We start from the raw sequence: 55,232 nt of genomic DNA, 5'->3' as shown, positions 1-55,232 counted from the left end.
GGCCGGTGCGCTCGTGACGCTCCGTACTCGATTCTAAGCGCGCACACGCTGGGATTGTTCCCGGATAACGGCACGCGCGAGCGCGCGCGAGGCTGTGAGCACTGTCCGGTTGCGATCGGATCACTTATCCACATGGGTCCTTGGGCGAAACAGCGGCGACACATTAGGGTCGTAGCGTCGTCATCACGGCCGATGCGACCCGAGCTTCGGTGTCCGCGTGGTGTGCCGACTGGGAGGTTCTGTGGGTCCTACGACTGCGACCACGATCAACAGCCGCCGCTGGATCGTCGTGATCTTCGGACTGCTCTTGGCTGCGGGGATGGTGTTCCTGTCCGCACCCACCGGTGCGCGCGCGGATGCCCCCGACACCCCCGGTGGTGACCAGGAGCAGACCGACTTCTACTTCGGCGGCGTCATCAAGTACGACGATCAGCCCGTCGAGGGCGTGACGATGTCGATCGAGGGCAACGGCTTCGAGGCAGAGACCGTGACGGACGCCGAGGGCAAGTGGCGCCTGTACGTACCCGAGAAGGACGATTACGTGCTGACCGTCGACGAGGACACGCTGCCCGACGGCGTGATCGTCGACCCGTCGCAGCTGCCCGAGGGCATCCAGCCCAAGCAGGGGACGACCGCCTCGTTCGACGTGACGTTCGGCCTTACCGGCTCGAAGATCGTCAACCTGTTCCTCGGTGAGGGCGAGCGCGTCACGACGTCGTTCTGGGACCAGCTCGTCGAGCGGCTCATGAACGGCATCAACTTCGGCCTGCTGCTGGCGCTCGCGGCCGTCGGCGTCTCGCTCATCTTCGGCACGACAGGCCTCAGCAACTTCGCCCACGGCGAGATGCTGACGTACGGCGCCGTCATGGCGCTCGTCTTCGGCGTGTGGCTGAACATCCCGATGTACATCACGATCCCGATCGTCATCGTGCTCGGAGCCGCCCTCGGCTGGGTGCTCGATGCCGGGCTCTGGCGACCTCTGCGGCGAAGAGGGCTCGGCCTCGTGCAGCTCATGATCGTGAGCATCGGCCTCTCGCTCGCCGGTCGCTACGTCTTCCAGTACTTCATCGGCGGCGGCACCTACCAGCTGCCCGGAGCCGGCGCCCCGCAGGACATCCACATCGGCCCGGTCTCGCTGTCGTGGATCGACGTCGCGTCGATGGCGATCAGCGTCGTGCTCCTCATCGCCGTCGCCTACTGGCTGCTGCGCACCCGCATCGGCAAGGCGACGCGCGCCATCAGCGACAATCCGGGCCTCGCCGCCGCATCCGGCATCAACGTCGACCGGGTGATCCGCATCGTGTGGATCCTCGCGACGGCTCTCGCCGCGATCGCCGGCGTGCTGTGGGCGTACTTCCGCCCCGGCGTGAAGTGGGACATGGGCGTGCAGGTGCTGCTGCTCATCTTCGCCGCCGTGACCCTCGGCGGACTCGGCACGGCCTTCGGCGCCCTCATCGGCGCGCTCATCGTCGGCATCCTCGTCGAGGTCTCGACGCTGTGGATTCCGCCGGACATGAAGTACGTGGGCGCGCTGGCCGTGCTAATCATCATCCTGCTGGTGAGACCCCAGGGCATCTTGGGCCGGAAAGAGAGGCTCGGTTAGTCATGGACTGGGGACAGATCTTCAACAACACGGCCTACTGGGTCTTCAGCCCGGAGACCATCGCGTACGCCCTCGCGGCGACCGGCCTCGCCGTGCAGTTCGGTTTCGGCGGCCTGCTGAACTTCGGTATGGCGGGATTCATGGCGCTCGGCGCCTACGGATATGCCATCTCGATCCTGAGCTTCGGCTGGCCCTGGTGGGTCGGCATCCTCGTCGGCTGTGCCGCAGCCGTGGTCTTCGCGCTCATCCTCGGTATCCCGACACTGCGACTGCGCGCCGACTACCTCGCCATCGTGACGATCGCCGCCGCCGAGATCGTGCGCCTGCTGCTCACGACCCAGCTGTTCGACGAGTGGACGAACTCCGCCGACGGACTCGGCGGCTACCATGCCGGGTTCCGCGGGGCGAATCCGTTCCCGAAGACCGGCGCCGACGGCGAGCCCATCGTCTACGGCTTCGGGCCGTGGCAGTGGACCGCCGACCAGCTCTGGGTGCGCGTCTTCGGCATCATCCTGCTGGCGATCGCGGTGTACCTGGTGTGGGCGATCATGCGCAGCCCCTGGGGCCGTGTGCTCAAGGGAATCCGCGAAGACGAGGACGCCGTCCGATCGCTCGGCAAGAACGTCTTCTCGTACAAGATGCAGGCGCTCATGATCGGTGGTGTCTTCGGCGCCCTCGGCGGCGTGGTGTTCGCACTCCCGTCGGCCGTGATCCCGGCGACCTACACGACGAGCCTCACGTTCTTCATCTGGACGATCCTGCTGCTCGGCGGCGCGGCCACCGTGTTCGGCCCGGTCGTCGGCTCGGTGATCTTCTGGGTCATCATGGGCTTCCTCGACAACGTGCTGCCGCTGCTCGCCCAGTCCGACATCCTCCCGATCACGAGCCAGCAGGCCGCCACGCTCCGATTCATCCTCGTCGGCGTTGCGCTCATGCTGATCGTCATCTTCCGCCCGCAGGGCATCTTCGGAAACAAGAGGGAGCTGACCTTTGTCAAGTAACCCGCCCAGCAACCCGCCCGCCGACGAGCCCGTCGTCCCCGCGGAGGGTGCCGCCGCGCCGGCGGCGCCGACCACGGGCGCGGTCACCACCGCGACCGGCAGCATCCGTCGTCCGAAGACCACCGGTCTCGCCAAGGGCGAGGCCGCACCCGGCGTCGCGAAGAACGACCCGATCCTCGTGATCGACGGCGTCACCCGCCGCTTCGGTGGTCTCACCGCCGTCGACGTCGAGCACCTCGAGATCCCGCGGAACGCGATCACGGCGCTCATCGGCCCCAACGGCGCCGGCAAGACGACACTCTTCAACCTGCTGTGCGGCTTCGACAAGCCCAACTCGGGGTCGTGGAGCTTCGACGGCCAGAACCTGTCGGGCATCCCGTCGTTCAAGGTCGCGCGCATGGGCCAGGTGCGCACGTTCCAGCTCACCAAGGCGCTGTCGCTGCTCACGGTGCTCGAGAACATGAAGCTCGGCGCCACCCGCCAGAAGGGCGAGAGCCTCTGGGCGAGCATCATCCCGGCGATCTGGCGCAAACAGGACAACGACATCGAGGACAAGGCGGTGGACCTGCTCCGGCGCTTCAAGCTCGACGCGAAGTCCGACGACTACGCCGCCTCGCTCTCGGGCGGACAGCGCAAGCTCCTCGAGATGGCGCGCGCCCTGATGAGCGACCCGACGCTCGTGATGCTCGACGAGCCCATGGCCGGCGTCAACCCGGCGCTGACGGAGTCGCTGCTCGACCACATCCTCGATCTCAAGGACCTCGGCATGACGGTGCTCTTCGTCGAGCACGACATGCACATGGTGCGGCACATCGCCGACTGGGTCGTCGTCATGGCCGAAGGCAAGGTCGTGGCCGAAGGCCCGCCCGAGACCGTCATGCAGGACCCAGCGGTGGTCGACGCGTATCTCGGCAGCCACCAGGACGTCGACCTCGGCGTCGTGACCGGCCGCGTGGCCGGCGAACTCGACGCGTCGGCGGAAGAGCTGCTCGAGGAGATCAAGGAGGCCGAGGAGGCCTCGATCGCCGAGGCCGAGGAGGAGAACAAGTGACCGACCCTTCGACAAGCGCAGGCCCCGGCGCGACAGCCGTCAAGAGCGACCGCATCGTCGTCGAGGTCAAGGACCTCACTGCGGGGTACCTCCCGGGCATCAACATCATCAACGGCGCCAACCTCGTCGCCCGCAAGGGCGAGCTGATCGGCATCATCGGCCCGAACGGCGCCGGCAAGTCGACGCTCCTGAAGTCGATCTTCGGCATGGTCAAGGTGCGCGGCGGCGAGATCACGGTCGACGGCGCGAGCGTCGTCGGGCTCAAGTCCGACAAGCTCGTGCAGCGCGGCGTCGGCTTCGTGCCGCAGACGAACAACGTCTTCCCGTCGCTCACCATCGAGGAGAACCTGCAGATGGGGCTGTACCAGCGCCCCAAGGTCTACGCCGAGCGCCTCGACTTCGTGACCGGCATCTTCGCCGAGCTGGGCAAGCGGCTCAAGCAGCGCGCCGGATCCCTCTCGGGCGGCGAGCGCCAGATGGTGGCGATGTCGCGCGCGCTCATGATGAACCCTTCCGTGCTGCTCCTCGACGAGCCGTCGGCGGGCCTGTCGCCGGTCCGCCAGGACGACGCCTTCATCCGCGTCTCCGACATCAACAAGGCCGGCGTGACGACGATCATGGTCGAGCAGAACGCCCGCCGCTGCCTGCAGATCTGCGACCGCGGCTACGTCCTCGACCAGGGCCGCGACGCCTACGAGGGCACCGGCCGCGAACTGCTCAGCGATCCCAAGGTCATCGGGCTCTACCTCGGCAGCCTCGGCGCCGACGGGTCCTGACGCCCGCACGCATATAAGAAGGAGGGGACCGGATGCTGCGGCATCCGGTCCCCTCCTTCTTATCTGTATGTGCCACCGGGGGCGGCGGGACGGCTCGGACCGCCGCAGGGAACGCGACAGGGCCCCGGATCGCTCCGGGGCCCTGCGCTGCGTCAGCCTGGCTTACAGGTCGATGCGGGTGGTGAGGTTGTCGGCACCGTACTGGAAGACACCGATGGTGGCCTCGGTCGGGTCGCCGTGCTCGTCGAACGTGATCGGGCCGGAGTAGCCGTCGTAGTCGGCCGTGCCGCCCCCGAGGATGATGTCGGCGCAGTCGGCGAACGACGTGCACTTCTCGCCGTCACCCGTACCGCCCGAGACCTCCTGCAGCTTCGCGGCGATGTCGGCCGGGTCGCTGGAGTTGGCGGCGAGCGAGGCGAGCGCGATCAGCACGACCGCGTCGTACGACTCGTTGCCGTACGAGAAGTCGGTCAGCTCGCTGTTGCCGTCGGCGACCCACCAGTCGTTCAGGCGGCCCTGGAATTCGGCGTCGGGCGCGGGACCCGCGGGGGTCGTGCCCTTCGCGCCTTCCATGCTCACGCCGGCAGGCCACTTCGGGTCGGAGCCGAAGTTCTTCAGGTTGCCGTCCACGAGGTAGAGGTCTTCGGCGGGGTAGCCGGCGGCGATGAGCGCCGGGCCGACCGTGAAGATCTCGTCGAACGTGATGAGCACGATGGCGTCCGGGTTCGAGGCGAGGATCGCGGAGATCTGCGCGTCGAAGTTGGTGTCACCGGTGTTGTACGACTGCTCGGCGACGATCTCGCCGCCCGAGCCGGTGAACACCTCCTGGAAGACCTCGTTCAGACCGGTGCCGTAGGCGTCGTTCTGGTACAGGACCGCGACGTTCTCGTGGCCGTCCTCGGCGACGACGTTGCCGAGCACCTCGCCCTGGAGCGTGTCGGCCGGAGCCGTGCGCCAGTAGAGGTTGTTGTCGTCCCAGTTGGTGAAGTCCAGCGACGTGTTGGCCGGCGAGAAGGTGATGATGCCCGCCGCGACCGCGTCGTCGAGGAAGAGCTTCGTCACACCCGACGACGCGGCACCGATGGCTGCCGTCACCTTCTCGGAGATGAGCTTCTGGATGGTGGTGGCGTAGGCCTTGTTGTCGGTGTCGCCCGAGTCGCCCCAGACGATGTCGCCGATGGTGATGCCCTTCGCAGCCTCGTTGATGTCGGCGGCCGCGAGTCCGACGCCGGCCTCCTCGGGCGGGCCGAGGTATGCCAGGCTGCCCGTCTGCGGCAGGATCGTGCCGATCTTGAGGGTGAGGTCGCGCTCCTCGGTGGGCGGCGTGGTCTCGTCGCCGCCACCGGTGCCCCCGCCGGCGCAGCCGGCGAGAACGAGGGCGCTGGCGCCAACGAGCGCGATGCCACCGAGGATGGTGGTCTTGCGCGAGCGGGTGAAGACGCTCATGTTGCTCCTTGCTGTGCGATTACAACGGGAACGGCTCGGGCGCCGACCCAGTGCACTAAACCTAATCGTCGGCAGGCTTCCGCAATGTTGCCTTTCGTTAACGATCTGTAACAGCTTGAAATCCGTGGTCGGAGGGCATTTTCGGGCCCTCTCGGGGACAGCGCGCTGTGGATAACTCGTCGAATCACTGTCCCGGAGGGCGGGACAGTGCGACGGATCCCTCCCCCGCGCCCCATACCCCTTGCGGGTATAGACTGGAGCGATCCGGTACCCCTCAGGGGTATCGCCGATCGACAGAGGAGATGTCATGGCCGAGGCCCAGTACACGGTGACGGGAATGAGCTGCGGGCACTGCGAGGCGTCCGTGCGCGGCGAGGTGTCCAAGCTCGACGGCGTGCAGGACGTCCAGGTGAGCGCCGCCGCCGGCACGCTCACCATCGTCTCCGCCGCCGAGCTCGCCGACGACGCCGTCATCGCCGCCGTCGACGAGGCCGGCTACACCGCGGTCCGCGCATGACGGGCGCCTCGGCCCCCGCCGCCCGGTTCGAACTCGAGATCGGCGGGATGACGTGCGCGTCGTGCGCCGCGCGGATCGAGAAGCGGCTGAACCGGATGGACGGGGTCGAGGCATCCGTCAACTACGCCACCGAGAAGGCGTTCGTCACCGCTCCCGCCGGGCTCGACCCGCTGACGCTCATCGAGGAGGTCGAGAAGACCGGCTACACGGCCGCCCTCCCCGCGCCGCCAGCGACCGAGCCCACTGCTGACCGGCCCGCCGCCGACCCGGAGCTCACGAGCCTCCGGCAGCGGCTCATCGGGTCGATCGTGCTGTCGGCGCCGGTGATCCTCCTGGCGATGATCCCGGCGCTGCAGTTCACGTACTGGCAGTGGGCGTCGCTGGCGCTCGCAGCGCCGGTCGTGGTGTGGGGCGCGTGGCCGTTCCACCGCGCCGCGTGGATCAACCTGCGCCACGGCGCCGCCACGATGGACACGCTCATCTCGCTCGGCGTCTCGGCGGCCTTCCTGTGGTCGCTGTACGCGCTGTTCTTCGGCCACGCGGGCATGCCGGGCATGACGCACACGTTCGAGTGGTCGGTGACGCCCGGCGACGGCGCCGGCGACATCTACCTCGAGGTCGCCGCCGGCGTCACGACGTTCGTGCTCGCAGGCCGGTACTTCGAGCAGCGGTCGAAGCGTCGTGCTGGCGCGGCGCTGCGCGCCCTGCTCGAGATCGGCGCGAAGGACGTCGCGGTGCTGCGCGCTTCGGGCGACGTGGGTGGCGGCCCGGGTGCCGGTGCTGCGGGCGTCGCGGGCCACATCGCGCTGGGCATGCCGGCGATCGGCTCCCCCGCGCCCGCACTGGTGGAAGTGCGCGTGCCCGTCGCCGACCTCCGCGTCGGCGAGGAGTTCGTCGTGCGGCCCGGCGAGAAGATCGCCACCGACGGCGTGGTGACCTCGGGCACCTCCGCCGTCGACGCCTCGATGGTCACGGGCGAATCGGTGCCCGTCGAGGTCGCGCCCGGCGACGCGGTCGTCGGCGCCACCGTCAACGCGGGCGGCCGCCTGGTCGTGCGCGCGACGCGCGTCGGCGACGACACGCAGCTCGCGCAGATGGCCCGGCTCGTGGAAGAGGCGCAGTCGGGCAAGGCCAAGGTGCAGCGCCTGGCCGACCGGATCTCGGGCATCTTCGTGCCCATCGTGCTGCTGATCTCGCTCGGCACGCTCGTGGCCTGGCTCCTGACCGGCGCCCCGGCATCCATGGCCTTCACCGCGGCGGTCGCCGTGCTCATCATCGCCTGCCCGTGCGCGCTGGGCCTCGCGACCCCGACCGCGCTGCTCGTCGGCACCGGCCGCGGCGCGCAGCTCGGCATCCTCATCAAGGGCCCCGAGGTGCTCGAGTCCACGCGCACCGTCGACACCGTCGTGCTCGACAAGACCGGCACCGTGACGAGCGGACGGATGTCGCTCATCGACGTCGTGGTCACCGGTTCGCTCGACCCGCACACGAACCAGGCGTCGGCCGCCCGCGCCGAGCTGCTGCGCCTCGCCGGAGCGCTCGAGCACGCCTCCGAGCACCCGATCGCGCAGGCGATCGCCCGCGCCGCAGCCGCCGAGGCCGGCACCCTTCCTCACGTCGAGTCGTTCCAGAACCTGCCGGGCAAGGGCGTCTCGGGCGTCGTGGAGGGCCACGCCGTCCTCGTCGGCCGTGAGACCCTGCTCGCCGAATGGTCGCTGACGCTCCCCGACGACCTCGCCGTGGCCAAGGCCGCGGCCGAGGCGCTGGGCCGCACCGCGGTGCTCGCCGCGTGGGACGGCGCCGTGCAGGGACTCCTCGTCGTCGCCGACCAGGTCAAGCCCACCAGCCGCGAGGCCGTCCGGCAGCTGACGGCTCTCGGGCTCACGCCGGTGCTCCTCACGGGCGACAACGCCGCCGCTGCCCGCGCGATCGCCGACGAGGTCGGCATCGATCGCGTGATCGCCGAGGTGCTGCCGCACGACAAGGTCGCCGTCGTCACCGAGCTCCAGGGCGAGGGCCGCGTCGTCGCGATGGTCGGCGACGGCGTGAACGACGCCGCCGCCCTCGCGCAGGCCGACCTGGGTCTCGCGATGGGAACGGGGACGGATGCCGCGATCGAAGCCTCCGACATCACCCTGGTCCGCGGCGACCTGCGCAGCGCCGCCGACGCCATCCGCCTCTCGCGCGCCACGCTCGGCACGATCAAGGTCAACCTGTTCTGGGCATTCGCGTACAACGTGGCCGCGATCCCGCTCGCGGCCCTGGGCCTTCTGAACCCTATGATCGCCGGGGCGGCGATGGCGTTCTCGAGCGTCTTCGTGGTGGGCAACAGCCTGCGCCTGCGGCGCTTCCGCAGCCTCTCGACCAGTCACCGTTGAAGGAGTCCGACATGACCGACACCGCCCTCGAGCACGTCCACACCGCCGACCACGCCCACCACGGTTACATCACCGACAAGGACAAGTACCTCAACCGCCTCAAGCGCATCGAAGGTCAGGCCCGCGGCATCCACAAGATGGTCGAGGACGAGAAGTACTGCATCGACATCCTCACCCAGATCAGCGCCCTGACGTCCGCCCTCGAGGCCGTCGCCGTGGGCCTCCTCGACGATCACCTCCGCCATTGCGTGGTGGATGCTGCGCGCCTCGGCGGCGCCGAAGCAGACGCCAAGATCACCGAGGCCACCCAGGCCATCGCCCGCCTCGTGCGCTGACGCGGGCGCCGGGGCGCAGCATCCGTCCCCGCCGGACTCGGAGATCCGCCGGAACTAGGCCGCGATGCGCGTGCGGCGGGCGTGGATGAGGGAGTCCGCCGTGAGGACGATGAGGGCGACCCACACCAGGCCGAAGCCGATCCATCGCTGCAGCGGCATAGGCTCGCCGAGCAGCAGCCAGCCGACGAGGAACTGCAGGATCGGCGCGACGAACTGCAGGAGTCCGATCGTGGTGAGCGACACGCGGCGCGCACCCGCGGCGAACAGCAGCAGCGGCACCGCGGTGATGACGCCGGTGAGGCTGAGGAGCACCGTGTGCTCCCAGCCGTACGCGCCCATCGTGAGGCCCTGGGTCGCGCCGACGACCACCAGCACCACCACCGCGATCGGCGAGAGCCACAGCGTCTCGAGGGTGAGGCCGCTCACGGCGTCGACCGACGGGCCCACCTTCTTCTTCACGAGACCGTAGGTGCCGAACGATGCGGCGAGGGTGAGCGCGATCCACGGGAAGGCGCCGTAGCCGACCACGATCACGCCGACCGCGGCCGCCGCGATGCCGATCGCGACCCACTGCGTCGCGCGCAGCCGCTCGCGCAGCACGAGCACGGCGAGCAGCACCGTCGCGATCGGGTTGATGAAGTACCCGAGGCTGGTCTCGATCACGTGACCGTTCAAGGCCCCGTAGATGAACACCTGCCAGTTGACGTAGATCAAGAGGCCCGCGACCACGGTGAGGCCGAGCACCCGCGGCTGCCGGAAGATCGCGGCCAGCCGCGGCCACGTGCGGGTCACGGTGAGAAGCAGCGCGCAGAAGACGAGCGACAGCAGGATGCGCCACGCCACGATCTCCCACGGCCCGGTCGGCGCGAGGAGGAAGAAGTACAGCGGAAGGAAGCCCCACAGCAGGTACGCCGAGAAGGTGAAGATCCCGCCGAGGCGGCGCTCCCGCGCCTCCGCCGCGTCGGTCACGGCCCTGCGGGTTCCGGTCGTGACACCGAGGTCCAGCGTCGTCGCGTCGTCGAGCCCGTCCACCACGTCGCGACCGGAAGGGGAGGACTGCTCGTGACTCACCGGGTCAGCCTACGCCCGCACCACGCGGGCCCGGCCCGCTGCGCCGGGGCCGCAGCATCCGTTCTCCGTCATCCGTGCCGCGATTCCTGCCACCGGGAACGGCGAGAGGGCCGGATGCCGAAGCATCCGACCCTCTCGTGTACGAAGTGCGCTGGGCTCAGCGAACGACGACGGCGAGCACGTCGCGAGCCGACAGGACGAGGAACTCGTCGCCGCCGAACTTGACCTCGGTGCCGCCGTACTTGCTGTAGATCACGCGGTCGCCGACGGCGACGTCGAGCGGGATGCGGTTGCCGTTGTCGTCGATACGACCCGGGCCCACCGCCACGACCTCGCCCTCCTGGGGCTTCTCCTTGGCGGTGTCGGGGATGACCAGACCGCTGGACGTGGTCTGCTCAGCCTCGACCTGCTTGATGACGATGCGGTCCTCGAGCGGCTTGATGGAAACCGACACGGTCTACCTCTTCTTTCTTGAGACTAAGACTCGTTAGCACTCTGACGTTGAGAGTGCTGACAGCAGTCTAGGCAACCGGCTGGCACTCATGCAACGTGAGTGCCAATGAGTCGTCACACGGATGCCTGCCCCGCCGTCTCGCAGAACCGGACAGCGATATGCCCGAGTTGTATCACGGCACGGATCACGCCCCTCCCCTACAGCGGAGACGATTCCGACACAACCCCTCGCGCTTCGCCGTTCGCGGTGGTAGACCTGACCGCAGGGGGTTGTCCTGGACCTGGGGATATTCGGGCATGAGCGCATTCGTGCTCGCGGTGGACATCGGCACGAGCCGCACTGCGGCGTCCACGGCGAGAATCAGCACAGAAGGAACGGTCGAGACGGCGCGGTTCGCGCTCGGCCGGCAAACGGACAGCGCACCGACAGCGGTGTTCGTCTCGAACGACGATCTGCTCTTCGGGGAGGCTGCGGAGAGACGGGGGCTCGCTCAACCGGATCGACTCGTGCGCGAGTTCAAGCGCCGGGTCGGCGACGATGTTCCCGTCGTGGTGGACGGCCGCAGGTACGCTCCCGAGGATCTGTACGCGCGCACCGTGGCATGGGTGACGGATGCCGTCGCCGAACGTGAGGGACGCCAGCCCGAGACGATCGTGGCCACCATCCCCGTGGAGTGGGGCGACTATCGCCGCAGCCTCGTCGCCGCAGCCCTGGCCCGTGAGCTGCCGTGCCGTGTCGAGCTCGTCACCGAGCCGGTCGCTGCCGCGTGGCACTACCTGGCCTCGTCGGAGCTCGAAGAGGGCCACGCGCTCGCCGTGTACGACCTCGGCGGAGGCACGTTCGATGTCGCCCTCGTGGGGCGTGCCGCCGGCGGCGCGCTGGAGGTGATCGGCACTCCGACCGGGATCGCCGACTTCGGGGGCGCGGACTTCGACGACCTCGTGCTCCGCCACACGCTCGCGGCCGCCGGCCTGTCCGCGGCGGATCTCGCATCGGCCCCAGACGCCCGCATGGCACTCGCTGCGCTCCGCCGCGAGTGCGTCGAGGCGAAGGAGAGCCTGTCGTTCGACTCGGAGGCCGCGATCCCCGTCTTCGTCGCGGCCGCGAGCACGACGGTGCGCATCACGCGCGCGGAGTTCGAGGGCCTCATCGAACAGGGCATCGAACGGACGATCGACCTGCTCCAGGCCGAGCTCGAGAAGAGCGACGTCGGCGGTCGACTCGATGCGATCCTGCTGACCGGCGGCTCGTCGCGCATTCCGCGCGTCGCGCAGCTCCTGTCGGAGCGGTGCGACGCCCCGGTGGCGGTCGATGCCGATCCCAAGGCGATCGTCGCACTCGGGGCCGCGCGCATCATGGCCGAGCACCTGCTGCAGGGCACAGCGCCTGCCGGTGTCCCGGCGGCTGCGACGCTGGTCCTCGCCGCCGCGGGCGGTGCCGACGAGCTCGACGCGGTGGACGAGGCCGCCGCGCCGGCTGTCACCCGCGACGACGCGGGCGAGCCCGCCGCTCGGCGACGCTGGCTCCGCCGACTGCCCGTGACAGCCTCCCTGGCCGCAGGCTCGCTGGTGCTCGCCAGCGGCATCGTGCTGGCCGGAGCGACCGAGCTGGGAAGCGGAACGCGCCCCGCCGAAGCCACCGGCGCCGATTCGTTCGCGAACTGGCTGGGGGTGCGGCTGAGCGACGGCGCGGCGGCGGCAGAGCCGAACGCCGCAGCGCAGCCGCCGTCCTCGACACCGCAGCCGCCAGCGAGCAGCACACCGCCCAAGACGTCGGCGCCGAACCCGCGTCAGCGGGTCGCAGAGCGGTCGACCGAAGCCAGCGAGCAGGAGGCCGCGGAGGCGCAGCAGCGCACCGGCTCGTCGTCGACGAGTCCGGCGGCGACCAGTTCCGGCACGAAGGCGGGCTCCGGCACGAAGGCGGGCTCCAGCACGAAGGGCGACTCCGACACGAAGGACCCCTCGGATCAGCCGTCGACTCCCTCCGACGTCGACCCGGAAGCCGAGCCGCCCACCGATCCGCAGCCCGAGCCGCAGCCGGAACCGCAGCCGGAACCGACCACGAACCCCCAACCCCAGCCGACCCCCGAGCCGGCGACCGATCCGCAGCCCGAGCCCACCCCCCAGCCGACGACCGATCCGCAGCCCGAGCCGACTCCTGAGCCGACACCCGAGCCGACACCGGAGCCGACGACCGATCCACAGCCCGAGCCGACACCCACCCCGGAGCCCCAGGCGCCGGCCCCCGAGCCGGAACCCACTCCCCTTGCACCCGAGCCGACACCGGAGCCCCCGGCGCCCGAGCCCGAACCGCCCGCACCCGACCCCGAGCCGACACCCCAGGCGTCTCTCCCGGAGCCCGTGTGATGACCGGAGCATCCCACCTGGTGCGGCTCGACAACGCCCCGCTCCACATCACACCGTCATCCCTTCCGGCTGATGCCCTGCTCGGCTTCGTCGGGCTCGACGCGTTCCGCTTTCCCGGCGAAGCCGCGCGGGCGGTCATCTGCGGCGCGGCCGGTGCGGGCAAGACGACTCTCCTCCACCGGGTCGCACGACTCCTCGCCGCCGAGGGCACCCCGTCCGCCGCGCTCCGCGACGGGACGGACGTGCGTGCGCTGGCACCCGATCTCGTGCTTCTGGTCGACGACGCTCACCTGCTCGCCGAACACCGCGTCGCCGCTCTGGCAGAACGTGCACAAGACCCCGATGCGGGTCTCGTGATCACGCTGCGCACCTGGCCTGCCCGCGCCGACGTCACCGCGCTCAGCCGGCTGATCGAGCGCAGCCGCCCGACGACGCTGATCAACGAAGTCAGCCTGACGCAGATCCGCGACGCCGACGACGGGCTTGATCGGTGCGGCGAAGAGATCCTGCGGCTCACCGGAGGCATCGCCTGGCTGGTGCAGGAATGCCTGGGCGCCCACGACGAGCGCGACTGCCGGGACGACCCCGCGCACAAGACGCTGCAGCACGCCATCCGGCCGCGCATCCTCTACCGGCTCGCGTCCGTCTCGCCCGAGGTGCGGCGCCTGGTCGACGACCTCTCACTCGGACTGCCTTCGACGACGGATGCCGCGGCTCCGGCTCTCGGCGTGGGCGACGTGCTCGCCGAGGGATACGCCGAAGGTCTCCTGACCGAGGAAGGGGCTCCGCCCCCCGTGATCGCCGCCGCCGTCCGATCGACGACGTCGGTCGCGCGTCTCGTCGAGATCATCGGCAGCGCGCCGGGCGCCGTCCTGCGTGACGAGCTCCCGGATGCGGGCCTGCGCGGGCGGCGGGATGAGCGCGTCGCCGGCGCCCTCGTCGCGCGTGCGCGGGCCGAGGCCGCTCGTGATCCCGACCTCGCGGACGAGCTGCTCGATCGGGCCGTCTCGTGCAGCGTCGATCCCGCTGGTTGGGCGGTCGATCGCGCCGCGGCCGCGTGGGCGCGCGGCCGCATCGACGACGCCGGTGTCCTGTTGGACGCCTGGCTGGCTCAGCCTGCAGCGAGCGGGCCCGCCGTCGACCTGGCAGCGGCCGTGTGGGCGGAGCGGGGTCTGATGTCGCTCGCCGCCGACACGTATCGTGCCCGGCAGCCCGACGAAGCGGGCGGTGCGATCCGGATGCGGGTCGCCGCACTGGCCGCCGGCCGGTCCACGACAGCCTCCGCGGCCGACCCCGCAGACGCGGCTCGCAGTCGAGTCGCACCTTCTGCGCTCGGGGTCGCGAACGAACTCCTCGATCGTGGCCTGACCGCCGCGCTCGGCAATGACGCCGATGCGGCGATCACCGCACTCCAGCGCGCGTCGGAACTGTGCACGGCTTCCGCCGACGCCGCCCCCTCGGTCGAGCTGCCCGCCGTCGTCGCCGCGACGACGGCGATCGGCCTGGGTGATCCGAAGCGAGCCCAGTCCATCGTGGACGACGCGCTGCGGGGCGGCCAGGGCGGTGCCCACCGCCGCGCGCGGCTGGAGCTGTGGTCGTCGTGGATCGCGCTGCAGCGCGAGCGTCCGGTCGAGTCGCGTGCCGCTCTGGCCCGTGCGATGTCGAGTCGCCCGCTCACTCCGCGCGACGACGCACTCGCCGCGACGATCTCCATAGGGATCGCGCGGCGGTACGACGACGCCGCGGGGCTCGCGGCCGAGTGGGAGTCCTGCCTGCCGCGGGTGTCGCGCGTCGAACCGGACCTCTTCTCGCTGCTCGGGCTGAGCGAACTCGTGATCGCGGCCGCGCGGCTGGGTGACGCGGTCTCGATGCAGCCCGCATTCGAGGCCGGCCTCGCGATCGTCTCGGGACTCGGCGATCCGCCGATCTGGTCGACGCCGCTGCATTGGGCGGGCATCCAGCGTGGCATCCTTCTCAATCAACCCGATGCTCTCGCCCCGCACGCCCGCGCGCTCGTCGCGGCCGCGCCTCACAACCGCCTGGCCACGCGCATGGCCCATGCGGGCAAGGTGTGGACGGCGGTGCTGGCAGGAACCGTCGACCCGGATGCCGTCGAAGGCGCCGCCAGGGGGCTCGCGATCGTCGGGCTGGCCTGGGACGGCGCGCGCCTCGCCGGCCACGGTGCCGGTCGCTCCGAGGACCGGAAGGTGATCGCACGACTGCTCGCCTGCGCTCGCGAGCTGCACCCGAGGGAGGCGCCCCGTTCGATCGGCGACGACGCCCCGCGGTCGGACATGCCCGCCGACGGCCCGCTGAGCGAGCGCGAACGCGAAGTCGGTCAGCTCGTCCTGCAGGGCAAGACGTACGCCGAGATCGGCGCCGCGATATTCATCTCGCCTCGCACCGCCGAGCATCACATCGCGCACATCCGCCGCCGACTCAATGCGACGTCGCGTTCGGACCTGCTCTCGAAGCTGCGGCTCGCCCTCCAGAGCGAGCCGCCCATCCTCGCCGACCCCGAACCGAGGGGCCTGAGCGGATGACCCCGCACCGGTACCCCCACTTCATCGGACGAAACCCCGATGCCGTCGCGGACTCCGCGTCTTACCCTGAAACAGCCATCGACCTTCAATGCGGAGGTGTCGTCACATGACCACACCATTGGTGACAGTCGCCAACTCGATCATCGAGTTCATCCTGAGTCTGCTGCGCGACCCTGCAGCGCTCGCGGAACTCGAGAAGGACCCCGAAGCGGCCCTCCTGAAGAACAAGGTGGCCGGCATCTGCGCCGACGATGTGCGCGCGGTCGCACCCATCATCTACGACCGCCCCGACGTGGTGCCGCGAAGCACGCCCGCCTCGTCGTCGTCGACGCATCATACGCAGCAGGCGCATCAGTCGCACCAGACGCAGAACAACGACGTGCTCAACGAGATCACGCGGATCACCAACAACTGGACGACGGTCGACAGCCGGGCGACGATCGTCGACCAGTCGGTGAACCAGAACATCTGGACGGAGGGTGGCGACGTCACGCAGGCCTTCGACCAGACAGCGGGTGTCGCCTCCGGTGACGGTTCGCTGGCTGCCGGCGACGACGTCACCGCCGGGCCGGGCGCTGGCAGCGACGACGATGGCGACGACACGCCCACGCAGCCCGGCCTGCCGGGGATCCCGGACGACGACGCACCGGGCGTTCCCGACGACGCACCGGGCGTCCCCGACGACGGGTCGAGCGATCCCGACGACGCGCTCGTCGACCCGGGCGAAGTGACGGGCGACACGGGCGAGGTGCCGGGGATCCCGGATGAGGCGCCGGGGATCGACGACCTCGCCGCCGACCTCGACGATGCGGACACGCTCACGCCCCCGGTCGACGATGTGCCGACGGCGCCCGAAGAACCGCTCGCGGCCGCCGTCGAGGCGGGCGTCCCGGCGGACGCGGTCGACGCGGTCGACAGCGCCACGGCCGATGTGGCGCCCCCGTCGACCACTCCGGCGTACGACGCGGCGCCACCCGCCGAGGTGGACGACGCGGTGTGGAGCGAACCCGTCGACGCCGTCCCGGTCGAAGAAGTCGTGTATCCCGAAGAAGTCGAGGAGCAGTAGCCTGCGGTGACCGACCCGACATCGCGGGCAGGCGTGCCCGCACCAGAGCCGCGTGACCTCGCGTCGCGCGCTCCCCAGCCGCGCGCGCCCGAGCTGCGCGCTCCCGGCTCTGCGCCGCCGTCGAAGACACCACCGCAGCGGCCGACCCTCGCCAACCCCAACACGGCGCCGGTCCTCACGAAGCTGACGCCGCCGTTCTCGGTGCGTGTCGCCGAGCTGTTCTGGATCCTCGGCTTCATCTGCGGCGGCTTCGCGATCGTGTACCTCTTCGTGATCCGCAAGGAGCAGCTCCCGCTCATCTCGGACGCCGTGCGCGCGGTCGATGCGACGCGCAGCGACCAGACCTACACGACGGCCGCGGACATCATCTTCTGGTCCGTGTTCGGGCTTCTCGTGGCGACGCTGCTGGTGCAGATCACGCTGCTGGTGTCATTCATGGCGCGCAGACCGCACATCCGGCTGTGGCAGCTGCTGACCTGGGTGGTCCAGGTCGCCACACTCGCCTTGTCGCTCGACCTCGCGCTGACGGGTGAACGAGCTGCCCCGCTGCAGCAGATCCTCGCCGCGCAATGCGGCCTGGTCCTCCTCGCACTGCTCGCGAGCGTCATCCCAGGGGCGCTGGCGTGGTCAGCGCGGAAGCACGATGTCGTCCGCCAGCCGTCCGACGGGGTCGCCACCTCGAGGTGAGATCAGTCCCCCGGGTGAGGCCGCGACCTGCTCGAGGCTGCGGATCACGACGTGGCACAGGCTCACCGCGGCGCGCTCCGTCAGCGGGGACTCGGCGAGTTCGCGCCAGCGCGCCAGCAGTTCTCTCACTCGACGACGGACCTCGTCGTCGCCGACACCATCGCCGAGTCCGACGCGGGTGGCGGCGCCGTCGCCGGAGCCACCGAGGATTCGTTCGGCTTCTGCGATCCGTTCGGCAGGCAGCGGATACCCGCCCGCGCGCGTGCGCGACAGCGCCGCGAGCTCCCTCAGCGAGTGGGTGGTGGCGAGGATGCGCTCGATCTCGGCCAGCAGGGCGTCCGAGCCGCGCCGCGGCCGCTCGCGCAGCAGCTGCTCGAGCCCGGGCAGCACGCCGTACACCTTCAGCGTGTCGGCGCGCCCCCGGAAGTGATCGCGTACGAGAGCCTGCAGCGTGGTGAGCCCGCTCTGCTGCACCAGACCCTCGGCGAGCGACGTGGAAGAGTTCGCACCGCCGCGGATCAGCGCCGCGGACAGCCTGATGCCGAAAAGCCCGAACCGGGTGAGGAGCTCACGGCGCTTCGCCTCGCCGAGCGACGTCACGCCGGCCACGTTGGCGAACCGGTCGGCGGACACGAGGAGACGCTCGCGAGCGCTGCGTTCGAGCGCCGCGATCTCGGCGAGCGCGCGGTACTCGTCTTCGCGCAGCGTACGGGCGGTCTCGGCGAGCAGCCCCGCGACGGGCACGACGTCCAGGACGAGCGAGCGGAGCTCCGTGTCGTCCGCATACCGCCGCGCGACCTGGCCCGCGGACACGAGCGAGTCGATCCGCGCCGAGCCGACCTCGTCCGCGCGCGACAGCACGGCGACGGCGTTCACCGTCAGCGAGCCTCCCACCGACACGTCACGGAAGGCTTCGAGGAAGCCGCGGTCCGACGCGTGCAAGTGGCGCATCAGGTAGATGACCGCATCCGCTGCGGACGCGCTGCTGCTGCGCTGCGTGAGATATCCCCGGGCACGCGCCGACACGTCGGCCGACAGCGATGCGATGCCCGGCGTGTCGATCAGCACCAGCGACCGGAGGCTCTCCGAAGGCCAGCCCACATCGATCCAGTCCACCTCGTCGGCGGTCGTGTCGCCGAGGTCGATGAGCGTGCGTGCGCCGTCGCGCTGGAACCTGAGTCGCCGCGGCGCTCCCTCGCGCGGATGAAGCGTGACCGTCGGGACGTCGGCGCGGTGGTACCAGGTGACCACCCGGGTGCACTCGCCGGCGTCCGTCGCCGCGAGAGCTTCGCCCAGCAGCGCGTTGAGCAACGTCGATTTGCCCGCCTTGACCATGCCGGCGAGCGCGATGCGCAGCGGCCCCTGCAGACGCGCCTCATACCCGCGGATCTCGTCCGATGTCGCGGGATCCTCCGCGTAGAGCGCGAGTGCCGCCTGCGCCACCCGACGCGCCTCGACGATCGCCGGGTCCCTCATCGTCGCGGGTTCCTCATGGTGTGACGACCTTCGTCCCCTCCGCCACCATCCGCATCGGCATCTGCTCGGGAGCGACCTCCGCACGAAGAGCGTCCAGTTGGCGCAGCTGGAGGCGCAGCTGCTTGATGCGCTCCTCGCGCTTGCCGCTCTCGACGCCCGCCGCCTGCTTCGCGGCGGTCACCGCCTCGGTGAACGAGCGGTGCAGCTCGTCGGCCATCGCGCCGAAGTGGTCGCGGGCGGCCCGCTGGACGAGTCGCAACCGGTCCTTGAGCTGCTTGCCGGCCTGGAAGATCACCTCGTCGATGTGGCGGCGCACGATGTTCTTCGCCTCGGCCTGCCTTCGGGCGAGGCGTGTGCCCATGTCCTCCCGGAACGCCCGCCGCCCGACGATGACACCGGCGATCAGCGAGAAGGGGTTGATGAGCGGAAGCCCGATGAGCCCCGTCGCCAGACCGACCATGAGGACGCCGCCATAGGAGCCGCGTACGCCGATGAAGATCTTCTCCGCGGCACTCATCCGGCCCTCGTCGAGCGTGGCGATCGAGTCGACAGGGTCCAGCACACCCGCCGCGTCGGCGACATCGATCGCCGGGATGCTCTCCTCTCCCTCGAGAAAGAGCTCCGCGACCTGTTCGGACAGCCAGCGCGCGCGTTCGTCCGTCCAGACGAAGGTCTCGGACACCGCGGCGGAGATCCGCTGGTCGAGCCACTCGGTGATCTGGTCCCAGATCGGGCCGGGATCGCCGTCGTCGATGGACGCCTCCGCCTCGCGCTGCACCTTGCGCAGGCGATCGCGAAGGTCGTGCTCCATGTCGGCGATGAGGTCGGCGACGCCGTCGGTCAGCGTGACCTGCCAGCGCGCCGACCGACTGCGGAACTCGTCAGCCCGCACCTTCGCCTCCTCGAGCTGCACGAGGAGGCGGGGCGTGATTTCGGGGTCCACCAGCGCGGTCAGCTCCGACCGCAGCGCGATCGTCAGCTGGTCGACGACCGACGCGAGGTCGTGCACGGCGCTGCGCTCGTGGATCAGCTCGGCCCGCTCGAGGATGTCCTGCCGGAGGTGGCTCACCAGCGCGGGGAAGCCGGACTCGTCGTTGAGCTCGGCGTCGCGCTGCTCGGCGGCGAGGAGGCGCAGATCGCTCGACACCGCGAAGATCGGGATGTCGCCGATCTTGGTCAGATGTCCGCGGTCGATGTGCTCGATCTCCCGCCAGTGCGGATAGAGGTCGGTCTTCGCGAGCACCGCGGCCACGTTCGGCGACACCCGCATGGCATGCCGGAGGAACTGCATCTCGGGTTCCGTGTACTCCTGCGACGCGTCCGACACGAGGATGACCGCGTGGGCGCTCGACAGCGCCGACAGGGTCAGCAAGGCGCTCCGCGAGTCGAGCCCGCCCACACCGGGCGAGTCGACGAGCCGCAGTCCGCCGCGCAGGATCTCCCGGGGCAGCAGCACCTCTGCCGAGACGATCCGCCGGACGTTGTCGGGGTTGCCCTTCGCCGACACGTACTCCGCGAGGTCCGCCAAGGGGACGTCCTGCCGGACGGCGGGCCCGCGAGCCTCGTCCTCGGCCTGGACGAGCACGGTGGCCGAGGGTTCGGCGGCGTAGCCGACGGTCGTCGGGACGGTGGTGGCGATGTCGTCGTCCACCGGGCAGGCCGGAGCGTTCACCAGTGCATTGACGAGCTTGCTCTTGCCCTGCTTGAACTCGCCGACGACGATCACCCGGACGTGCGGGTCGCGGAGTCGATCGCGGGTGTTCACGAGCCGCCTCACGAGATCGCGCCGCCCCGCCTGGGCGGCGGCTCGTCCTACCTTGTCGACGAGGTCGAAGAGCACGACCTCTCGGCCGGCCGCCGCGGCTTGCGTCCGCGGGATGTCACCGCGCTGCGCCGCGATCTCGCTCTCGTCTGCCAATGGCTCGCTTCCCTCCCTCTCGAGCGTCCCGCGCCGTCGTCACGCGGGAAAGTCGTAAGCGGCCGGACCGTCGATCCCCAGCTGGGGTTCGGCATCGTCGCCCCAGAGGACGTCCGCATCGACGTCCCAGTCGGATGCGGTGACGTTCACGATCTCATCGGTGAACATGTTCGCGAAAGGATCGTCCTCGACGAATCCCGACGCCGATCCCCACTCCACGGCTTCGCCCGCGTCGGCGGGCGCTGACGCACCGCCGACGCCGTCCATGTCGTCGAGGTCGTCCCAGTCACCGTGATCCGCCACGGCCCTCGCCTCCCTCACCGGTGGTGTGCCGGTGCTCGTTCCTCAGTATCCCCCGACGGCTGCGCCGCCGGTAGCCGTCTGCGGCAGCGCCGCAGGATGCTGGCGTGCGCCCGGCCGTCGAAACAGCCGGGCGCGCTCCCCCAGTCCATGTGCCCCGAGTGCTTCCGGCCGGTCGGGCGGCCGGAAGCACTCGGCCTTCGTCTAGAAGTCGAACTCGTCCTGCGACGCGTCGGGGCTGTTCACGATCCCGTCGTTCTCGAGATCGACATCGACGTCGGTGTCGTACTCGTTGAACGAGTCGTCCAGATCCGCCGTCATCGAGTTGTCCTGGAACGAGTCATCGATGTCGACGTCCAGGTCGGTGTCGACCGAGTTGTCCGAGTTGTCGGAGTTGTCGGAGTTGTCCTGGAACGCGTCCCGGATCGTGGTGTCGATGTCCCAGTTCGTCGAGTTGTCCGAGTTGTCCGAGTTGTCGGAGTTGTCCGAATTGTCGGAGTTGTCCGAGTTGTCCGAGTTGTCGGAGTTGTCGGAGTTGTCCGAGTTGTCGGAGTTGTCGGAGTTGTCGGAGTTGTCCTGGAACGAGTCCCGGATCGCCACGTCGACCGGGTTGAACGAGTCCTCGATGTCGACATCGATGTCCCAGTTGGTCGAGTTGTCGATGTCGACGTCGTCGCCCGCGGCAGCCGAGTAGTCGCCCGACGCCAGTCCACCCTGCTGGTTGAAGACCTGTGACACCGAGCCGTTCGCCGCCCAGATGTTCTGGTTGACGGACTGGTCGAACATCGCCGAGCGGCTGTCGATCGTCAGACCGCCCGCGCCTGCTGCCAGGCCGGCGCCCCCCGCACCGCCCCCGAGGTTCAGGTCCCGGAAGCCCGTCTGATACTGGCGCACTCCGGTCGTGATCGAGTGGTCGTTGAGGGTCTGCTGGTTGAACGAGTCGGAGATGTCGACGTTGGTCGAGTTGTCGTTGTACGAGTCCGTCGTCGAGTGGTCGGAGTTGTCCGAGTTGTCGTTGAACGAGTCCGTGATGTCGACGTCGAGGTCGGTGTTCAGCGAGTTGTCCGAGTTGTCCGAGTTGTCGGAGTTGTCCGAGTTGTCGGAGTTGTCCGAGTTGTCCGAATTGTCGGAGTTGTCCGAATTGTCGGAGTTGTCCGAATTGTCGGAGTTGTCCGAATTGTCCGAGTTGTCGGAATTGTCCGAGTTGTCCGAATTGTCGGAGTTGTCCGAGTTGTCCGAGTTGTCGGACTGGTTCCCCACGCCGACCGCGGCGTTGTTGTCCGAGTTGTCGGAGTTGTCGGAGTTGTCCGAGTTGTCCGAGTTGTCGGAGTTGTCCGAGTTGTCGTTGAGCGAGTCCGCCAGATCGACGTTCGTCTGAAGACCCAGCAGGTTGGTGTTGTCGTCGGCCATGATGATCTTCCTTCTTGACAGGTGCCAGTCGGCTCTTGATCCGAGTGTGCTGTCGTCGGGACTCCCCGGCATCGGGGGCTGTCCCGCACTTCTCCCCGGGGGAGTACGGGGTTGCGGTAGGGGATTCGGGCGAGCAGTCCGTCCCACGCGTAGGCTCGGCGGGTGGAACTCTCCGAACTCGAAGCGCTCCTGACGCCCGAGGGCCTGCGCCTGCTCGACGCGATGCCACCGATGGAGTCCTCCGACGACGTCGCGCGCAGCGTGACCCGGCTGCGCCGCGACGGCCACTCCCCCGACCTCGTCTCGGCGGTCGTCGGCCAGGCGCGGCTGCGGACGCGCGCCGGGGCGAAGTTCGGAGAGTTGGCGGAACGGATGCTGTTCACCCGCGCCGGCCTCGAACAGGCGACGCGTCTGCCGATCGCGGCCCGTCACGCCGCGCGGTTCCGCGACGCCGGCTTCGCGCGCGTCGCCGACCTCGGCTGCGGCATCGGCGGCGACGCCCTCGGACTCGCGGGACTCGGCCTGCGCGTCACGGCCGTCGACGCCGACGCGGTGACCGCCGGCATCGCGGCGTACAACCTCGCGCCGTTCGGCGATGACGCCGAGGTGCGCCTCGGCACCGCCGAAGACACCGACCTCGACGGCGTCGACGCCGTGTGGCTCGACCCGGCCCGCCGCACCGCGGGGCATGCCGAGACCACCCGCACCCGCCCCGAGGACTGGTCGCCGTCGCTCGACTGGGTGTTCGACCTCGCCGCGCGTGTGCCCGCCGGCGTGAAGCTCGGCCCAGGGCTGGACCGCCACCTCATCCCCGACGACGTCGAGGCGCAGTGGGTGAGCGCCGACGGTTCGACGGTCGAGCTCGTGCTGTGGTCGGGAACGCTCGCCCGCGACGGCGTCCGCCGCGCCGCGCTCGTCATCCGCGGCGACCAGGCGCACGAGCTGACGGCGGAGACGGATGCTGCGGACGAACCCGCCCGCGAGCTCGGCGCCTTCCTGCACGAGCCCGACGGCGCCGTCATCCGCGCGCGTCTCATCGGCGACGTCGCCCGCTCGCTCGACGCCGGCATGCTGGACGAGCACATCGCCTACCTCACGTCGGACGCCGCGCTCACTTCTCCGTTCGTCTCGACGTTCCGCGTGCGCGAGGTGCTGCCCGCCGACGAGAAGGCGCTCGGCAAGGCGCTGCGCGAGCGCGACATCGGGCGCCTCGAGATCAAGAAGCGCGGCGTCGACGTCGACCCGGCCGCGCTGCGCACGCGCCTGAAGCTCCGCGGGTCGGCCTCGGCCACCCTGATCCTCACGCGCATCGGCTCCCGCCGCACCGCGATCCTCGCCGACCGCGTCTGACCTCGACCGCGTCCGACCGCACGCCAGCGACGCGCGCCGGGGCGCAGCATCCACCCTCCCCCGACAGGTCAACCGGGCTTCTACAGGACCCGACGGCGCGAGTCGGTCCTGCGCAAGCGCGGTTGACCTGTCGAAGGCGGTGCGGCATCCGCGCGCCGAAGCCCGGAGGGGAGGTCAGCCGAGGAAGCCGGCCTGCGTCGCGGCGAAGAGGAGCCATCCCGCGCTGTAGAGGATCGACAGGGTGCCGAGCACGATCGCCCACACGGCGACGGCGCGGCTCTCGAGCGGGCGGCGCAGGGCGATGATCGCCGACACGACCGAGATCAGGCCGATCGGGAAGCCCCAGCCGACGAACATCGACACGATGAGCCCGACGATCGCGAAGGCGAGCGACCAGCCCGCGAGTCCGCGGTGGAACGCCGAGTCGCTCGCCGTCCACGACGTGTCGTCAGGCGTGAAGTCGCCGCCCGGCTCCGCCGGCGCGGTCTCGACCGTCACGGCGACGGGCGCCGTCGGCAGGCGCGAGAACCCGCCGCGGTGCGCGCCCGGGAGGGGCGAGGCGTCCTGCGCGAGATCGACGTCGGGCGACACCGACGACACGGTCGGGCCCGCCGGTCGCGCCCCCGCCGCCGTAGGTCCCGGGTCGGGGTCTGCCGGATCCACGGGTCGCGGGCCCTCGTCCGCCGCCGGCCGATCGGCCTCTTCCTCGCGGGCGGCCCCGTCCTCGCGCGGTTTCTCCGTGGGGAGAGGGTTCTTCGCGCCCTCGAAGTCGGGAGCCCGGTCGGCCCCGTGGTTCCCGGCGTCGCCGGGTGGCGGCATCCGTTCGTCCGTCATGCCGACTCCGCGACCTGGATCTCGGCGACCGGCAGCGTCGAGTCGGCGCCGAACTCGAGGGTCGAGGGCGCGCGGCCCGACATGATGAGCTCCGACGTGAGCGCGGCGATCATCGCCCCGTTGTCGGTGCAGAGCGACAGCGGCGGGATGCGCACGGTGACGCCCTCGGCGGCGCCGCGCTCGAGCGCGACGTCGCGCAGCCGGCGGTTCGCGATGACGCCGCCGCCGAGCAGCAGGCGGGGAACGCCGTGATCGCGGCAGGCGGCGAGGGCCTTGGTGACGAGCACGTCGACGACGGCCTCGCGGAAGCTCGCGGCGACATCGGCGACCGGCACCGGCTCCCCCGCCGCTTCGCGCTGCTCGACCCAGCGGGCGACCGCGGTCTTGAGCCCCGAGAACGAGAAGTCGTACCGGTGCTTCGCCATGTCGCTCGCGCGCGACAGCCCGCGCGGGAACGGGATCGCCTTCGGATCACCGGATGCTGCGGCCCGGTCGATCTCGGGACCCCCGGGATACGGCAGCCCGAGCAGCCGAGCGACCTTGTCGAATGCCTCGCCGGCGGCGTCGTCCATCGTCTCGCCGAGCAGCTCGACGTCGGTGGTGAGGTCGCGGACCAGGAGCAGCGACGTGTGCCCGCCGCTCACGAGAAGAGCGACCGTCGGGTACTCGAGCGGGGGCGCGTCGGCGTCGAGGATGTCGGCGGCGATGTGCCCGACGAGGTGGTTGACCGCGTAGAGGGGCTTCTCGAGCGAGACCGAGAGCGCCTTCGCGGCGCCGACACCGACCATGAGCGCGCCGGCCAGGCCCGGTCCCGACGTCACGGCGACCGCGTCGAGGTCGCCGAGCGCGACCCCCGACTCGGCGAGCGCCGCCTCGATCGACGGCTGCAGCGCCTCGAGGTGCGCGCGGGCGGCGACCTCGGGCACGACCCCGCCGTAGCGGGCGTGCTCGTCCATCGAGCTCGCGATGGTGTTCGACAGCAGCGTGCGGCCGCGCACGATCCCGATGCCGGTCTCGTCGCAGCTCGTCTCGATGCCGAGCACCAGCGGTTCGGCGCGGTTCACGTGCACACCCCTCCGTCGAATCCGGTCGCTGAGCTTGTCGAAGCGCGGGCCCACCCTCGGAGGTCGAGCTTCATGACCACGGCGTCGACGTCGTCCGGCTGGTAGTACCGGGGCTTGCGGCCGATCTCGGCGAAGCCCTCCGACACGTACAGCGCCTGGGCGACGGGGTTGTCGGCGCGAACTTCGAGGAACACGTCCGTCACGCCGCGACGTGCCGCCTCCTCCAGCAGCGCGCGCAGCATCGCGCGCCCCCGGCCGCGGCCCCGCGACACCTCGGCGATCGCGATGGTCTGGACGTCGGCATCCTTCGCTCCGGCGACCGCGCGCAGTCCCGCGTACCCGACGAGGCGCCCGGCCTCGTCGTCGACGACGTACCAGCCATGGGGCGAGACGAGCTCTTCGCGCATCATCGCCTCGGACCACGCGTCGGTCGGGAACGACGCCCGCTCGAGCGTCATGATCGCGGCGAGATCGTCGGCGGTCGCGGCGCGGAGGGTCACGAGTTCACCCGCTTCGGCGCGTGCGGGAGCGTCACGTCGGGCGAGCGCAGGTAGAGCGCGTCGGCGGACCCGATCGAGCGCCCGGCGGCAAGGGCGCGGGCGGCGGCGAGCGCGAGCATCGCCGCGGGGATGCGATCGGCGTCCCGTCGCGCCGCCCCGGCGCTCGTGAGCACGGCATCGAGGTCGTCGCGGGGCGTGAGCGCGGGCTCGGTGACGCGCACCGGCAGTCCGTCGTCGTCGATCCCGCGATACAGCGTGTACGCGAACTCTCGGCGGCGCGCGTCGGTGACGACGGCGAACGTCTCGTCGTCCGCATCCTCGTAGCCGCCGGTGAGCGCGTCGTGGATGAGCAGTTCGAGGGCGACGGCGTCGTGGCTCGCGACCGGCACGACCGGCACTCCGCGCCCGAGGGCGAACGCGCGCGCGGCGGCGATGCCGACCCGCAGCCCGGTGAACGGGCCGGGTCCCATGCCCGCGGCGACATGCGTGATCTCGGACGGGGAGACGGATGCCTCGGCCAGCGCCCGCTCGATCAGAGTGCCGATGACCTCGGCGTGGCCGCGGGGGTCTGCGCTCTCGACCTGCGAGCGGATGACGCCGTCCGGCTCGACCACCGCCACGGCGGAGCCGAGCGACGTGTCGATGCCGAGGATCACCCCTCCAGGGTAGTCGGCGCGACAGTGCGGTCGGATTCCCGCCCGTGGCTGTCAGCCCAGCGGGGCGCGCAGCGGGAAGTCCTGGTTCTCGAGGATGACCTGCGCGGCCGCCCCCGTGGTGCGGTTGATGACGACGGGCGCCATGAGGTTGACGGTGACGCCCGCGTCGGCGGGGCGCGCGACCACGAGCAGCATGGCGTCGTCGGGCGAGGTCAGCGCGAGCTCGTCAGCCTGCGCCGCGCTGAGCTCCGGCGCGTAGTCGTCGATGACCGTGCCCGGGTCCACGAGGTAGAGCCGCAGGTCGCCGGCCTCGGCCGCGCGCATCGCGAAGAGCCCGTCCACGCCGGCCACCGGATCGAGCTCGAACTCGGTGTGCGGGGCGAGCCCCGGCGGCGGTGCGACGAAGCTCAGCAGCGCCGTCACCGCAGATACTCCAGCAGGGACGGCTGGAGCACGCGGCCGGTCACGGCGAGCGCTGAGCGGTACACCAGCTCCTGCGCCTGCAGGCGCACCAGCACCTCGACCGTGTCGACGTCCTCCACCGCCGCCCGACGTGCCTCCAGAGAGACCGAATCCGCCACCTGAGCCTCCCTCGCTCGTTCGATCCGGGATTGCCGGGCGCCCACAGCACCCTGCGCACCGAGCATAGCGGTGAGCCGCTCGTCGACCTCGGCGAGGCGGACGCCGGTGTTCACGCCGGCACGGAGATCGGCGACGATCCCGTCCAGGAGGGCGAACACGGAACCCGCGCCTTCGCCGAACACCTCGGCGCCGTCGGCGTCGACACGGACAGTCGCGCTGTCGGAGACCCGTCGCACCACCTCCGCGCCGGGCGCGCCGTTGAAGCTGTAGTCGGGGGCGAACGCCGCGCCCGCGTCGGACGTCCCGGCGAACACTGTCCGGCCGAGCAGAGTCGTGTTGGCCTTCGCCAGGAGCTCTGCGCGGATGCCCTCGAGCTCGACGGCGACAGCCTCCTTGGCGGTCGCGTCGAGCGCCCCGTCGTTCGAGCCCTGCACGGTGAGGTCGCGCGCTCGGCGCAGCAGCGCGGTCGAAGCCGAGATGGCCGAGTCGATCGCCGTCACCCACGCCAGGCCGTCGTCGACGTTTCGGGCGTACTGCTCCACCCGACGCTGCTCGGCGTGCAGTCCGAGTGCCGTCGCCGCCGCTGCCGGGTCGTCCGACGGCGCGGAGAACGCCCGCTGAGAGGTCGCCTGCTCCTGCAGCCGCGCGAGCTCCGAGAGGTTCGCCTGCAGGTGCCGCATCGCCGTCTGGGTCATTCCCAGACCGGTCACGCGCGAGATCATGCTGCTCCTCCGCTCATCGGCCGACCATGCCCATCCGGTTGATGACGACGTCCAGCGCCTCGTCCACGGCGGTGAGCACGCGGGCCGCCGCCTGGTAGGCGGTCTGGTACGTCATCAGGCTGATCGTCTCCTCGTCGCCGTCGACGGCCGAGACGGCCTGCCGCGCCGAGACGGCCGTGGCCGTGGTGGTGGCCGACAGCCGCGCGCGCTGCACATCGGCGGCGGTGGACACGCCGAACGACATCACCGCGTCGGTCCACAGCGCGTCGGGCGCGCCCGCGCCGCGCCCGAGCTGGGACAGCGCGTCGGCGTTCGAGGCGTCGTTGGCGCCGGCGCCGGCCGCTGCGAGTGCGAGCTCCGAGGCCGAGCCGACGGCGACGCTCAGCCCGAGCGCGGGCGGCCCGTTCGTGTCGAGCGCGAAGAAGTCGCCGCCCGGCGCGCCGGCCGACGTCGACCCCGCACGGTGCTGGGCGTTGACGCGATCCGCGAGCGTCGTCGCGAGCGAGTTGTACGTGCGGGCGAGGCCCGCCAGCATCCCGCCGTCGCCTGCGGGGGCGAGAACCGACAGCGTCCCGCCGAGCTCGCCGGCGGCGACGGACACGGTGACGCCGGGGGCATCGGCCCACGAGATCGACACGCGGCCGCCTGCTTCGATGGAAGTCGGTCCGCTCGCGGTCAGACGGCGCGCATCGCCGCCGGCGACGAGCGCGTTGCCGTCGAGGCGCAGCGTCATCGTGCCGTCGGTCTCGATGGTGGCCGTTGCGCCGGACATGCCGGCGACGTCCTCCGCGAGCACACCGCGGCGGTCGATGAGCTCGTTGGCCGAGCGCCCGGAGGCGAGGGCGTCCCTGATGTCGATGTTGAGCGCCGCGATCTGCTCCGCGGCCGCGTTGACCTGCTCGACCGTCCGGTCGACGCCCGCACGCGCGTCGGCCCACTGGGTCGCCGCGGCACGATATCCCGAGGCGATGTGCTCGGCGAGCTCTTTGCCCGATTCGAGCAGGACGGCACGCGCAGCGCCCGAGTCGGGGGTGTTCGCGAGGTCCTGCCAGCCCGACCAGAACTTCGAAAGTCGAGCCGAGAGTCCGTCCGCCGTGGGCTCGGCGAGCGCTGCCTCCGCAGTCGTCGCCGCGAGGGCGCGCGTCGACCAGTATCCCGTCGCCGCGACGGCCGAGCGCACCCGCCCGTCCAGGACGTCGTCGCCGAGCCGGACGACGCCGGTCACGGCGACGCCGTTGCCGGCGCTGACGCCGGTGCTGAAGCGGCCGAGCTGCACCACGCTCACCGCGTGAGTCGTCACCCGCTGACGGGTGTACCCCTCGGTGTTCTGGTTGGCGATGTTCTGCCCGACGACGTCCATGCCCCGACGTGCGGCGGCCAGCGCAGACGCGGCCGTGCTGATCCCGCTGAATGTGGACATGCTGCCTTTCTGGTCACATCCTCGTGTCGACGATGCGCGCGGAATCGTCGCGCGCGCGATCGCCCTGATTCGTGTACGCCCCGGTGTCGATGCCCAGCGACGCGACTGTCTCCTGCGTCGCGCGCAGTGCGACGCGCAGCTGCTGCTCGTTCGCGTCGCGCAGCTGCGCGATCTCCGCGGTGAGCTGCGTCAGCGCCCGCAGGTGCTCCGTGAACACCTCACGCCACGGTCCTTCCGGCGCGTGGTCGATCAGCTCGCGGAGAGTCGCTCCTTCGGGAGCGCCCCAGTCCTCCGCCACCCCCTCCGATTCGACGACCCGCGCCATTCCCGATGCCTGCAGCCGTTCGATCACCTGTTCGATCTCGCGCGAGGCGAACTGGATCCAGCGGGACTTGCCCGCGGCCAGCAGAAGCTGCTCCTCCTCCAGCTTGAAAAGCAGCAGCTCCAGCAGTTCGCGCTCGCGCCATAGCTGCATTGAAAGCTCGTTCGATCCCATGTTTCGATCCATCTCCCCCAGTGAGAGTCCCGTCGGGCGACGGTCCAGGAGACACTATCGACCGCGTGGTGAGTCTGGTTACATGTGAGTTATGTGAGAGTTTGATGAGAAGCGCGGACACGCCTGTCCGGGCCGTTGCCCCGTCCCCCCGTCATCCTCTGCCGCGTCGTGAGCCCGGTTCAGACTTTCAGAGAGGTTTCCGAGATGCCGACGAGCGCCGCGCGCAACCGCCTCATCGAAGACAACCTTCCCCTCGTCGGCTATCTCGCCTCCGAGACGCACGCCAGGGCGACGCACATTCCACGCGAGGAACTGGCCTCGGCCGGGGCGCTCGCGCTCGTCATGGCGGCGGACGCCTTCGATCCGACCCTCGGCGTGCCCTTCGGCGCGTACGCGCGTCGGCGGATCCTCGGCGCTTTCGCGGACGAGATGAGGTCCATGGACTGGGCCACCCGCGGAATCCGCACCCGCATCAAGGAGACCGTGGCGGTGCGCGAGACGCTCACCGGCGGCCTCGGGCGAACCCCCACCGTGTCGGAGATCGCCATCGCGATGGGCGTGGCCGAGGAGACCGTCACAGAAGCGCTGGCGGACGCCGGGCGTTCGCTCACCACCCTGGAGGACCCGGCAGCGAGCGAACTCCCCACGGGGCTGCTACTGCCCGAGGAGTCCCTCGAGCTGCGCGAGCGACGGCGTGTGCTGGAGTCAGCGATCGTGTCCCTCCCCGAGCGCATGCGCCGGATCATCCAGGCCGTCTACTTCGACGAACGACCGGTCAAGGAGATCGCCGAAGAGCTGGGCGTCTCGCACTCCGCCGTGTCGCAGCAGCGCTCCGAGGCGGTGCGCCTGCTCCGTGACGCGCTGGACCTGTACTTCGCGGAAGCCGCGCCGCCTGCGCCGTCCTCGCGCGTGTCCCCGAACGCCCGCGAGGCGTTCTTCGCGCGCGTCGCCGAAGAGCTGGGCACGCGCCCGGGCGCGGTGCGCGCCGAGATGCCCGCGATCGCGTAGCGAGCTTCACCCACGCGTCTAACGCATTCCCCGCGTCCGCCGATAGGTGTCAGCGGAGCCCACGGAAGGGCTCCAGCTCGACCCAGTCACGGAGGAGAACCCATGGGTATGCAGATCAACACCAACGTGTCGGCGCTCAACGCCTACCGCAACCTGTCGAACACGCAGAACGACCTGTCGAAGTCGCTCGAGAAGCTCTCGAGCGGCCTGCGCATCAACCGCGCAGCGGACGACGCGGCCGGCCTGGCGATCTCCGAGGGCCTGCGCTCGCAGGTCAACGGCCTGAACGTCGCGGCCCGCAACGCGCAGGACGGCATCTCGGTCATCCAGACCGCGGAAGGCGCCCTGACCGAGGTCCACTCGATCCTGCAGCGTGTCCGCGACCTCGCGGTCCAGGCCGGCAGCGACTCGAACAACGCCGACTCGCGCACGGCGATCAAGACCGAGATCGACGCCCTCGGCGACGAGCTCACCCGTGTCGCGGCCAGCACGAACTTCAACGGCATCAAGCTGCTCAACAGCACGAACACGCTGACGTTCCAGGTGGGCGCGGGCTCGACGGCCGCCGAGGACCAGATCGGGGTCACGCTGACCGACTTCAGCGGCCTCGGCGCGGACATCAAGGATCTGGACGTCGACAGCGCAGCCAACGCGCTTCTGTCGATCGCGGCGATCGACACCGAGATCACCGCGGTCTCGACGGCACGCGCCGGTCTGGGTGCTGTCCAGAACCGCTTCGAGTCGACCATCAACAGCCTGAACGTCTCGTCCGAGAACCTGGCTGCGGCGCAGAGCCGCATCCGCGACACGGACATGGCGTCGGAGATGGTCAAGTTCACCGCCTCGAACATCCTGTCGCAGGCCGGCACGGCCATGCTGGCGCAGGCCAACCAGGCCAACCAGGGCGTGCTGCAGCTCCTGCGCTGAGCCTTCTGACCCGGGTGCGGAGCCACCGGCTCCGCGCCCGGGTCGCTTGTCCCCGACCACGGAGAGACCCCCATGGCATTCTCGATCGACGGCCTCGTCTCCGGACTGAAGACCACCGAGATCATCAAGGCCCTGATGGACGTGCACGCCATTCCGCGGTCGCTGCTGAGCGCGAAGGTGACCGACAAGAACACCATCATCGGCCAGCTCCAGACGCTCAACACCTCGATCCAGGACCTCGCGACCCGCGCCGAGAAGTTCACCCGTCCCGAGACGGTCGCACTCTTCGCCGGCCGCTCCTCGTCGGATGCGGTCACCGTGTCGGCCGGGGCAGGTGCCGCCCCGCTGTCGACCGAGATCGTCGTCGACCGGCTCGCTCAAGCGCATGCCGTCGTCACCGCCGCCTTCGATGCCTGGCCCGACGATCCCCCCGTGCTCACGGTCGAGAACGCCGCTGGAGAGCGGGTCCAGGTCACGGCGGCTTCGTCATCCGCTCGCGACATCGCCCGTGCGCTCACCGATGCCGGCGTCGGCATCACCGCCACCGCCGTCCCCGTGAGCTCCGCGGGCGGCCCGCCGCAGCACCGGCTCCAGCTGACAGCGACCGAGACCGGCGCGGAGGGAGCGTTCCGCGTGTTCCGCGGCGACGTCGCCGCCGGCACCGCAACCGACCTCTCGACACTGCCCGGAGCTGCGGTCATCACCACGGGGACCGACGCGCAGGTCCGGCTCTGGGCCGGCACCGCCGCCGAGCAGGCGGTGACCTCCGCGACGAACACCTTCACCGGCCTGTTCCCCGGCGTGGACGTCACCGTCGCCAAGATCTCCGCCGCTCCCGTCCGGCTCACCGTCGAAGCCGACACCGAAGCGCGGACGACGGCGGCCGGCGAGTTCGTGAACGGCGTGGCGGCGATCCTCTCGCGGATCGCCAAGGGCTCCACCGCGACCGTCCCGAGCGCCGCCGGCGGCACGACGACCCTCGGCGTGTTCACGGGCGACAGCACCGTGCGAGCCTTGCGCCAAGCGCTCTCCGAAGCCGTGCAGCATCCGATCGACGGCGTGTCGCCGTCGACGATCGGCATCTCGTTCGACCGCTACGGCGTGCTCACCTTCGATGACAAGAAGTTCGCGGAGGCGATGACCGCCGACCCTGCAGCCACGAGCTCGCTGCTCGCCGCCGTCGCCGCGCGGGTGCAGGAGACCTCGGAGACCTACTCCGACAAGTACGAGGGCCTGTTGACGGCCCGGATCACCGGCCAGCAGAACGAGGTGAAATCGCTGGGCGAGCAGATCCAGCGGTGGGACGTGCGCCTCGAGCAGCGCAAAGCGACCCTCGAGCGCACGTACGCGCGGCTGGAGACGATGATGTCGCAGATGCAGGCGCAGTCGTCGTACCTGACGTCGCAGCTGGACGGCCTGCGTTCCTCCGGATCGGGGTCCTCGTGATCTCCGGCACCGCCCTGCGCGCGCAGCAGCGCTACCGTGACGACGCCGTGCTCTCGGCGACGCCGGAACAGCTGCTCACGATGCTGTACGACCGTCTTGTCCTCGACATCGAGCGCGGCGAGGCCGCCCAGCGCAGCGGCGACTGGCCGGAGGCGAGCGCTCAGCTCGTCCACGCGCAGGCGATCGTCGCCGAACTCAACTCGTCGCTGAAGGACACGTGGGAGGGCAGCGCCGGACTGCGCGGGCTCTACGCCTTCCTCTCGCGGACGCTGATCGACGCCAACGTCCGTCGCGATCCGGACCTCGTCCGCGCCTGCGGCGACCTCGTGACACCCCTGCGGGACGCGTGGCACTCCGCCGCCGATGCCGTCGCGGGAACGACACAGTGACGGATGCCGCGACCCAGGCGTGGACGTCGCTGCTCGACGCCTTCGAGCAGGACCTCGCACAGCCGGAGCCGGAGTTCGCGCCCTGGCAGCCGCCGGCCGAGCCGCTGCCGGCAGCGCTGGCTGGACGCGCGGAAGACGTGCTGCGGCGTCAGCAGGAGCGGATCCGTCGCACGCGCGAGGAACTCGACGCCGTCGCGGAACAGCTGGGGGCACTGCGGCAGGTGCCGCCGCCCCGCCCCGACGCACCCGTGTACCTCGATGTTCAGGCCTGATCTCCCTAACGGATGACGCGGAGCCGCCGATAGATCCTCGCGAGCAGGGAACGCTCGACGCAGCGGCCAGGGATCGGCCATAGCCCATCGACGGGAAACGGGTTCGTGTTCGATTCTGTGAGCATCGCCGCGCTGACCAGCGCGCTCGACGGCCTCTCGCTGCGCCAGCGCGCCATCGCCGACAACATCGCCAACATCAACACGCCGGGCTATCACGCCAAGCGGGTCGCGTTCGAGGAGGCCCTCGCATCGGCCGTCTCAGGCGGTTCCGGCCGCGTGACGCCCACCGTCTCGGAATCCCTCGAGCCGACGCGACTGGACGGCAACAACGTCAACCTCGACACCGAGACGCTCTCGAGCATCGACACCGTGCTGCGGTACCAGTTCGCCTCGCAGGCGATCAACGGGTCGTTCTCGTCGGTGCGCACGGCGATGAGGACGTCATGACCTTCGACGCCATCGGCATCGCCGGCACGGGCCTCACCGTGCACCGCAAGTGGCTCGACGCGCTGAGCGACAACATCGCCAATCTCAACACCGCCGTGGCACCGGGAGACGAGGCGTTCCGGGAACGGTACGTGCTCGTGGAGGAGGGCTCCCGGTCCCCCGGTGTGTACGTCGCGGGGACGGCGCTCGGTGATGCGGAGGGCCGGCTCGTGCACCAGCCCGATCACCCGCTGGCGGACGAGAACGGCTACGTGCGCATGCCCGACATCGACTTCGGCTCGCAGATGAGCCAGCTCATCCTGGCGCAGCGCGGCTACCAGGCCAGCGCCGGCGTCGTGGACCGCGCGCGCAACGCCTACGAGGCGGCGCTGCAGATCGGACGCAGCTGATGGAGGCCGTATCCCGCGTCGAGGGGGTCCTCGCCGCGTTCGCACAGCAGGCGGCGCCCACGGCGCCCGCCGCCACCGACGGCTCCGGGTTCGCGAGCAGCATGGCCCGCGCGGTCGACGACCTGCGCGCCCTGCAGTCGCAGTCCGAGACGCTCGGCGTCGCCGCCGTCACCGGTGACCTGAACGACATCCACTCGGCGATGATCGCGTCGACCCGCGCTGCGGTCACCCTCGAGCTCGTCGCGGCCGTGCGCAACAAGGGCGTGGACGCGTTCAACGAGATCATGAGGATGCAGGCCTGATGCCCCAGCCTGTCGCCAAGGCGTTCCAGCGGATCCGGGACGTCATCGCGGGCTTCACCATCCCGCAGCGGACCTTCGCGGTCATCGGCGTGGCCGCCGTGGTGCTCGGGATCTTCGCGCTGTCGAGCTGGCTGAGCCGGCCCACCTACACCCCGCTGTTCTCGGGGCTGAGCGCCGCCGACGCGAACGCCGTGGTCGAGCAGCTGCGCTCCGCGTCGGTGCCGTACGAGCTGGCCGACGGCGGCGCGACCGTCATGGTTCCCGAGGAGCAGGTCTACGACCAGCGCCTGGCCGCCGCCGCATCGGGGCTGCCCGGCGAGGGCTCGGAGGGGTACTCGCTGCTCGACGACATGGGCGTGACGACATCCGAGTTCCAGCAGTCGGTCACCTACAAGCGGGCCATCGAGGGAGAGCTCGCCGCGACGATCTCGTCTCTCGACGGCGTCACCGCCGCATCCGTGCAGCTGGCGATCCCTGAGGAGAGCGTCTTCGTCTCGGAGACGGTCGCGCCCACCGCGTCGGTCTTCGTCGAGACGCGCAACGGCACGACGCTGTCGCCCACGCAGGTCGAGGCGATCGTCCACCTCACCTCGGCGTCGGTCAGCGGCATGGAGGCGAGCGACGTCACGGTGGTCGACCAGGCGGGTCGCACCCTCTCCGCCGCCGGGCTGGACGTCGCCGGCGGCGCCGATCGGCAGGCGAGCGAATACGAGGCGCGGGTGGCCGCCAGCGTGCAGCAGATGCTCGACTCGGTCGTCGGCACCGGCAATTCCACGGTCACGGTCGTCGCCGAGATCGACCGCTCGGTCAGCGAGCGCCTGGACGAGACCTACACGCCGGCCGAGGGCGCTCCCCCCGTGTCGGAGCAGACGCGCACCGAGACCCGCAACGGCAGCGGTGGCGACGCCGGGGTACTCGGCCCTGACAACATCGCGGTACCGGACACCACTGAGGGCTCCACGTACGAGTCGACCGAGCAGACGCTCAACAACACCGTCAACAAGACGGTGGAGAGCCGCACCACGCCGGCGGGTGGGCTGACCCGGCAGTCGGTCTCCGTCGCCGTCGACTCCGGCGCCGGCGGCGCGGTCGGCGCCGCGAAGCTCACCGAGTTGATCAACGCCGCAGCCGGCATCGACGACGCCCGCGGCGACGTCGTCGCCGTCGAGCTCGTCGAGTTCGGCCGCGCCGACGCCGACGCCGCCCAGGCCGCGCTGGAGGCCGCCAAGGAGGCAGCGGACGCCGAGCGCCTCGGCGAGCTGCTGCGTGCGGCCGTCATCGCGGCGGCCATCGCCATCCCGCTCATGGTCGGCGTCGTGGCGCTCATCGTCCGCGCGCGGCGTCGCGCCAGCCCCGCAGCCGAGTTCGACCGGCTGTTCGGCGAGCGTCCCGCACCGCTGTCGGCCATCGCCGGCGCCGAGACGGCCGCGCTGACCGTGGCGGCGCCGACGGTGCCGCTGTCGCTCGATGTCTTCGACACCGAGCCCGCGGCGCCGCTCGCCCTCGAGCCCGAGCCCGACCCCGAGCCGGCTCAGATCAGCCTCCAGCGCCGCCGCGCCGAGCTCGACGCCCTCACGCGCGCCGACCCGAAGCGCACCGCCGAGCTGCTCAGCGGCCTCATCGACGTCGGGCAGCGCGTATGAGCGCCCTGACGGACCGGCAGACCGCTGCGGTCGTGCTCATGAACCTCGACCGCGCGCAAGCGGTCGAGGTGATGCGGCATCTGTCGGAGGCGGAGGCCGAGGCCGTCGCCGCGGAGATCATCGCGCTGCACGAGCTGGACGCCGCCACGACGGCGGGAGCGCTCGGCGCCTTCCAGCGGATAGCGGCGGGGCAGCTCCCGCCGGCGCGCGGCGGCCGCGATGTCGCCGCGGGGCTGCTCGAAGCCTCGCTCGGCGCGGAGCGCGCCTCCGCGGTGCTCGGTCGCGCGAGCAACGGCGCAGGCCCGTCGTTCGACTTCCTGAGCGACGCCGAGCCGGAGCAGCTGGCGACGCTCCTCGACGGCGAACTGCCCCAGACGGTCGCGCTCGTGCTCGCACATCTTCCGGCCGACCGCGCGGCCGCCGTCCTCGCGGAGCTCCCCGACTCGGCCCGGACCGACGTCGCACAGGCGATCGCGACGATGGGCACCGCGACCCAGGAGGCGATCGCCATCGTCGCCGACACGCTGCGCACGCGCACCGGGGTCTTCGCCTCACGCAAGGCCCCCGAGACCCTCGGCGGCGTCGAACCGCTGGTCGAGATCATCAATCGCTCCGACGCCGGCATCGAGAAGGCACTGCTGGAGAGCATCGAGGCACGGGACAGCGCGCTCGCGGAGGACATCCGCTCGCGCATGTTCACGTTCAACGACATCGTCAAGCTCGAGGACCGCGATGCGCAGCGGGTGCTTCGCGGCACCGACATCCGCGCCCTCGCCCTCGCTCTCAAGGGGGCGAACCAGGCCATCGTGGACGTCATCCGACGCAACGTCTCGGAACGCAACCGCGAGAACCTCGACCAGGAGACGCAGTCGCTGGGACCGGCGCGCATGTCGCAGGTCGAGGAGGCGCGTGCCGAGATCGTCCGCACGATCCGTGCGCTCGAGGCATCCGGCGACATCACCGTGCAGCGATCGGACGAGGACGAGTATGTCTACTGACACCTTCGCACCGGCGAGCTTCCCGCGCCTGCAGCCCGCGGGCGCGGAGGCCGAGCGCGAGCTCGCGCGCGTCCGGGGCTACGCCGACGGCCATGCCGAGGGCTACCGCATCGCCGCGGTGGCCGCTGCCGAGGCCCAGGAGCGCGCCGACGCCGAGCGCGCCGCGCGCGATGCCGAGCACGCGCGCGACATCGACCTGGCGCTGCAGGCCCTGGAGGATGCGGCGCTCGCGCTCTCGCGCCGGACGGCGGATCTGACCGCGGCCACTCAGCAGCAGGTGTTCGCGCGCGCCGTCGAGCTCGCCGGGCTGATCCTCTCCGGCGAACTCGCGAGCGGAGAGGACTCGGCGACCGCGGCGCTGCGGCGAGCCACACTGACCGCCGACGAGGACGAGATGCGAGAGGTGCGGGTCCATCCCGAGGATCTCAGCACCCTCGAGCGGCTGGGTCAGTGCCCGCAGGGCATCGCCCTCGCCGGCGATGCATCGCTCTCCCGCGGCGATGCGATCGTCGTGCTCGCCGACGGTCTCGTGGACGCCCGCATCCGATCCGCTCTCGATCGCGCCCGCGACAGCCTGGAGGCAGGGGCATGAGCCGCTGGAGCGCTGTCCTCGATGCCGCGCGGCCCGAGCGCGTCGGCCGGGTCTCCCAGATTCAGGGCCTCGGTGTCGCCGTGCGCGGGCTCACCGGAGCCGTCGGCGACATCCTCGTGATCGGGGACGGCATCCGCGCGGAGGTCGTCGCCGCCGGGCGCGACGGACTGCGCTGCATGCCCCTCGGCCCCGCGGCAGGGCTCACCGTCGGAAGCACCGCCCGCACCCTCGGCGCGCGTCTGCGCGTCCCGGTCGGCAGCGCCGTGCTCGGACGCGTGCTCGACGGTCTCGGCGAGCCGATCGACGGCAAGGGGCCGATCGCGGCGCCGCGCGTCACACTGGAGCACGAGCCGCCGCCCATCATGGGCAGGGACCGCATCACGGTTCCCCTGCCGACGGGGGTGCGCGCCATCGATTCGCTCGTGACCGTCGCGCGCGGCCAGCGCGTCGGCCTGTTCGCCGGGTCGGGGGTCGGCAAGTCGTCGCTGCTGTCGATGATCGCCCGCGGCACCGAGGCCGAGGTCAGCGTGATCGCGCTCGTCGGCGAGCGTGCCCGCGAAGTGCGTGAATTCATCGAGGACGACCTCGGGCCCGAGGGCCTCGCGCGCTCCGTGGTGGTCGTGTCGACGTCGGACCAGCCGGCGATGGCCCGGCTGCGCGCGGCTTCGACGGCGACGCGGATCGCGGAGTCCTTCCGGGACGCCGGCGCCCACGCCGTGCTGATGATGGACTCGCTCACGCGTGTGGCGATGGCGCAGCGCGAGATCGGCCTGTCGGCGGGAGAGCCTCCCGCGACCCGCGGGTACCCGCCCTCGACGTTCTCGCTGCTGGCCGGTCTGCTCGAACGTGCCGGCACCGACAGCGGGGGATCGGTCACCGGGATCTACACGGTGCTCGTGGACGGCGACGACCACAACGAGCCGATCGCCGACGCCGTCCGCTCGATCCTCGACGGCCACATCGTCCTCGACCGCGCGCTCGCCCACTCGGGACACCACCCCGCGATCGACGTGCTCGCGTCGGTCTCGCGTGTGGCCGGCAAGGTCACCAGCTCCCCGCAGCGGCGGATGGCATCGAGCCTGCGCGCGGTCCTCGCGGCACGGCACGCCGCGCGGGATCTCGTCGATATCGGGGCCTACCAGCCCGGCGCGAACCCCCGGGTGGACGCGGCGATCGCGAACGAGGCCGCGATCTCGGCCTTCCTCACCCAGCCCCTCGACGCGGTCGCCGCTGCTGAGGATTCCTGGCGACGCCTGGAGGAACTGGTGTCGGCGTTCGGAGGTGCGGCATGACCCGCGAGTTCTCTCTCGCCGGACTCCTGCGCGTGCGTGGGATCCAGGAGCGCGCGGCGGCGCAGCGTCTGTCCCGCGCGTCCATCGAAGCCGAGCAGACCGCGTCGCGCGACCGGCAGCTGCGTGCGGCGCTGGCCGTCACCGGCTCGGACGCGGCCGACGTGCGCTCGCTCGCGGCCCTCGCCGCCGCCCGGGTGGCCGGCCGCTCGCTGCTGGCCGACCTCGATTCGCTCGGAGAGCTGCGTCAGGCGGCATTGCACGAGGCACGGGACGAGCACGAGTCCGCGCGCAAAGAGGTGCGCGGCCTCGAGCGACTCGCGGACGCCCACGCGGCCCGCGCGCTGGCCGGCGAGCTCCGGGCGGAACAGCTGGAGCTCGACGAGATCGCCACGCGCACCCGAGGGGAGAAGACGCCGTGACCCTGACCGGCCTCATCGAGGGGTTCGGCCTCTCCCCCAGCGCGCCCGCCGCGCCCCGTGGGCGCGAGGGATCCCCCGCCAGCGCGGTCGCATTCGCGGGTGCGGTGGAGGAGGCGCGAGCCTCGAACACGCAGGGGGACGGCCCGCTCACCGACGATGACGGAACGGATGCTGCGGCCCCGGCGCCGCCCGCGGCCGCCGGCGCGACCGGCGCGGCGGTACTCACCCTCGCGGTGCCTCCGCCGTCGCTCGGCGCAGCGGCCGGCCCGCATGACGATGCCCCCCTGCCGGACGCAGACAGTGCCGCGCCGGCGCCCGCCGCCGGAGTCGCCTCGGGCCCGAGCGCGGCGATCGTGGTGCCGCCGGATGCCGGAGCGCACGCGACGCCGACGGCTTCGACGACGCCGCCAGCCTCAGATGCCGAGCGCCCACCGTCCGCGGCCCTGGGGAGCGCGTTCGCCGCGCTCTTCGCGGCCGGCCCCGCGACGACGACCTCCGCGGACACCCGCACGACCGCGCCTCCGGCCGACGCTCTCCCGCAGGCGGCCGACTCCGCGATCGCCCTCGACACGGTGTCCGGGGCAGCAGCCACCCTTGAGCCGGCGGATTCGTCGCCAGCGCCGATCATGGCGACCGGCCCGGCGACGGCCGCCGCCGTGACCGCGTCGACGACGTCCATCGCGACCCCGGCCACCGCGCCCGCCGCTGCTGCGGATCCGGGGCGGGACACAGCATCCGTCCCTCCCGCCGGAACGCTGTCGTCCGCACCCGTCGGCACCCCGCCGCCCCCGGTCGGCCAGCCCGTCGCGGCGCCGCTCACCCTCGTCCCGGAGGCAGCGGCCGCACCGAACGGAACCGGCACGACCGCCCCGCCGCTTCGGCACCAGCTGTCGGATCCCGTGATGGCGCTCGCGCGCAGCGCCGACGGCGAGCATCGGCTCACCCTCACGGTCGCGCCCGAGTCGCTCGGGCCGGTGACCGTGCGGGCGCACATCAGCGGCGGCGCGATCCACATCGAGCTGCACGCTCCGTCGGACGTCGGCCGCGACGCGCTGCGCGCGGTGCTGGCCGACCTGCGCCGGGACCTCGCCGCCGCCGCCCCGCACGCGTCGCTGTCGGTCGCCGCGCAGGACGCCGGCTCAGGCTCGGCCGGGTCGTCGGGGTCGTCGGGGTCGACGCACCCGCAGGCCTCTGGCGGCGGCGACACGTCCTCGTCCGCACGCGGCGGGGCGGGGCGACAGGATCCCCCCGCACGCCAGGCGGTGCCCGCGCCCGCCGAGCAGCCCGCCGCCCCACCCGCCGACGGCATCGACGTCTACGCCTGAACCGGAGGACACATGACCGCCATCCCACCCATCACCGCCACCGGCCTGCAGACCGGGAGCACCGTCCCCGCTGCCGAGCGCAAGACCACGCTCGACTCCGAAGTGTTCCTGAAGCTGCTCGTCGCCCAGCTGTCCAACCAGGACCCGAGCTCGCCGATGAACACGAACGAGATGCTCGCCCAGACCACGCAGCTCGCGTCGATGGAGCAGCTCACGGCGCTCGCGAGCACCTCGACCGAGAGTTTCGCGCTGGGCATGCGCCAGACCGCGGCCGCCCTCGTCGGGCGCGAGGCGCAGTACATCGACGAGACCGGCGCCACCCGCACCGGCGTCGTCACGTCGGTGTCGTTCACCGGCGCCGTCCCCCTCGTCCAGATCGGCGACGTCGCCGTGCCGCTCGACGCCGTCGCCGGCATCTCCCTCCCCTCCTGACCCTCCAGAAAGGCACGATCATGCTCCGTTCCCTGTACGCCGGCATCTCAGGCCTGCGCTCGCACCAGACCATGCTCGACGTCACCGGCAACAACATCGCCAACGTCAACACCACCGGGTTCAAGGCGTCGGCCGCCCAGTTCCAGGACTCGCTGTCGCAGCTCATCCGCAACTCGACCCTGCCGCAGCAGAACGCCGGCGGCTCCAACCCCGCGCAGGTCGGCCTCGGCGTCCAGGTGGCCGGTGTGAGCACCAACTTCGCGCAGGGCGCCCCGCAGGCCACCGGCGTGCCGACCGATCTGATGATCGCCGGAGACGGCTTCTTCATCGTGCGCTCCGGGGCCGAAACGCTCTACACCCGCAACGGCGGCTTCTCGTTCGACACCAGCGGCCGCCTCGTCACCGCCGACGGTGCGCTCGTCCAGGGCTGGACCGCTCAGAACGGTGTCATCACCCCCGGACAGGGACTCGGCGACATCGTCCTGCCCGTGGGCGCGACCGTACCGGCGACCGCCACGACCTCCGCGCGCGTCACCGGCAACCTGCCCTCGGAGACCGCCGTCGGCGGACAGCTCGTCCGCGACATCAAGGTGTACGACGCCGAGGGCGGTTCGTCCATGCTGCGGCTCACGTTCACCCGCACCGCGGGCGGCTGGGATGTCGCCGACGGCGCCGGGGGCGCAGCATCCCTCACCTTCACCGACGGCCGTCAGCCCGGCGCGTCGTCGCTGGTCTCGGGCGGGGTCACCGTCGATCTGTCGGCGATCACCGGCTACGCCGACGTGAGCACGGTCGCCATCACCGGGCAGGACGGCAAGCCCGCCGGCTCGCTCAGCTCCTACGCGCTGTCGGACGACGGCAGCCTCGTCGGGACGTTCAGCAACGGCGAGTCCGCCGTGCTCGCCCGTATCGCGCTCGCCGGCTTCCTGAACCCCGGCGGCCTCGAGAAGGCGGGGTCGTCCCAGTACCGTCCCAGCGTCAACTCCGGCCAGCCCACCATCGGGACGGCAGGGGCTGACGGCATGGGCGACATCATCAGCGGATCGCTGGAGATGTCGAACGTCGACCTGTCGCAGGAGTTCACCAACCTGATCGTGGCGCAGCGCGGCTTCCAGGCCAACGCCCGCATCATCACCACCAGCGACGAGGTGCTCCAGGAGCTGACGAACCTCAAGCGCTGATCCGCGCCGGCATCCGGCCGCGCCTAACGCGACGCGGCCGGATGCCGACAGTCCCCTTCGACGGTCCAGGACGGGCCGTCTGGCTTCGCCACGACGGAGCCGGAATTTCCAGGATGGAAGCCCATGATCGTCCTCACGCGCCTGAACCGCACCCGGTTCGCCGTGAATCCTGACCTCATCGAGAGGATCCAGGCGGCGCCCGACACGACCCTCGTCATGGTGGACGGGGCCAGGTTCGTCGTCACCGAGTCGATGGACGACGTCATCGAGAACGTCGTCCGCTTCCGCGCCCGCATCCTCGCGGCCGCGTCCGACTGGCGTGAGCCGGAGGAGGCCTCCTGATGGACATCGCACTGATCCTGGGCATCGTGCTGGCGTTCGGCTCGCTCTACGCGATGATCACGATGGAGGGCGCCCACGTCGAGGCGCTCCTGCACCCCGCCCCGATGATCCTGGTGTTCGGGGCGACCATCGCGATCGGCATCGCCAGCGGCACGGTGAGCGACGCGATCTACGCGTTCAAGTCACTGCCCCGCGCGTTCAAAGGCGCCGGCGCCACCTCGATCGGGCCCCTCCTCGACAAGATCGTCGGATACGCCGAGAGGGCGCGCGCCGAGGGGCTTCTCGCCCTCGAGAGCGGAGTGGCCGACGAGAAGGACCCGTTCCTCCGCCAGGCCCTGCAGAACATCGCCGACGGCACCGACGCCGAGGACCTCCGCATCATCATGGAGGATCAGATCGCCTCGGTCGCGGCGCGCAACCGCACCGCCGCCCGGTTCTACAACCTGATGGGCGGCTACGCGCCGACCGTGGGCATCGTCGGCACCGTCGTGTCGCTCACCCACGTCCTCGAGCAGCTCGATAAGCCCGACACCCTGGGGCCCCTCATCGCCGCGGCCTTCGTCGCCACCCTGTGGGGCCTCCTGTCGGCGAACTTCCTGTGGCTCCCGATCGGCGGACGCCTGCAGCGCCTCGCCGAGCTCGAGGTCGATCGGATGACCGTGCTCATGGAGGGCATGCTCGCCGTGCAGGCGGGCAGTCCCCCGCACCTGGTCGAGGAGCGCCTGCGCGCCCTCGCCCCGGACGCCCCGAAGAAGCCGGCCCGCAAGGGCACCGACGAGCCGGCGATGGAGCAGATCCCGTGAGCGTGCGGCCGCGGCGCGGGCGCGCCGCCGCGTCGCACGGACACGACGGGCCCGACGAGCGCTGGATGGCGTCGTACCTCGACATGATCACGGTGCTCATGTGCATGTTCATCGTCATGTTCGCGATGTCGACCGTCGACCAGGAGAAGTTCGAGGCCCTCCGGGCGTCCCTGGCGACCGGCTTCGGCGCCGAGGTCTCGGACACGACGGACGCCTCGGAAGGCGTGGTCGTGCCCGAGGAGCTGCTCGACGAGAAGGGGGAAGGCTTCACGGCGGTCCACCTCACCGAGGCCGAGTCCGAGTTCGACCAGCTGTCGGAGCTGCGCGTGCGCCTGCAGGACGCCCTCGACGCCCAGGGGCTGGGGACGGCGGTCACGTTCACGATCGACGAGCGCGGGCTCACGGTCGGGCTCGTCAGCGGCGAGACCTTCTTCGGCACCAACAGCACCGAGCTCAGCGACCAGGCGCGTGCGGTGCTCGGCGCGATGGGAGGCATCCTCGCGGCGCAGCCGAACGAGATCTCCGTCGAGGGCCACGCCGACAGCCGCACTCCCGTCGCGCCGTTTCCGACCAACTGGGAGCTCTCGGCGGGGCGTTCCACGCAGGTGCTGCGCTTCCTCGTCGAGAGCGCGGGCGTCGACGGCACCCGTGTGCAGTCGGTCGGCTACGGCGACACCCGGCCCGTCGCGGCGGGGGCGGGCGACGCCGAGCTCGCCCAGAATCGCCGCGTCGACATCGTGATCCTCTCGGAGGCCGAAGAGGAGGTGCGTCAGCTGCTGCCCACCGTGGTGGCCTCAGCGTCAGCACGCTGACGAGATCGACGACAGCGGGGCACCCCGCTCCCTTACGCGCGTCCATCGCCGCCCGATAGTCGGGTTCGTGGTGATCGAGGACAGCGCGCACGTCTCCGTGCCTTCTTCCGCGCGCGCGACGGTCGCCGAGGTCGAGCTCTACGACTTCGGCAGACCCGCGGCGCTGTCGCGCGAGCACGCGCGGATGCTCGCGCTCGCATTCGAGACGTTCGCGCGGCAATGGGCGGCTCAGCTGTCCGCACGCATCCGCGGGCGCGCGCAGGTCTCCCTCGAGTCGGTGTCGATGCAGACGTACGACGAGTACGCCGATTCGCTGCCCGCGACGACGACCATGGTCGTGTGCGCGCTGCCGGACCCGGCGGGCAGCGCGGTGATCCAGTTCCCGCTGTCGGCCGCCGCGTCGTGGATCGTGCAGATGGTCGGCGGCCGGCCCACCGACACCCCCGAGGACCGGGTGCTGACGCCCTTGGAGCAGGCGCTGCTGCGCCCCCTCGCGGACGAGGCGCTGGAGAACCTCACGCACGCGCTGGGCGGCGTGGTCCCGGCGCGGGTGTCGGTCACCGGCATCCAGTTCAGCTCCCAGTTCGCCCAGGTGGCGTCCGCCGGCGAGCTCGTCGTCGTTGCGCGCTTCTCGCTGCGGCAGGGCGGCCGCACGGTCGAGGCGAGCGTGGTGCTTCCGGCGGCCACGGTCCTGGACCGCCTGGAGCCGCACGGCTCGTCGCCGTCCGCGGCCACGCCCGGACTCATGCGGCGGCAGGTGGAGGAGGCCCCGGTGGAGCTCGTCCTGCGGCTGGCTCCGCGGACCATCCGTCCCGGCGAGGTGCTCGACCTCGCCGTCGGCGACGTCCTCACGATCCCGCACGCCGTCGACCGTCCGCTCGACCTGGTCATCGGGGATCAGCCCGTGGGAGCTGCGGCCGCCGGCACCAGCGGCGCCCGGCTCGCCTGCGTGATCACCGCCACCGTCCCCGATCCCCAGTTCGCCGAGGAGTCCGCGTGACCAGCACCACCGCCTACGAGTCCGCCATCGCGGCCGCCTTCGCCGCCCGCCTGCCGACGCCCGATCCCGTCGTCGCACACGCCTCGCAGGCGTCGGGCGACACCGCGGATGCCGTCGTCGTCACCTACGTGGGCGAGGCGAGCGCGGACCTGGCCGTCCAGCTCTTCCACCCCGACGCCCTCGTCGACGGCCTGGCGGACGCGGCGCTTCCGGCACGACTGCACGACGCGCTCGACGCCGCCGCCGGCGCACTCGGCCCCGGGGTGCTCGGCGAGCCGGCCGTCGGCGACGCCTCGGCGCTGCTGGCCCATCCCCTCACCCAGGTGTTCGACCTGCGCGACACCGCCGAGCGCACGGTGGGTCGCCTCGCCGTGCGGATCACACGCGCCCCCGCATCCTCTGCAGGGCTCTCCGAGCGGCGACTGCACCGCATCGCGGGCGTCGAGATGGAGCTCACGGTCGAGATCGGGCGCACCCGCATGGCGGTGCGCGACGTGATCGACCTCGAGCCCGGCCGCATCGTGGAACTCGACCGTGCCGCGGGTGCTCCGGCCGATCTCAAACTGAACGGCCGGATCATCGGGCACGGCGAGGTGGTCGTGGTCGACCAGGACTACGCCGTGCGCATCACCCGCATCCTCGAGAACGTCGAGGCCTGACCTGGACGATCTGCTGCTGGCGCTGCGTGTCGCCGTCTCGCTGGCGGCGGTGCTCGGCCTGTTCTGGTACCTCCACCGCCGCGTCTCGAAACGCGGAACCGCGCGCAAAGACACCGAGACCATCACGGTGCTCGGACGCCAGGGGCTCGGCGCCAAGGCGCAGCTCGTCGTGGTCCAGACCGAGGACGCCCGCTACGTGCTCGCGGTGAGCGAGCGGGGCGTCGAGGTCGTGGACAAGCTTCCCGCGAGGACCGCGACGGATGCCTCGCACCCCGCACCGTCGAAGGCCGGCGGCACGGGCTCGTTCGAGCAGGTGCTGACCACCGCCTCCGGCACCGGCCTCGAGCACCCCTATCCGCTGCGCTCGCGCCGGCGGCACGACCCGCTGCAGGGATCGATCCTCTCGGCCGAGACCTGGCGCCAGACCGCCGAGGCGCTCCGGCGCGCTCGATGAGTCTCTCGCCGCCCGCGGCCCGCGAACGGGCGCTGCGGTGGGTGGTGCTGTTCGCGGTCGCGGCGGCCGTGCTGGTGCTGTGCATGCATCTCGGCGGCGTCTCCGCGCACGCGGCGACGGTGGGACCGGAGGATCCCGAGCCGCCGGTCGCTCCCACGGTCGACCCGGCGGGTGTGACGATCGACATCAACGGGATCAACGGGTCGCCGTCGACGTCGATCCTGGTGCTGCTCGGGATCACGCTCCTCTCGGTCGCCCCGGCCCTGCTGCTGATGATGTCGTCGTTCACCAAGATCTTCGTGGTGCTCGCGATGACCCGGAACGCGCTGTCGCTGCCGACGATCCCGCCGAACCCGGTGCTGGCCGGCCTCGCACTGTTCCTGTCGCTGTTCATCATGTGGCCGGTCCTCGTCGACATCAACACGCTCGCGGTGCAGCCCTACATCGACGGCACCCTGACCTTCGCTCAGGCGATCGACGTGGCGCAGGTGCCGCTGCGGGACTGGATGCTCCAGTACACGCGTGAGGCGGATCTCGCCCTCATGACCCGCGTCGCGGGACTGCCGAACCCGGAGGATCCGCAGAGCGTGCCGATGTACACGCTCATCCCGGCGTTCATGATCTCGGAGCTGCGGGCCGCGTTCATCATCGGATTCGTCATCTTCGTGCCGTTCCTCGTGATCGACCTGGTGGTCGCCGCCGCACTGATGTCGATGGGCATGATGATGCTGCCCCCGGTGATGATCTCGCTCCCGTTCAAGATCCTGCTGTTCATCCTGGTCGACGGGTGGGGCCTCATCGTCCGCTCGCTGCTGGAGAGCTACGGAGGCACCGGATGACACCCGAAGCCGTCATCGACATCGGCACGGAGGGCCTCCTGCTGGCCGCGAAGCTCGCGGCGCCCGTGCTCATCACCGCGCTCGTGGTCGGCTTCGCGGTGTCGCTGCTGCAGTCGATCACGCAGGTGCAGGAGGTCACCCTCTCGTTCGTCCCCAAGATCATCGCCGTGGGGATCGCGCTGCTCATCGCGGGGAACTGGATGATCGCGGAGGCCATCGCCTTCACGAACGAGATGTTCGCGCGCATCCCCCAGCTTCTGAGCGGGGGCTGACATGAACATCCCCGTCGACTTCGCATGGCTCGAAGCGACGATGCTCGTCGCCGTGCGGGTGACGGCGTTCATCTTCATCGCGCCGCCCTTCTCGTACGGCGCGATCCCACCGCGCGTGAAGGCGATGCTCGCGATCGGGATCTCCCTCTCGATGAGTGCCGCTCTCGCGCCGGGCTACGTGCCGCTGGACACCGGTCGGTTCCTGGGCGCCCTCGTGCTCCAGCTGGTCACCGGAGCGCTGCTCGGGTTCCTCGTGATGGTGTGCTTCTCGGCGGTGCAGGCCGCCGGCGGCCTGATCGACGTCTTCGGCGGCTTCCAGCTCGCGCAGGCGTTCGACCCGTACTCGCAGATCAACGGTGCGCAGTTCACGCGGCTCTTCCACATGACGGCGCTGGCTCTGCTGTTCACCTCGGGCGGGTACCAGCTGATCGTGGCGGGGCTCGCCCGCAGCTTCGAGGCGGTGCCCGTCGACGGCGGGCTGGACCTTGTCGACCCGGCGCGGGTGCTCACCTTCGCGGTGTCGCAGATGGTGCTCGCGGCCGTGCAGATCGCGGGACCGCTCGTGCTGGTCCTCTTCCTCGCCGACCTGGGCCTCGGCCTCGTCACCCGCGTGGCCCCCGCCCTCAACGCGTTCGCCATGGGCTTCCCGGTCAAGATCCTCCTGACACTCGTGCTCGCGGGCGTCGTCTACGTCGGCCTGCCCGGAATCGTGGATGCTCTCACCGCCGACGCGCTCCGGCTGCTGCAGGGGGTGCTGCCGTGAGCGATGCCGACAGCGGCGAGCGCACCGAGCGCGCCACCGATCGCCGGCTGCGGGAGGCGCGCCGCAAGGGACGTCTCTCGCGCAGCCAGGATCTCACCGCGTGGCTGGCCATCGGCGCGGCGGCGGTCACCCTGCAGGGCGTGGTCGTCGCCGGCTCGATGGCCGGGACGGAGCAGCTGCTGGCCGTGGCGTCGATCGCCGACGCGCCGACGGTCGGCTCGGCGCTGGAGCTGCTCGAGCGGGGGCTGGCCTCCGTGCTCCCCACACTCGCGCCGATGCTCGCGGTCGTCGCCGTGGCGACCCTGCTCGGAGCGGTGGCCCAGGGCGGCGTGCACCTCCGCGGGATCAGCGGGCGGTACGAGCAGTTCAACCTCGTCGCCGGGTTCCGGCGGCTCTTCGGCGTGCGGGCACTCTGGGAGGGCGCGAAGGCGCTGCTGAAGACCGCCGCGATCGTCGGAGCGCTGTGGCTGGTCATCAGCGGACTGATCCCGGTGCTCTCGTCGAGCGGTGCGCACTCGCTCGCGTGGCTGCTCCAGATCGCCGCCGACGCCATCGCGGCGGTGCTGCAGGCGGCGATCGCCGTCGGCATCGCGCTGGCCGTCATCGATGTCTTCGTGGTGATGAAGCGCAACGCCAAGCACACGCGCATGACCAAGCGCGAAGTGCGCGACGAGACCAAGAGCACCGAGGGCGACCCGCTGATCCGCCAGCAGCGCCGCTCACGACAGTTCGCGATGAGCCGCAACCGCATGATCGCCTCCGTCGCAGGCTCCGACGTGGTGCTGGTGAACCCGACCCATGTCGCCGTCGCCCTGCGCTACGAGGTCGGCAAGGCCGCGCCGCGCGTCGTCGCGAAGGGCAGCGGCGTGGTCGCCGACCGCATCCGCGAAGAGGCCATCGAGGCGGGCGTGCCCATGGTGCGCGACATCCCGCTCGCACGCGCCGTCCACGCGGCCTGCGACCTCGGCCAGGAGATCCCCGAAGACCTCTACACCGCGATCGCCCACGTCCTCGTCTTCGTCGCGTCGCTGCGGGCGCGCGGGGCGGCCCGAGGCATCCATTCCCTTCCCCCACGGAGGCAGTCGTGAAAGACCTCATGCGCAAGCTGGCGGTGCCGATGGGCGTCGTCGGCATCCTTCTGCTGCTTGTCGTGCCGGTGCCGGCGGGCCTGCTCGACACCCTGATCATCCTGAACATCATGTTCGCGCTGGTCATCCTGCTGACCACGATGTTCGTGAAGAAGCCGCTGGACTTCTCGGTGTTCCCGTCGCTCCTGCTGGTCGCGACGCTGTTCCGCCTCGGGCTGAACGTCGCCTCGACCCGGCTCGTGCTGGGCGAGGCGTACGCCGGACAGGTGATCGAGGCGTTCGGAGCGATCGCGGTGGGCGGGTCGCTCATCATCGGCGCTGTCGTGTTCCTCATCCTCGTCGTCATCCAGTTCGTCGTCGTCACCAAGGGCGCCGAGCGCGTCGCCGAGGTCGGCGCCCGCTTCACGCTGGATGCCATGCCGGGCAAGCAGATGGCGATCGACGCCGACCTCAACGCCGGCCTGATCACCGACACCGAAGCCCGGCAGCGGCGTGCCGAGGTCGCCGCGGAGGCCGACTTCTACGGCGCGATGGACGGTGCGTCGAAGTTCGTCAAGGGCGATGCGATCGCGGGCCTCGTCATCATCATCATCAATCTCGTCGGCGGCATCGCGATCGGCCTCACCGAGCACGGCATGACGATCGACGAGGCGATCAGCACCTACAGCCTCCTCACCATCGGCGACGGCCTGGTGACCCAGATCCCCGCCCTGCTCATGGCGGTGTCGACCGGCATGATCGTCACCCGCTCGAACGCGGAGGCCGAGATCGGCACCGCCGCCTCCGCGCAGCTCGGACAGTCGCGCAACGCGCTCGCGATCGCCGGCGGAGCCGCGGTCGTCATGGCGCTCATCCCCGGGATGCCGGTGCTGCCTTTCGTGACGATCGGGGCGCTGCTGCTGCTGGCCGCGCAGCGAGTGAAGGCGGGTCAGGCGCGCGCGGCCGCCGCCGCCGAGGCGGAGGCCCCCGCTCCTTCCGCGACCGAGCAGCCCGAGGAGCTGATCGAGCAGATGCGGGTCCATGCCCTGGAGATCCTGCTCGCGCCCGACATCGTCGACCTCGTGACCGGCGGACCCGACGACCTCCTCGCCCGCGTGAAGGCGCTGCGCCGCCGGATCGCACTCGACCTCGGGATCGTCGTGCCGCCGGTGCGCACCCGCGACAGCGTGGAGCTCGCCTCTTCCACCTATGTGATCCGCATCGCCGGCGTCGAGGCCGGCAGGGGCGTCGCGCCGTCCGGTGCCGTGCTCGCGCTCGGCCAGGGCCTCGGCTCGCTGCCCGGCACGGCCGCCCACGACCCCGTGTTCGGACTCGAGGGCAAGTGGATCCCCCTCGAGATGCGTCACAGCGCGGAGCTTGCCGGCGCGACGGTCATCGACCGCGGGAGCGTCATCATCACGCACCTGTCCAGCGTCATCCAGTCGGGCGCCGCCCGTCTGCTCAGCCGCGAGGACGTGCGTCAGCTGACCGACGCCCTCAAGCGCGTCTCCCCCGCGGCGGTGGAGGAGCTCACGCCCACAGTGCTCTCGCTCGCCGAGATCCAGCAGGTGCTGCAGGGGCTGCTCGCCGAGCGGGTGCCGATCAACGACCTCGCCCGCATCTACGAGGCGCTCGCGCTGCGGGCGAAGGTGTCGCCCGAACCCGAAGGCCTCATCGAAGCCGCGCGCGCGGCACTCGGTCCGGCGGTCGCGGCGAGGTTCGCCGAGGGCGGCGTGCTCAGGGTCGTCATGATCACCCCCCTCCTCGAGCAGGCGATGCTCGAGAACCTGCGCCCCTCGCCGGACGGGACGCAGATCGTCCTGGACCCCGAGCGGCTGGAGGCGGTCATCGCCTCGGTCAAACAGGCAGTGGCCACCGCAGACGACGGCGGCGAACCGGTGCTCGTGTGCGCTCCTGCCCTGCGCGCGGCCGTGCGGCGGATGGTGGCGGCTCAGACCGACGGCCTGCCGGTGCTGTCGTATACCGAGGCGACGGCGGCCTCGCTGACCATCGAGACCGTCGGCGTCGTCCGCGACACCGCGAGCGCGCTCGCCCCGGCCGCCGACGTCATCGCCGCGCAGTAGGCTGATCCGATGCTGGTGCTGACGCGTAAGGTGGGCGAGAGCGTCCTCATCGGCGGCGAGATCGAGGTCACGCTGCTGGACATCAAGGGCGACAGTGTGCGCATCGGCGTCAAGGCGCCCCGCGACACGCGCATCCAACGGGCCGAGATCGTCGAGGCGGTCGGCAGAGAGAATTCGTCGGCAGCGGGCGCGGGCGGCGACGCCGAGCAGGCGATCCTCGACGCCGTCGCGCGCAGCCGCGCAGCCGGGCGCGACTAGCCGGGACGGCTCTTCCGGAGGGCGGTCGCCGTGCGCACGTCGATCCGGAAGAACGGATGCTGCGGACCGCCGCGCACTACGGGTGGCGCGTGATCTTCACCAGGCGCGGCGTGTCGGCGTCGAGGTCGGCCTCGTGGGCGATGGTTCCGCAGGCGTTGTCGACGCCGTGGCCGTGCCACTCGCGCTCGAGCTCGACCTCCCACCACTGCTCGCGGAGGCCGTCGACGAGGCCGCGGCCCCACTCCACGATCACGACGGAGCCGTCGAAGTCGATGTCGAGGTCGTCGAGCTCGGCGGCCGAGCCCAGACGGTACGCGTCGACGTGCACGAGCGGCGCACCGCCCGAGAGCGACGGGTGCGTCCGGGCGAGCACGAACGTCGGGCTCTGGATCGGGCCGCGCACGTCGAGCCCGCGGCCGATGCCGCGGGTGAGCGTCGTCTTGCCCGCGCCGAGCGGACCGGTGAGCACCACCATGTCGCCGGGGCGCAGCATCCGTCCCATCTCTTCGCCGAGTGCCTCCATCGACTCGGGCGAGGTGACCTCGCGCGTGCCGACGAGGGCGTCCAAACCCTGAGCTGTCGTGTCCACGCCCGGTGCAACAACGGGCGCGTCGTCCGCGTTCCCGCTCATTCCGACACCTGCCGGCGGGGCACGCGGGGCCCGATGCGCGTGACGATCTCGTAGTTGATGGTGCCCGCGGCATCCGCCCACTCCGTCGCCGACGGCGCGCCCAGCGTCGGGTCGCCGAACAGCACGGCGGTGTCGCCGACCGACACCGGCGCGTCGCCGACGTCGACGACGAACTGGTCCATCGCGATGCGGCCGGCGACCGTGAAGCGCTGCCCGCCGATCACCACCGGCCCCGCACCCGAGGCCTGGCGCGGCACGCCGTCGGCGTACCCGACGGGTACGAGGGCGAGCGTCGTCTCGGCGGGAGCGCGGTAGTCGTAGCCGTACGACACGCCCTTGCCCGCGGGCACGCGGCGGACGGCGGCGACCGTGCCGCGCAGCGTCATCGCGGGGCGCAGGCCCAGGTCGGCGGAGGTGCGGTCGTCGAACGGCGAGAGTCCGTAGAGGCCGATGCCGATGCGCACGCACCCGAGGCGCGCCTCGGGCAGGTCGATCGCGGCGTGCGTCGCGGCGATGTGCCGCAGCGGCGGCGCGAGGCCGAGGGTCGCAGCGACCCCGACGCCCTCCTCGAACGCGCGGAGGGCCGCGCGGTCGTCTTCGGTCGACGCGTTCGAGAGGTGGCTGAACAGCGCGATGACGCGCACGCGCCCGATCCGCTCGAGCCGCGCGGCCTCGGCGAACACGACGCGGTACTCCTCGGGCGCGATCCCATTGCGCGAGAGCCCGGTCTCGAGTTTCAGGTGCACTCCGACGGGACGATCGGCGGATGCTGCGGCCGCAGCCTTCTGCAGCTGGTCGAGGCTCGAGATGCCGAGCTCGATGCCGAGTGCGGCGGCCTCGGCGAAGTCCGCGCCCGGGGCGTGCAGCCACGCGACGATCGGAGCGTCGATGCCCGCGCGGCGCAGGGCCAGCGCCTCGGTGATGTCGGAGACGCCCAGCCGCGACGCGCCGCCCGCGAGCGCGGCGAGCGCCGAGCGCACCGCGCCGTGCCCGTACCCGTCGGCCTTGACGACCGCGATGACCTCCGAGCCCGTGAGCCGGCGAAGGTGCCGCACGTTGTCTTCGATGGCGCCGACGTCGACGAGCGCCTCGCGCAGGGCTCCGGCGGGGAGGCGGCTCATGCGGACTCCTCGGTCTCGCGAGACCGGGGATCCGCGTCGAGACCGGGGACGTCGCCCTCGGTCTCGGCGGAAACTCCCTGGCTCGGTGCCCCGGCCGCGGCCCCGACCCCGTCCACCGCCTCCGCGATGACATACGCCGTCGCGAGGCCCGCGTCGTGCGAGAGCGACAGGTGCAGCGCGGTGATGCCCCGCTCGGCGACGACGGCGGCCGTCGACCCGCACAGCGAGAACACCGGGCGGCCCGACGCCTCGGACCCGATCTCGATCTCGGTCCAGTGCACGCCGTCCGACCCGCCGAGCGCCTTGATGAGCGCCTCCTTCGCGGCGTACCGCGCGGCCTGCGAGTGCGGCTTCAGCTGCTGCTCCGCCGTCGAGAACAGGCGCTCGAGCAGCCGCGGGGTGCGCTCGATCGTCCGCTCGAACCGAGGGATGTCGACGAGGTCGACGCCGATACCGACGATCATGTGGTCCTCCTGCGTGCCGCGGCCCGCGGCATCCGCCACCCTATCGCGCGGCCGCGACACCGCCGCCTGCCGCGAAGAGCGGAGGGCGGGACGGATGCTGCGCCCCGGCGTCTACTCGACGGTGACGGACTTCGCGAGGTTGCGGGGCTGGTCGACGTCGAGGCCCTTGGCCGTCGCGAGGCCCATGGCGAAGATGTGGAGCGGCACCACCGCGAGGAGCGGCTCGAAGAACGGCCCTGCCAGCGGGATGCGCAGCACCTCGTCGGCCTTGGGCAGCACGGCGGCGTCGCCCTCTTCGGCGATCGCGATGACGCGGGCGCCGCGCGCGCGGATCTCCTCGATCGACGAGACGACCTTCTTGTGCATCTCGGACGACTTGCGCGGCGACGGCACGACGACGAACACCGGCTGGCCCGGCTCGATCAGCGCGATCGGGCCGTGCTTGAGCTCGCCGGCGGCGAAGCCCTCGGCGTGGATGTACGCGAGCTCCTTGAGCTTGAGCGCGCCCTCGAGGGCGATCGGGTACCCGACGTGGCGGCCGAGGAACAGCACCGAGCGGGTGTCGGCCATCCAGCCGGC

Annotated in this window: 58 protein-coding genes and 1 pseudogene (1 of these 59 cut by a window edge); 40 read left to right on the top strand and 19 right to left on the bottom strand. The window is 71.2% G+C overall.

What is annotated here, in order from left to right:
* Positions 1-319 precede the first annotated feature (319 nt).
* The 4 genes from ACFC1I_RS18700 (at position 320) to ACFC1I_RS18685 (ending at position 4,431) form a co-directional block, all read left to right on the top strand.
* Positions 320-1,603 carry a branched-chain amino acid ABC transporter permease gene (locus ACFC1I_RS18700; protein WP_376013118.1) on the top strand — a complete coding sequence of 428 codons (1,284 nt, stop codon included), beginning with the start codon at positions 320-322 and terminating at the stop codon, positions 1,601-1,603.
* Positions 1,604-1,605: 2 nt separating this feature from the next.
* Positions 1,606-2,604, top strand: a complete 999-nt coding sequence (locus ACFC1I_RS18695) for a branched-chain amino acid ABC transporter permease (protein ID WP_376012863.1) — start codon at positions 1,606-1,608, stop codon at positions 2,602-2,604.
* A 103-nt stretch (positions 2,605-2,707) separates the two neighbouring features.
* Positions 2,708-3,655: an ABC transporter ATP-binding protein gene (locus tag ACFC1I_RS18690; protein WP_376013116.1), complete on the top strand. Its 948-nt coding sequence runs from the start codon at positions 2,708-2,710 to the stop codon at positions 3,653-3,655.
* Positions 3,652-4,431 (top strand): ABC transporter ATP-binding protein, encoded by a 780-nt coding sequence (locus tag ACFC1I_RS18685; protein ID WP_376012860.1) that lies wholly within the window; start codon positions 3,652-3,654, stop codon positions 4,429-4,431. The genes ACFC1I_RS18690 and ACFC1I_RS18685 overlap by 4 nt, the downstream gene beginning before the upstream one ends.
* Before the next feature lie 162 nt (positions 4,432-4,593).
* Here the strand turns inward: ACFC1I_RS18685 and ACFC1I_RS18680 are convergent, their stop codons facing one another.
* Positions 4,594-5,877, bottom strand: a complete 1,284-nt coding sequence (locus ACFC1I_RS18680; protein WP_376012857.1) for an ABC transporter substrate-binding protein — start codon at positions 5,875-5,877, stop codon at positions 4,594-4,596.
* 307 nt (positions 5,878-6,184) lie between these two features.
* Between ACFC1I_RS18680 and ACFC1I_RS18675 the strand changes: the two genes are divergently transcribed.
* Genes ACFC1I_RS18675 through ACFC1I_RS18665 form a run of 3 tightly spaced genes read left to right on the top strand, consistent with a single transcriptional unit; the run spans position 6,185 to position 9,107 of the window.
* Complete coding sequence (locus tag ACFC1I_RS18675) at positions 6,185-6,394, top strand: heavy-metal-associated domain-containing protein (RefSeq protein ID WP_376012854.1); 210 nt, start codon at positions 6,185-6,187, stop codon at positions 6,392-6,394.
* A complete protein-coding gene (locus tag ACFC1I_RS18670; protein WP_376012851.1) occupies positions 6,391-8,772 on the top strand; it encodes a heavy metal translocating P-type ATPase in 2,382 nt (793 codons plus the stop codon). The genes ACFC1I_RS18675 and ACFC1I_RS18670 overlap by 4 nt, the downstream gene beginning before the upstream one ends.
* An 11-nt stretch (positions 8,773-8,783) precedes the next feature.
* A complete protein-coding gene (locus tag ACFC1I_RS18665; RefSeq protein WP_376012848.1) occupies positions 8,784-9,107 on the top strand; it encodes a metal-sensitive transcriptional regulator in 324 nt (107 codons plus the stop codon).
* Between the two features lie 54 nt (positions 9,108-9,161).
* Here the strand turns inward: ACFC1I_RS18665 and rarD are convergent, their stop codons facing one another.
* The gene (gene rarD, locus ACFC1I_RS18660; RefSeq protein WP_376013114.1) at positions 9,162-10,076 is read right to left on the bottom strand and encodes an EamA family transporter RarD; all 915 of its coding nucleotides are present in this window, start codon (positions 10,074-10,076) and stop codon (positions 9,162-9,164) included.
* A gap of 259 nt (positions 10,077-10,335) precedes the next feature.
* Complete coding sequence (gene groES, locus ACFC1I_RS18655; protein WP_045275440.1) at positions 10,336-10,632, bottom strand: co-chaperone GroES; 297 nt, start codon at positions 10,630-10,632, stop codon at positions 10,336-10,338.
* A gap of 296 nt (positions 10,633-10,928) precedes the next feature.
* Here groES and ACFC1I_RS18650 point away from each other — a divergent pair, with 296 nt between their 5' ends.
* From ACFC1I_RS18650 to ACFC1I_RS18635, 4 genes are all read left to right on the top strand, one after another.
* Positions 10,929-12,998, top strand: a complete 2,070-nt coding sequence (locus tag ACFC1I_RS18650; protein ID WP_376012846.1) for an Hsp70 family protein — start codon at positions 10,929-10,931, stop codon at positions 12,996-12,998.
* Positions 12,998-15,541 (top strand): LuxR C-terminal-related transcriptional regulator, encoded by a 2,544-nt coding sequence (locus ACFC1I_RS18645; RefSeq protein WP_376012843.1) that lies wholly within the window; start codon positions 12,998-13,000, stop codon positions 15,539-15,541. The genes ACFC1I_RS18650 and ACFC1I_RS18645 overlap by 1 nt, the downstream gene beginning before the upstream one ends.
* Before the next feature lie 106 nt (positions 15,542-15,647).
* Positions 15,648-16,607 (top strand): IniB N-terminal domain-containing protein, encoded by a 960-nt coding sequence (locus ACFC1I_RS18640; RefSeq protein WP_376012840.1) that lies wholly within the window; start codon positions 15,648-15,650, stop codon positions 16,605-16,607.
* Positions 16,608-16,613: 6 nt separating this feature from the next.
* Positions 16,614-17,294 carry a hypothetical protein gene (locus ACFC1I_RS18635; RefSeq protein WP_376012838.1) on the top strand — a complete coding sequence of 227 codons (681 nt, stop codon included), beginning with the start codon at positions 16,614-16,616 and terminating at the stop codon, positions 17,292-17,294.
* Here the strand turns inward: ACFC1I_RS18635 and ACFC1I_RS18630 are convergent.
* The 4 genes from ACFC1I_RS18630 to ACFC1I_RS18615 all read right to left on the bottom strand — a co-directional run bounded on the left by ACFC1I_RS18630 (position 17,235) and on the right by ACFC1I_RS18615 (position 22,398).
* Positions 17,235-18,770 carry a dynamin family protein gene (locus ACFC1I_RS18630; RefSeq protein ID WP_376012836.1) on the bottom strand — a complete coding sequence of 512 codons (1,536 nt, stop codon included), beginning with the start codon at positions 18,768-18,770 and terminating at the stop codon, positions 17,235-17,237. The two genes, ACFC1I_RS18635 and ACFC1I_RS18630, sit on opposite strands and share 60 nt — an antisense overlap.
* A gap of 13 nt (positions 18,771-18,783) precedes the next feature.
* A complete protein-coding gene (locus ACFC1I_RS18625; protein ID WP_376012833.1) occupies positions 18,784-20,688 on the bottom strand; it encodes a dynamin family protein in 1,905 nt (634 codons plus the stop codon).
* Positions 20,689-20,727: 39 nt separating this feature from the next.
* Positions 20,728-20,991: a hypothetical protein gene (locus ACFC1I_RS18620; protein WP_376012830.1), complete on the bottom strand. Its 264-nt coding sequence runs from the start codon at positions 20,989-20,991 to the stop codon at positions 20,728-20,730.
* Between the two features lie 201 nt (positions 20,992-21,192).
* Positions 21,193-22,398, bottom strand: coding sequence for a hypothetical protein (locus ACFC1I_RS18615; protein ID WP_376012827.1), 1,206 nt, complete (start codon positions 22,396-22,398; stop codon positions 21,193-21,195).
* A gap of 162 nt (positions 22,399-22,560) precedes the next feature.
* Here ACFC1I_RS18615 and ACFC1I_RS18610 point away from each other — a divergent pair, with 162 nt between their 5' ends.
* The gene (locus ACFC1I_RS18610) at positions 22,561-23,748 is read left to right on the top strand and encodes an SAM-dependent methyltransferase (protein WP_376012824.1); all 1,188 of its coding nucleotides are present in this window, start codon (positions 22,561-22,563) and stop codon (positions 23,746-23,748) included.
* 174 nt (positions 23,749-23,922) lie between these two features.
* Here the strand turns inward: ACFC1I_RS18610 and ACFC1I_RS18605 are convergent, their stop codons facing one another.
* Genes ACFC1I_RS18605 through flgN form a run of 8 tightly spaced genes read right to left on the bottom strand, consistent with a single transcriptional unit; the run spans position 23,923 to position 30,022 of the window.
* Positions 23,923-24,582, bottom strand: coding sequence for a hypothetical protein (locus tag ACFC1I_RS18605; protein ID WP_376012820.1), 660 nt, complete (start codon positions 24,580-24,582; stop codon positions 23,923-23,925).
* Positions 24,579-25,646 (bottom strand): tRNA (adenosine(37)-N6)-threonylcarbamoyltransferase complex transferase subunit TsaD, encoded by a 1,068-nt coding sequence (gene tsaD / locus ACFC1I_RS18600; protein ID WP_376012816.1) that lies wholly within the window; start codon positions 25,644-25,646, stop codon positions 24,579-24,581. The genes ACFC1I_RS18605 and tsaD overlap by 4 nt, the downstream gene beginning before the upstream one ends.
* Complete coding sequence (rimI, locus tag ACFC1I_RS18595; RefSeq protein WP_376012813.1) at positions 25,643-26,146, bottom strand: ribosomal protein S18-alanine N-acetyltransferase; 504 nt, start codon at positions 26,144-26,146, stop codon at positions 25,643-25,645. The genes tsaD and rimI overlap by 4 nt, the downstream gene beginning before the upstream one ends.
* Positions 26,143-26,802, bottom strand: coding sequence for a tRNA (adenosine(37)-N6)-threonylcarbamoyltransferase complex dimerization subunit type 1 TsaB (tsaB, locus tag ACFC1I_RS18590; protein ID WP_376012810.1), 660 nt, complete (start codon positions 26,800-26,802; stop codon positions 26,143-26,145). Before tsaB ends, rimI begins: the two co-directional genes overlap by 4 nt.
* Positions 26,803-26,853: 51 nt before the next feature.
* The gene (locus ACFC1I_RS18585) at positions 26,854-27,225 is read right to left on the bottom strand and encodes a flagellar assembly protein FliW (protein ID WP_376012807.1); all 372 of its coding nucleotides are present in this window, start codon (positions 27,223-27,225) and stop codon (positions 26,854-26,856) included.
* On the bottom strand, positions 27,222-28,106 hold the full coding sequence (gene flgL / locus ACFC1I_RS18580; RefSeq protein ID WP_376012805.1) for a flagellar hook-associated protein FlgL: 885 nt from the start codon (positions 28,104-28,106) through the stop codon (positions 27,222-27,224). The genes ACFC1I_RS18585 and flgL overlap by 4 nt, the downstream gene beginning before the upstream one ends.
* Positions 28,107-28,119: 13 nt before the next feature.
* A complete protein-coding gene (gene flgK / locus ACFC1I_RS18575) occupies positions 28,120-29,526 on the bottom strand; it encodes a flagellar hook-associated protein FlgK (RefSeq protein ID WP_376012803.1) in 1,407 nt (468 codons plus the stop codon).
* A gap of 13 nt (positions 29,527-29,539) precedes the next feature.
* Positions 29,540-30,022, bottom strand: a complete 483-nt coding sequence (flgN, locus tag ACFC1I_RS18570; RefSeq protein ID WP_376012800.1) for a flagellar export chaperone FlgN — start codon at positions 30,020-30,022, stop codon at positions 29,540-29,542.
* A gap of 204 nt (positions 30,023-30,226) precedes the next feature.
* On the opposite strand from flgN, the gene ACFC1I_RS18565 reads away from it, so the two are divergent.
* From ACFC1I_RS18565 to csrA, 28 genes are all read left to right on the top strand, one after another.
* Positions 30,227-31,030, top strand: a complete 804-nt coding sequence (locus tag ACFC1I_RS18565; RefSeq protein WP_376012797.1) for a sigma-70 family RNA polymerase sigma factor — start codon at positions 30,227-30,229, stop codon at positions 31,028-31,030.
* 102 nt (positions 31,031-31,132) lie between these two features.
* Positions 31,133-31,957, top strand: a complete 825-nt coding sequence (locus ACFC1I_RS18560; RefSeq protein WP_376012794.1) for a flagellin — start codon at positions 31,133-31,135, stop codon at positions 31,955-31,957.
* 72 nt (positions 31,958-32,029) lie between these two features.
* Positions 32,030-33,403, top strand: a complete 1,374-nt coding sequence (gene fliD, locus ACFC1I_RS18555; protein WP_376012791.1) for a flagellar filament capping protein FliD — start codon at positions 32,030-32,032, stop codon at positions 33,401-33,403.
* Complete coding sequence (gene fliS / locus ACFC1I_RS18550) at positions 33,400-33,792, top strand: flagellar export chaperone FliS (RefSeq protein WP_376012788.1); 393 nt, start codon at positions 33,400-33,402, stop codon at positions 33,790-33,792. The genes fliD and fliS overlap by 4 nt, the downstream gene beginning before the upstream one ends.
* Positions 33,789-34,064 carry a hypothetical protein gene (locus tag ACFC1I_RS18545; protein ID WP_376012786.1) on the top strand — a complete coding sequence of 92 codons (276 nt, stop codon included), beginning with the start codon at positions 33,789-33,791 and terminating at the stop codon, positions 34,062-34,064. Before fliS ends, ACFC1I_RS18545 begins: the two co-directional genes overlap by 4 nt.
* A 105-nt stretch (positions 34,065-34,169) precedes the next feature.
* The gene (locus ACFC1I_RS18540) at positions 34,170-34,511 is read left to right on the top strand and encodes a flagellar basal body rod protein FlgB (RefSeq protein ID WP_376012784.1); all 342 of its coding nucleotides are present in this window, start codon (positions 34,170-34,172) and stop codon (positions 34,509-34,511) included.
* On the top strand, positions 34,508-34,900 hold the full coding sequence (locus ACFC1I_RS18535) for a flagellar basal body rod protein FlgC (RefSeq protein ID WP_376012781.1): 393 nt from the start codon (positions 34,508-34,510) through the stop codon (positions 34,898-34,900). Before ACFC1I_RS18540 ends, ACFC1I_RS18535 begins: the two co-directional genes overlap by 4 nt.
* A complete protein-coding gene (gene fliE, locus ACFC1I_RS18530) occupies positions 34,900-35,202 on the top strand; it encodes a flagellar hook-basal body complex protein FliE (protein WP_376012779.1) in 303 nt (100 codons plus the stop codon). The genes ACFC1I_RS18535 and fliE overlap by 1 nt, the downstream gene beginning before the upstream one ends.
* Positions 35,202-36,845 (top strand): flagellar basal-body MS-ring/collar protein FliF, encoded by a 1,644-nt coding sequence (fliF, locus tag ACFC1I_RS18525; protein WP_376012776.1) that lies wholly within the window; start codon positions 35,202-35,204, stop codon positions 36,843-36,845. Before fliE ends, fliF begins: the two co-directional genes overlap by 1 nt.
* Entirely contained in the window at positions 36,842-37,843 is a 1,002-nt protein-coding gene (gene fliG / locus ACFC1I_RS18520; RefSeq protein ID WP_376012774.1) for a flagellar motor switch protein FliG, read from the top strand. Before fliF ends, fliG begins: the two co-directional genes overlap by 4 nt.
* Positions 37,833-38,435 (top strand): FliH/SctL family protein, encoded by a 603-nt coding sequence (locus ACFC1I_RS18515; RefSeq protein WP_376012771.1) that lies wholly within the window; start codon positions 37,833-37,835, stop codon positions 38,433-38,435. Before fliG ends, ACFC1I_RS18515 begins: the two co-directional genes overlap by 11 nt.
* Positions 38,432-39,727: a FliI/YscN family ATPase gene (locus tag ACFC1I_RS18510; protein ID WP_376012769.1), complete on the top strand. Its 1,296-nt coding sequence runs from the start codon at positions 38,432-38,434 to the stop codon at positions 39,725-39,727. Before ACFC1I_RS18515 ends, ACFC1I_RS18510 begins: the two co-directional genes overlap by 4 nt.
* Entirely contained in the window at positions 39,724-40,146 is a 423-nt protein-coding gene (locus ACFC1I_RS18505; RefSeq protein ID WP_376012766.1) for a hypothetical protein, read from the top strand. The genes ACFC1I_RS18510 and ACFC1I_RS18505 overlap by 4 nt, the downstream gene beginning before the upstream one ends.
* Positions 40,143-41,471, top strand: coding sequence for a flagellar hook-length control protein FliK (locus tag ACFC1I_RS18500; protein ID WP_376012764.1), 1,329 nt, complete (start codon positions 40,143-40,145; stop codon positions 41,469-41,471). The genes ACFC1I_RS18505 and ACFC1I_RS18500 overlap by 4 nt, the downstream gene beginning before the upstream one ends.
* A 12-nt stretch (positions 41,472-41,483) precedes the next feature.
* The gene (locus tag ACFC1I_RS18495; RefSeq protein ID WP_376012761.1) at positions 41,484-41,903 is read left to right on the top strand and encodes a flagellar hook assembly protein FlgD; all 420 of its coding nucleotides are present in this window, start codon (positions 41,484-41,486) and stop codon (positions 41,901-41,903) included.
* 20 nt (positions 41,904-41,923) lie between these two features.
* Complete coding sequence (locus ACFC1I_RS18490) at positions 41,924-43,084, top strand: flagellar hook protein FlgE (protein WP_376012758.1); 1,161 nt, start codon at positions 41,924-41,926, stop codon at positions 43,082-43,084.
* A 123-nt stretch (positions 43,085-43,207) separates the two neighbouring features.
* Positions 43,208-43,426, top strand: a complete 219-nt coding sequence (locus tag ACFC1I_RS18485; RefSeq protein ID WP_376012755.1) for a flagellar FlbD family protein — start codon at positions 43,208-43,210, stop codon at positions 43,424-43,426.
* Positions 43,426-44,229: a motility protein A gene (locus tag ACFC1I_RS18480; RefSeq protein ID WP_376012752.1), complete on the top strand. Its 804-nt coding sequence runs from the start codon at positions 43,426-43,428 to the stop codon at positions 44,227-44,229. The genes ACFC1I_RS18485 and ACFC1I_RS18480 overlap by 1 nt, the downstream gene beginning before the upstream one ends.
* Complete coding sequence (locus ACFC1I_RS18475; RefSeq protein WP_376012749.1) at positions 44,226-45,041, top strand: flagellar motor protein MotB; 816 nt, start codon at positions 44,226-44,228, stop codon at positions 45,039-45,041. The genes ACFC1I_RS18480 and ACFC1I_RS18475 overlap by 4 nt, the downstream gene beginning before the upstream one ends.
* 67 nt (positions 45,042-45,108) lie before the next feature.
* Entirely contained in the window at positions 45,109-46,041 is a 933-nt protein-coding gene (locus tag ACFC1I_RS18470; protein WP_376012746.1) for a flagellar motor switch protein FliM, read from the top strand.
* Entirely contained in the window at positions 46,038-46,700 is a 663-nt protein-coding gene (locus ACFC1I_RS18465) for a FliM/FliN family flagellar motor switch protein (RefSeq protein WP_376012743.1), read from the top strand. The genes ACFC1I_RS18470 and ACFC1I_RS18465 overlap by 4 nt, the downstream gene beginning before the upstream one ends.
* Positions 46,701-46,749: 49 nt before the next feature.
* A complete protein-coding gene (locus tag ACFC1I_RS18460) occupies positions 46,750-47,154 on the top strand; it encodes a flagellar biosynthetic protein FliO (protein WP_376012740.1) in 405 nt (134 codons plus the stop codon).
* Positions 47,151-47,993 (top strand): flagellar type III secretion system pore protein FliP, encoded by an 843-nt coding sequence (fliP, locus tag ACFC1I_RS18455; protein ID WP_376012737.1) that lies wholly within the window; start codon positions 47,151-47,153, stop codon positions 47,991-47,993. The genes ACFC1I_RS18460 and fliP overlap by 4 nt, the downstream gene beginning before the upstream one ends.
* The gene (fliQ, locus tag ACFC1I_RS18450; protein ID WP_376012734.1) at positions 47,990-48,265 is read left to right on the top strand and encodes a flagellar biosynthesis protein FliQ; all 276 of its coding nucleotides are present in this window, start codon (positions 47,990-47,992) and stop codon (positions 48,263-48,265) included. Before fliP ends, fliQ begins: the two co-directional genes overlap by 4 nt.
* Position 48,266: 1 nt before the next feature.
* Entirely contained in the window at positions 48,267-49,028 is a 762-nt protein-coding gene (locus ACFC1I_RS18445; RefSeq protein ID WP_376012732.1) for a flagellar biosynthetic protein FliR, read from the top strand.
* The gene (locus tag ACFC1I_RS18440) at positions 49,025-50,116 is read left to right on the top strand and encodes a flagellar biosynthesis protein FlhB (RefSeq protein ID WP_376012729.1); all 1,092 of its coding nucleotides are present in this window, start codon (positions 49,025-49,027) and stop codon (positions 50,114-50,116) included. Before ACFC1I_RS18445 ends, ACFC1I_RS18440 begins: the two co-directional genes overlap by 4 nt.
* An 8-nt stretch (positions 50,117-50,124) precedes the next feature.
* A complete protein-coding gene (locus ACFC1I_RS18435; protein WP_376013111.1) occupies positions 50,125-52,179 on the top strand; it encodes a flagellar biosynthesis protein FlhA in 2,055 nt (684 codons plus the stop codon).
* 9 nt (positions 52,180-52,188) lie between these two features.
* Complete coding sequence (gene csrA / locus ACFC1I_RS18430; protein ID WP_376012727.1) at positions 52,189-52,437, top strand: carbon storage regulator CsrA; 249 nt, start codon at positions 52,189-52,191, stop codon at positions 52,435-52,437.
* A 76-nt stretch (positions 52,438-52,513) separates the two neighbouring features.
* Here the strand turns inward: csrA and tsaE are convergent, their stop codons facing one another.
* The 4 genes and pseudogenes from tsaE to glmS form a co-directional block, all read right to left on the bottom strand.
* On the bottom strand, positions 52,514-52,960 hold the full coding sequence (gene tsaE, locus ACFC1I_RS18425) for a tRNA (adenosine(37)-N6)-threonylcarbamoyltransferase complex ATPase subunit type 1 TsaE (RefSeq protein WP_376013108.1): 447 nt from the start codon (positions 52,958-52,960) through the stop codon (positions 52,514-52,516).
* A 104-nt stretch (positions 52,961-53,064) separates the two neighbouring features.
* Entirely contained in the window at positions 53,065-54,189 is a 1,125-nt protein-coding gene (gene alr / locus ACFC1I_RS18420) for an alanine racemase (protein ID WP_376012724.1), read from the bottom strand.
* Between the two features lie 116 nt (positions 54,190-54,305).
* A pseudogene (locus ACFC1I_RS18415) lies at positions 54,306-54,653 on the bottom strand (holo-ACP synthase); the annotation flags it as partial.
* A gap of 111 nt (positions 54,654-54,764) precedes the next feature.
* Positions 54,765-55,232 carry the end of a glutamine--fructose-6-phosphate transaminase (isomerizing) gene (glmS, locus tag ACFC1I_RS18410; protein WP_376012722.1) on the bottom strand. The gene runs 1,383 nt beyond the window's last position, so only the last 468 of its 1,851 coding nucleotides appear in the window; its start codon lies beyond the right edge, outside the window; its stop codon occupies positions 54,765-54,767.

The organism is Microbacterium sp. NPDC056044, assembly GCF_042267145.1.
Lineage (GTDB): Bacteria > Actinomycetota > Actinomycetes > Actinomycetales > Microbacteriaceae > Microbacterium.
Note: the sequence above shows the minus strand (reverse complement) of the source record. Positions and strands in the feature narration are given on the sequence as shown.

Excerpts from the sequence above, each read along its gene's own strand:
- ACFC1I_RS18700 (WP_376013118.1), top strand. The coding sequence starts at position 320 with ATGGTGTTCCTGTCCGCACCCACCGGTGCGCGCGCGGATGCCCCCGAC.
- ACFC1I_RS18695 (WP_376012863.1), top strand. The coding sequence starts at position 1,606 with ATGGACTGGGGACAGATCTTCAACAACACGGCCTACTGGGTCTTCAGC.
- ACFC1I_RS18680 (WP_376012857.1), bottom strand. The coding sequence starts at position 5,877 with ATGAGCGTCTTCACCCGCTCGCGCAAGACCACCATCCTCGGTGGCATC.
- ACFC1I_RS18675 (WP_376012854.1), top strand. The coding sequence starts at position 6,185 with ATGGCCGAGGCCCAGTACACGGTGACGGGAATGAGCTGCGGGCACTGC.
- ACFC1I_RS18670 (WP_376012851.1), top strand. The coding sequence starts at position 6,391 with ATGACGGGCGCCTCGGCCCCCGCCGCCCGGTTCGAACTCGAGATCGGC.
- ACFC1I_RS18665 (WP_376012848.1), top strand. The coding sequence starts at position 8,784 with ATGACCGACACCGCCCTCGAGCACGTCCACACCGCCGACCACGCCCAC.
- ACFC1I_RS18650 (WP_376012846.1), top strand. The coding sequence starts at position 10,929 with ATGAGCGCATTCGTGCTCGCGGTGGACATCGGCACGAGCCGCACTGCG.
- ACFC1I_RS18645 (WP_376012843.1), top strand. The coding sequence starts at position 12,998 with ATGACCGGAGCATCCCACCTGGTGCGGCTCGACAACGCCCCGCTCCAC.
- ACFC1I_RS18640 (WP_376012840.1), top strand. The coding sequence starts at position 15,648 with ATGACCACACCATTGGTGACAGTCGCCAACTCGATCATCGAGTTCATC.
- ACFC1I_RS18630 (WP_376012836.1), bottom strand. The coding sequence starts at position 18,770 with ATGAGGGACCCGGCGATCGTCGAGGCGCGTCGGGTGGCGCAGGCGGCA.
- ACFC1I_RS18615 (WP_376012827.1), bottom strand. The coding sequence starts at position 22,398 with ATGGCCGACGACAACACCAACCTGCTGGGTCTTCAGACGAACGTCGAT.
- ACFC1I_RS18605 (WP_376012820.1), bottom strand. The coding sequence starts at position 24,582 with ATGACGGACGAACGGATGCCGCCACCCGGCGACGCCGGGAACCACGGG.
- flgL (WP_376012805.1), bottom strand. The coding sequence starts at position 28,106 with ATGATCTCGCGCGTGACCGGTCTGGGAATGACCCAGACGGCGATGCGG.
- flgK (WP_376012803.1), bottom strand. The coding sequence starts at position 29,526 with ATGTCCACATTCAGCGGGATCAGCACGGCCGCGTCTGCGCTGGCCGCC.
- flgN (WP_376012800.1), bottom strand. The coding sequence starts at position 30,022 with ATGGGATCGAACGAGCTTTCAATGCAGCTATGGCGCGAGCGCGAACTG.
- ACFC1I_RS18565 (WP_376012797.1), top strand. The coding sequence starts at position 30,227 with ATGCCGACGAGCGCCGCGCGCAACCGCCTCATCGAAGACAACCTTCCC.
- ACFC1I_RS18560 (WP_376012794.1), top strand. The coding sequence starts at position 31,133 with ATGGGTATGCAGATCAACACCAACGTGTCGGCGCTCAACGCCTACCGC.
- fliD (WP_376012791.1), top strand. The coding sequence starts at position 32,030 with ATGGCATTCTCGATCGACGGCCTCGTCTCCGGACTGAAGACCACCGAG.
- ACFC1I_RS18535 (WP_376012781.1), top strand. The coding sequence starts at position 34,508 with ATGACCTTCGACGCCATCGGCATCGCCGGCACGGGCCTCACCGTGCAC.
- fliE (WP_376012779.1), top strand. The coding sequence starts at position 34,900 with ATGGAGGCCGTATCCCGCGTCGAGGGGGTCCTCGCCGCGTTCGCACAG.
- fliF (WP_376012776.1), top strand. The coding sequence starts at position 35,202 with ATGCCCCAGCCTGTCGCCAAGGCGTTCCAGCGGATCCGGGACGTCATC.
- fliG (WP_376012774.1), top strand. The coding sequence starts at position 36,842 with ATGAGCGCCCTGACGGACCGGCAGACCGCTGCGGTCGTGCTCATGAAC.
- ACFC1I_RS18515 (WP_376012771.1), top strand. The coding sequence starts at position 37,833 with ATGTCTACTGACACCTTCGCACCGGCGAGCTTCCCGCGCCTGCAGCCC.
- ACFC1I_RS18510 (WP_376012769.1), top strand. The coding sequence starts at position 38,432 with ATGAGCCGCTGGAGCGCTGTCCTCGATGCCGCGCGGCCCGAGCGCGTC.
- ACFC1I_RS18505 (WP_376012766.1), top strand. The coding sequence starts at position 39,724 with ATGACCCGCGAGTTCTCTCTCGCCGGACTCCTGCGCGTGCGTGGGATC.
- ACFC1I_RS18495 (WP_376012761.1), top strand. The coding sequence starts at position 41,484 with ATGACCGCCATCCCACCCATCACCGCCACCGGCCTGCAGACCGGGAGC.
- ACFC1I_RS18490 (WP_376012758.1), top strand. The coding sequence starts at position 41,924 with ATGCTCCGTTCCCTGTACGCCGGCATCTCAGGCCTGCGCTCGCACCAG.
- ACFC1I_RS18485 (WP_376012755.1), top strand. The coding sequence starts at position 43,208 with ATGATCGTCCTCACGCGCCTGAACCGCACCCGGTTCGCCGTGAATCCT.
- ACFC1I_RS18480 (WP_376012752.1), top strand. The coding sequence starts at position 43,426 with ATGGACATCGCACTGATCCTGGGCATCGTGCTGGCGTTCGGCTCGCTC.
- fliP (WP_376012737.1), top strand. The coding sequence starts at position 47,151 with ATGAGTCTCTCGCCGCCCGCGGCCCGCGAACGGGCGCTGCGGTGGGTG.
- fliQ (WP_376012734.1), top strand. The coding sequence starts at position 47,990 with ATGACACCCGAAGCCGTCATCGACATCGGCACGGAGGGCCTCCTGCTG.
- ACFC1I_RS18445 (WP_376012732.1), top strand. The coding sequence starts at position 48,267 with ATGAACATCCCCGTCGACTTCGCATGGCTCGAAGCGACGATGCTCGTC.
- ACFC1I_RS18435 (WP_376013111.1), top strand. The coding sequence starts at position 50,125 with ATGCGCAAGCTGGCGGTGCCGATGGGCGTCGTCGGCATCCTTCTGCTG.
- csrA (WP_376012727.1), top strand. The coding sequence starts at position 52,189 with ATGCTGGTGCTGACGCGTAAGGTGGGCGAGAGCGTCCTCATCGGCGGC.
- tsaE (WP_376013108.1), bottom strand. The coding sequence starts at position 52,960 with ATGGAGGCACTCGGCGAAGAGATGGGACGGATGCTGCGCCCCGGCGAC.
- alr (WP_376012724.1), bottom strand. The coding sequence starts at position 54,189 with ATGAGCCGCCTCCCCGCCGGAGCCCTGCGCGAGGCGCTCGTCGACGTC.